Consider the following 46,208-nt stretch of genomic DNA (forward strand, 5'->3'; position numbering starts at 1 on the left):
CCGGCCAATGACAGCGGAACTTACGCAGCTCCCGGCTCACGGCTTTCCACACGGTCTGGCTAAGTTTTGCGACAGCGTCACTATCGCGGTCAAGCCGCGCGTGAGGCTGTCGCGAAAATGGTTCGCAAAAGGCACGCGATTTGGATCACTTTTGCGACACCTGGATAGCGCGATCGTCACCTAGGCGTTTCCGCGATAGACCCGTTAGTTCAATCAATGACGCGCCGCACCGTCAGTGAGAGTATACCCTGAATGGCACTTCGACTTTTGAATGTTCAATCAGGGTCCATTATTTAGTTGAACAAACGTCATTAGCATACCCGTTTACGACAGCTGGTCGATCGACAAAACGTCCGCCAGCCTCGTTTCCTAATTAGAAGTTTAGCCCTGCCCGAACGAACACTGACCGTCCGTTGAAGCCGAACGGAGAGATGGCGTTGTACGGCTGGGTACCGGCATTGTCGGAACCGTTTGTGCCGGCTGCGACGCTCGCAACGGTGGAAGCGACGTTCTCGTCCGGATAGACGTCGAACAGATTCTGCGCGCCGGCGCTCAATCGTAGCGCCCTGGTTGCCTGCCAGGACAATTCGACGTCCGTCAGCACCTTGCCGCCGAAGGTTTGGATGATGTCGCTATTGGCGCTGCCGGGGGACGACGCGATTGTCCGCGTGTCGAAGCCAGGAATCAGGGCCGCGACCTGTGCCGGCGTCCTGTTCTGTATCGCGACCGTCGAGACCTCGCCGTAACGGGTGTTCGTAACCGATAGGGTAAAGGGGCCCCGTGCGTAGTTGACGTCGAGCGTCACCTTATCGCGTGGCTGACTATCCGAAAAGCGCAGCTGCTGCGTCACGTCGAACAGCGGCGTTGTAATGCCCAACCCCGCGATGGGGCTCGGCGCAGTCGCGATCCGGTCGAACGTCGTCTTGTTGTAATTGCCAGCGAGCGTTCCCGTTACCCGGCTTTCATCACCGAACGTGTGACGGTAGTTCATGACCAGATCGACGCCGCGGGTTTTGGTGTCCACTGCATTGGTGAGGAAGGACAGCGCGGCGAAGCCGGATTGGCCATTGGCGGCAAGAAAGTTGGTCAGACGAGTGTCCTGGAAGGTAGACGAGATCGCAATCCGGTCTCGCACCTTGATCTGATAGGCATCAAGCGTGAACGTCAGTCCGCCGACTTCGAACACGGTGCCGGCTGACACGTTGTTCGACGTCTCCGGCTTCAGGTCACGGGCTCCGGCAAGACGTGCGGCGGGCGTGTCGACGGCCGCGACGCGGACAATAGCCTGTGTGCCGTTCAGGATCAGCGTGTTGGACGCATTGTAGCCGGATTGTGCGAGGGCAGGCGCACGGAAGCCAGTGTTGTACGATCCACGCAAGGCCCATGTGCCGATCAGGCCAAGGCGGCTGGCCACCTTAAAGTTGGTCGTGTCACCGAAATCGGAATAGTGCTCGTGTCGCACCGCGCCGGAAATCAGCATGCGGTCGAACAGATCCTTTTCGACCTCGCCGTAGAGCGCGTAGCTATGACGGCTCAGCGAAGCACGGTCGTCCGGACCATTGCTCGGCCCCGGCTGGGCACCGACGACCGCAGGTCTCCCGGCGTTCGGGCCATCGAGGATCGGTACGCCGCCATTGCGATACCCGTCCGGCGAGCCCGAAAAAAGCCGGTAGGTTTCCTCGCGATGTTCGAGTCCGAAGGCGAGCTTCAGCGGGCTGCTATCACCGACTGGAATCTCGCGGGTAAGGTCGAGGTTGCTGGTCCATTGGTAAAAGTCGCTGCCGTTACGGTAGAAACTGGTTGGCGATGCCGCACCCAGCGAGACGTTCACGCTGTTGACGTAGGTCAGATCCTGCGTGCTGACCCCGTACACACTCGATAGGTCCCAGCCAAAGCCGAGCAGGTCGCTCCCGCGCATACCGATCGCGGTGGAGAAATTCTCGATCCGTGTCTCAAGGCCGGGGCTGTAGCCGTCCGGGTATAGGGCGCGGACCGTCTCGTCCTGGCCGGCGCGGCGAAACAGATACTGAATATCGCCGTCAATCCGGTTATACCCGCCGAACCAGTAGAGCTCGACGTTGCCGGGTGCCTCCGCGACAAAGTTGTAGAAGATCTGCTTGTTCGTGTTTGGCTGGTCGCCTTGCTGGGAGCTGTTGCGGTTGAAGTCGGCCTCGCGCGGGTCGAGCGTCCCGGCTGGTGCCGTCAATCCCGTGCCCGAACCGAAGTTACCCGATGGCAACACCGGCCGCCCCGCTGCATTGGTACCGAAATACTGCTGGCGGGTGTCTGGGCGGGCGCGATTGGTGCCACCACGATCCTGATAGGCCGCGGTCAGGCGAAACACGCCTTTTGCGCCCACCGGCACGCCGACCGAAGCGCTGGCCTCGTAGGTGTCGCCATCGCCCTCCGTCGTGGTCAGATACGTCGTCTGCGCGCGTGTACCGACCGACCGATCCAGGAACATGTTGATGACGCCCGAGATCGCATCCGAACCATATTGCGCCGCAGCACCGTCGCGCAGCACTTCGATCCGCGACAACGCCAGCGAGGGTATGGCGTTAAAGTCGATCGACACATCGCCGCGGCCGATGCCGTTGCTGGAGTTGAGATCGGACGCTGTATGGCGACGTTTGCCGTTGATCAGGACCAGCAACTCGCCCGGCCCAAGGCCACGCAGCGATGGCGGCTGCAGGAAATCGCCTATGCCTGAGGCGAGCGGACGCGGAGAGCTGAAGCTTGGTACCTGTACCTTAAGCATCTGGATCAGATCGACGCGTCCGCTTTGCTGAAGCTCCTCTTGGGAGATCGCATCGACCGGTGTTGCGGACTCGAGACGGGTGCGCCCACCGAACCTGCTGCCCGTAATTACGATATCGCTGCCGTCGCTTGGTTCAATCGCTGCTTCGGACTCTGTCTCAGCCTTGGCAGTGGCTGGCCCAACCTGTTGCGCCAAGGCAGGAAATGGTAGGGCACAGGTAGCCAACAGCACGATCGCAAGCGATTTCATCATTACCCCTGAATTTACGTTATGATATTATGTCTCAGCCTCTAGGGAAGGCACTGGTAAGGATCAAGGAAACAGAACGTATGTATGATCGCCGGGTTTTCCTGCGTGGAGCAGCGGCTGCAGTGGCGGGCGTGGCGAGCGCTAGCGAAGGGCGGACCGAAGTCATGAGCTACGCAGGGCAGTATGATGTCGACCGCAGCATCTCGAATCTGGATGCTGCCTACTACGGCGCCATGACCCGGGCCACGTCCGCAGCTTATCGTGCTCACGGCGACTGGGTAAACCGTCACAATGCGCTCTTTCTGCGCAGTGCCTTACCGGGGCCAACTAGAGACGAACGCCTGCAGCCCGCGACCGATGCCGTTGCTTCCCTGATTGGGGCTCGGCCCGAGGAAGTTGCGCTGTGTGGGGGCGGAACGGAGGCGCTGTACGGTCTGATCGTTAATTACAGACGGCTGAAAACGGGCGATGCCGTCCTGATGGCCGACGTCGATTACGACGAGATGCAGCACGCGATGGCGTACCTGGAAACGTCGCGAGGAGTCCGCCCTGTTCGGATGAACGTGCCTGAGCCCGCTACGACAGCCAATATCCTCGCGGCCTACGAAGTTACCCTGAAACGCAATCCTGCAATCAAGCTCGTGTTGTTGACCCACGTCTCCAATCGCAATGGTCTCGTGCTGCCGGTGCGCGAGATCGCGGACATCGCGCGCCGCTATGGGGCGGACGTAATCCTCGACAGTGCGCAAGCCGTCGGCCTTCTTCCTGTCGACGTCGACGCGCTGGGTATCGATTTCATGGGCTTTAGCTTCCACAAGTGGGTGGCAGCCCCGCTCGGCACCGGCGGAATCTACATTCGCAAATCACGGCTTGCCGATATCGACCCTTGGCTTGGCAACCACATCCGGTCAGACGGCGATGTTCGCGCCCGAGCACCCACTGGCACAGTGGACTTTGCAGCGCGTCTTACTGTGCCACATGCGGTGAGGGAACATCACGAGCATGGACCAGGCCGCAAGCTTGCCCATCTGACCCGCATGCGTGCTCGCTGGGTCGAGGGCGTACGCGCCATCCCCGGCCTGACGATCACTCACCCTGAAGAGCCAGGGCGGGTTGCTGTCATCGGTGCCTTCCGCTTCTCTGGGCAGCGCAGCTGGGTTGATGCCCAGCAGGCTCAGAAGGTACTTCTCAGTAAGCATCAGGTGTTGGTTGTTGCAAAGCAGGGCCTGGCTTCCGGACCCGTGCTTCGGGTGACTCCTTCGCTTTTCAACACGGACGTCGAAATCGACCGGATGATTGATGCCGTCAAGGCAGAGCGGAACCTATTCACCTAGCTTCGCGATACCGATCGGACCTGCTCTCACTTGATTTCGCGCGTGATAGGATAGCGAAGAGGGTAGGGATGGCCGGGTCCGGCTTGCTCATAGAACCAGGCAAGCCGTGCATCCGGATCGGCAGCAAAGCTAGGGTCGGCTGCGAGCTTTGCCTCGAACGCGTCTTTGATCGCTGGATCAGTCGACAGCATGCGATCGCCCAATGCAGCGAGGACAAATGCGTCCGTATTTGGCGCCGGGGCCATCATTTCGGGGAAAAAACCCCACGCAAGGAAAGAATCCTGACTTTCCGGCTCCAGCAACGCTGCGGCCAAGAGACCTAGCGGTTGGTCGGCTGTCACGCGGACGTTGCCAACGGGCATTACCTGCTCGCGCTGTTGGTGCCAGAAGGTCGCGGTGATCGACACTCGCCCCTCGCTTGGCTGGGACAGTTTGGGGTTGATCAGCCGGACCTGATCAACAGTTAGTGTTCGCGGTTTAGCTATGGTCTCAAAAGTGATGCCGTGGAGGCGTAGCCTATCTATTACCTCGGTCTGCGCAGCCGGCACCCACCATGCCTGGGGCAGTCGCACCGTCTCGGTCGGCTCCTGGCCGATGATAGGCATGCGAAAAGTAATAGGCTTGCCGAGCCAGCGCTGTTCCATCCGTCCGGATGCCGGCGACAGGTAAGTGTCGAACGCCACGCCTTTGAAGTGTTCGATCCAGCCAATCGGCTGCTCCGCTGGCTTCCAGCGAGTGAGAAGCTCGGCAGGACGGCTGGCACGATCCTTTGCCTTGGCCGCGGTGATCTGGTTCGCATCCCTGGCAGCAATCTTCATCGCGGCTTCCAGCAGGACATAGGTGCCAAGGACACGCTGCCGGTAGGGCTTGAGCATATGGTTCTCGACCAGGACGGTCGGCACACCGATGAAGTCGCCATATCCCGTCGAGTAGCGTGGACCTTCCGGGCTGAAGCGAATGCCCTTGCTCGGCTCTTTCGTGTCGATCGGGCTAGGATAGATGCTGGGAATGTGGCCAGCCTTCGTCAACGCCGTGCTCACAGCGGGTCCGAAGCGCCCCTGCAGCCAGTCCGCCGTGGCGCGATGGCGCGCATATTTGCCCCATCCTGCATAGGTGTACGTCACGTCGTACTGCATGTCGAAGCCCTCACTGACGTGGCAATCGACGTAGAGGATAGGGTCGAGCTTGCGCAGCAGCGTGATCATCGCACGGGTCTCAGGCGCGTCCGCCTTGGCGTAGTCGCGATTGAGATCGATGTTGCGCGCGTTCGCATCGCGACCCTTTTGATCGGGGCCGCGGATATGGACAAAGTTGTAGGCGCTCATCTGCTCGTGACCGTCGATGTTGTAGATCGGGACGAAGACCAGATCGACATGATCGAGCAAATCATCCTTCCCGCGCAACGCGATGTCGCGCAGCAGCATGAGCCCTGCATCCTTGCCGTCGATCTCGCCGGAATGGATGCCTGCCTGTACAAGCACCACAGGCTTTTTGGCCCCGCCCTTGGTGGCGCGCACGAACAGCATGTCCCGGCCCTCGCCGGTGCGGCCAAAGCTTTGCAGAGTAATCAGCGGCGAGGCTGCATCCAGCCGCTCAAGCCACGCTCTCACGTCCGCGTAGCGCGGCGTCGTCTTGAAACCAGACGCTTCTGCAGGCGTAATCCACGGATCGGTAGCTTCCGCTATCAGTGCCTCGCTTTTGCCGGACCACGACAAGGCAGGGGGTAGGGGAGCGGGACCTTGGGCAGCGAGTGAACCGGGGGCCGTAAGTACGGAAAGGCTTATCATGGTAGCTACGCGAAAAGACAAAGATCAACTTTCTGAACCAAGGGGGTGGGCTGGCTTAGCGAGAACCGTTGCGGCCGATGCGGCGCATCTGGGCTGCGCCCGCACCGAGGATGATAGCTGTGACCGCCAATAGCACGAGCATTGGAACGGCCGGCCAGGATGCCGTTCCGCTGCGCGCGGCATAGCTGGGCAACCAATCGAAATCGGCAGGCGTGAATGGCCGATCGAAGAACAGATACGGGTAGAAGAAGCTCCGCAGCTCCTTGTGGAACGCGCCGATGCTGTCCTGATAATCAAGCTGCGCAATCAGGTCGGTGTCGGCGAGACGATGCAACATGCTTTGCGCAGCGACGTTGGGGAGCAACCAGCCAAGGCGTGTTGTCCAGCGCTCGCGGTCGCGTAGGCTTGCACGATAGGCAGCGACTTGCAGCGCTACAGCCTCGTCGCCCACCTGGTGCATGGCAAACAGCCATTTCCAGTGGAACCGACCCTCGAACTTCTCATGGCCGCGCCACTCGGGGTGAGTGGCGAGAAACCGGTCAAACGTGGCGGCCTTGGGGATGTCCCAGCCGTGATGGACGATCTCGCGCTGTGCCAAGGTCAAGTCGATGCCTTTACTGACAGGCACCGCCCGCGCGATCGCGGCATTTGCAAGTGTAGGGAGGAGCAGGGTCAATGCAATCCAGCACCCGAGCGAAGCGGCTGCAGCTGTGGCAGAAGCGCGTACCCGACCGGCAACAAGCAAGCTCAGGCCAAACCAGAAAGCAAGGTACACCGCGCTGACTGCGGCGATACCGAGTCCAAGGATCACGGGCGCGGTCGTGGCGACCAGTGCAATGCCTGCGGGCACGAGAAGGGCGAGCGTCACGAGCAGATAGCGCAGGCTGATCCGCCTGCGCCACAGGCCGGTGCCCGGCATCGAAAGCAACAGCCGCAGCCGCCCGCCTTCGCGTTCGCTGGTAACCAGATCGTGGGTCAGCGCGATCACGACCAGAGGCGCGAGGTAGATGGCGACGAACGCGAAGTCGAACACGCCCGGCAAGGCTTGTTCGGCGTTCAGGGTCTCGGACTCGTACAGCTGTTGCTGCAGGCTTAGCGCCCGCACCCGCAGGACGGCAGGCTGTACGTCGCGCTGGCCCAGCGCGAGAAAGGCGACAGGTGAGGGGCGGTCGTGCGTCAGGAGGAAGGAGTAATAGGCAGCATAGCCTGCCTCACCGTCCGGCTTGCCGTACTCCTTCGCCACCGCCGCTAGATCACGTGCCTGTTCGGCAGTTACACGGGCGATTGTCGCGTCTTGCCGGTCGACTGCCGACAAGCCGGACCAGATCGACAGGGCCGAAAGGACAAACAGCAGCGCAAGCGAAGCGGCAGCCAGCCGTGAGCGCAGGATCAGGCGCAGTTCTGCACGGAGCAAGCTCATCGCGCGGCCCTCCCTAAACGTCGTGCGATCGGCACTGACAATAGCATCAGGCCTGCCAACCAACCGCCGAGCACCAGCAAGTTTGGCCAGATCAACGCGGAAGGAGGGACAAAGGGGCGATAGCGAAAGCGAGGGATCGTCTTCCAATTGTCCGCGGACACGCGAGGATCCTCACCGCCGCCCACGCTTGGGATTTTCTCAGCCTGCATCCAGTTCAGCGCTTGTACGAACCGGTAGCGGAACGCTTCAGACTGGTTGAGGAAATCCTGGTGGGCGGCAAGGCCGGTGCCAGTCAGTGTCATCGATAACTGCCTGACGGCGATAAGCGGGCTGATTGTGCCAAAGGCGCGAACGAAGCCGTTCTGTTCGGCCTCACGTCCCTCCATTTCCCTTGCGGATTTGGCATAAAGGCCGGTCGTCAGCCGCTCGCCTTCCATACCGACAAGGCCGGCATATTGGACGGGCATGTCTTCGACACGGGATACGCCGTATTGTGCAAGCGCCCGCGCCTTGAAGTTGGCGAAGTAGGGATCGTCGGGGTTATGTGCGTCGCCGATCTGTTTGAGATCGCGGTGGAGAGCAATCTCGGTCTCGATTTTGCTCGGGAGCACAGCACGGTTCGCCGCTGCTTCGGGTAATCCTCTTGGCAGAAGGATGACACTGACCATCCAGATGCCGACCAGCGCCACCAGCGCATCACGCGACCGAGTGACCAGCGCGGAGATCAGCACCGACATCGTCGCCCAGAGCAACAACCAGGCGGCGTAGCCGAGGATGAGGAGTCCGACCGCGCCCCACGGCGCGACGGCACTTGCTGCCAGCCAGGCAAGCAGCAGGAAGGCCGGTGCGCCGATCGCGAGCGCGATGACGCCATGTCCCAGCAACTTACCTGCGAGCAGTTGCTGGCCGCTGACGCCCTGCGCCAGCAGCAGCCGCAACGTGCCTCGCTCGCGTTCTCGTGCGACGCTGGTGAAGGCAAGGAAGATGAGCAGCAGAGGCGCCAGTGCTTGTAGTACGAACGCCGGGGTCAATTGGCCAAAGCGGAGCAACAGCGACGATTGCCGTGCCTCGGAGAAATTGGCGCTGTTTTGCCGATGCCCTTCGAGGAAGATGGTGTTGCCGGTGAAGCTGTCGACACCAAAGTCGACGAATGCCAGCGGGCTGAGGGGGCGGAACACGAACTGCCCATAATGCACCATCCGGTGGGGATGGCGCGCGGGCTGATTGTCGAAGCCTTTGTCCACTGATGCCTGGTAGCGAGCGCGTTCGGCTTCGATCCCGGCGCGTCGCTCGAAGCTCACCACGGCAGACGCAATGATCAGCGCAAGGAGGAGCAGCGTGGCGATGAGGCCGGCGCGATTGCGAGCAAGGCTGCGCCATTCCTCGGCAGCAATCCGGATGATGGGCGAGCTCATGCTGCGACTTTCGCGCCGATGTAGCGGGCATGGAGGGTGTTGAGGTCGAACCGGGCAGCCCCCTCACTAGCGGCAAGCTCCTCTTCGATCTGGCCGTCGGCCAGGAAGCCGATGCGGTCCGCAACGTCGACGGCGCTCAGCAGATCGTGTGTTACCATCAGAATGGTGACCTGGCGGTCACGCGCTGTCTCAATCAGGCGATTGAACTCCATGGTCGCACGCGGATCAAGGCCAGAGGTCGGCTCGTCGAGCAGTAACACTGGAACATGACGCGCGAGCGCAAGCGCAATGGCGACCTTCTGACGCATACCCTTGGAGAAGCCGCTAACACGTTGGTTCCAGGCGTGATGCGGCAGGCCTACCGCGTCGAGCGCTGGTTTGATGACGTCGTCTGCGGACCGGGGAGCTCTGGCAAGCGCCAGGAAATAGTCGAGGTTCTCGCGCGCGGTCAGATGATCATACAGAGCAACGCTCTCGGGTACGTATGCAAGCTGCGCTCGCGCCCGTTCCGGGTCAGTAGCAGGATCAATACCAGCAACGCTTACGCTACCTGACGTTGGCGCGATGAAGCCGAGCAGCGCCGAGAGGGTGGTCGACTTTCCAGCCCCATTGCCGCCCAGCAGCGCGTAGATCTCTCCTGGGGCTATCGTCAGATTAAGCCCGCGCAACACCTCTCGGTCACCATAGCTATGGCGGAGCTGGCGCACCTCGATCGGCAGATGAGTGCCCGCATCATTCGTCATAATCGTGTCACCATATTTTCATCTTGCACCGCAACACGCTCCGTTTATGAGACGATGTATCGTTACGCAAGGCGTAGATGCTCGCCTTTTAAGCTGAGATTGGGATGATGATGGTTGGCGCGGTGTCGAACGAAGCGTGGAAATATCAGCAAAGGCGCGCGTCGTTTTGGGGCAGTGCCTCCCTCGTTGCGCTGTGCGCAATAGCGTTTCCAATCACGCCGGCTTCCGCCCAGGAGGTCACAGAAGAGAGTGCCTCGACTGCCGATGACATCGTCGTGCTTGGCACACGCAGCACGGTGGACCGCACCCTGTCATCCGATCGCGTGACGCGGCGTATGTCGCAGTCGAGCCGGTCGATCGAGCGGGACATTCTGGACGCGGCAGGGACGTACCGTCTCAGCGATGCGCTGGAGCTCGTCAGTGGCTTTAGCCAGCAGAATAATCGCGGTGGCGTGATCGACAATTTTGCAGTTCGCGGTTTCCTTGGCACGCCAGACGGGGGTGCCGAATATTATCTGAACGGCTTTTTGGCGAACCGGGGCATGGCGCCTCCACGCGATCCCGCCACTACCGAGCGGATCGAGGTCTTGAAGGGACCGGCGGGCGCATTGTTCGGCGACGTCGACCCTGGCGGACGGGTGAACATCGTAACCAAGGTCCCGCGCTTTACGCCGCACGCCAACGCCCTGATCAGCTACGGCTCCTTCGACACGCGTCGGGTAGAACTGGACGCCACGGGACCGCTATCGCGTACGCTGGCTGCGCGCATCGTGGTTGCAGGTGAGGACAGTGACGGTTGGCGCGATACTGTTTCGATCCGTCGGCGCGTCGTCTCTCCGTCGCTTACGTGGCAGCCGAGCAACGCGTTGCGGCTTACCTATACCGGGGAGTTCAGCCAGTTCGACACCCCTTTCGACCGCGGAATTCCAGCAATCGACGGCGACGCCAACGCGTTGCCGCGCTCCAATTACTACGGCGAACCGGCGAACGGCATCACCAAGTCCCGCAACAACCAGCACCAGCTCACGGGGCTTGCCGAGCTTGGTAATGGGTGGACGCTGAATGGCGGCCTGGTGTGGCGGAAGGGAACGCTGAAGGGACTGTCAGCAGACCAATCGCGGATAGTTGGTACGTCGCTGTGGCGTCAGCGCCGGTCGCGCGACTTCAGCGTGGATGACCTGGCAGCAAGGCTGGAGCTTGCCGGGCAGATCGGACGCCACCGGGTAAGCGTCGGGTTAAAGGGCTATCGCTTTCTCTACGGCGAGCGCTGGCTGCGGATCAATCCATCCGATGCCGTTCCCTACGCGATCGACCTGTTCAATCCCGTTTATGGATCGTCAGTGGCAGCGCCACTTCGCCCGTTCACCAACAATGATGAGACGCGGCTTGCTGGCACGTTCTACGTCCAGGACATGTGGGATCTGACGGACCGCCTGACGCTCGTCGGGGGCGCGCGCATCGACCCCTATCGGCAGAAGATCGTCAACAACAACACCGGCAGCACCGGTCGCAACATCGACGAACCGGTGAATTTCCGGGTAGGTGGCCGGTATCGCGTCAGCGACGTGATTGCGGTGCACGCGAACTGGGGCGAAAACTTCTCGCTCAATACCGGTACCGACCGCAATGGCATCGGCTTCGGGCCCGAAACGGGCAAGGGATACGAAGTGGGTGTTGCCGCCAGACTGCCCGGTATCGACGTGGCGGTAACGTGGTTCGACATCCGCAAACAGAACATCCTCACGACCGACCCGGTGGATGCCAACTACCTTGCGCCGGTCGGCAACCTGGTTAGCCGCGGGATCGAGATCGACGCTTCGGCCAAGCTCGGCGATCGCTGGCAGATCGTGGCGAACTATGCCTGGCTCGATGCCAAGGCAGACGACACTGCATTCCCGACACCAGACGTTCTCAACGTGCCGGAGCATTCGGGCACGCTGCTGGTCGTGCACCGCATTCCGACGACGCGCGGCGACTGGCAGTTGAGCGGCGGTGTCGCTTACGTTGGTGACCGCGCCGGATCGCTGACCGCGAAGCCCGTGGTCCTGCCGGAGTATGTCAAGGTCAAGGCGGCCATCGAAGCACCGCTTGCCGAAGGTTTGCGGTTCCGCCTTGAGGCCGACAATCTGCTCGATAAGCGCTATGCCGCGAGCTCTTACAGCGCCTTGTGGATCTATCCTGGCGCCCCCCGGACAGTGCGCGCTTCGCTCCGCTTCGAGCTTTGAGCGAGATCGCCTTCCACAGTTCACCCGTCCGGTTCCAAAGGTGAGATCCATGCCTGACAGCAACACGCTATTCCTCGACATGTTCTCCGATCGGGAGCGCATCGCGCACTATGCCGACGGCCCCCGGCGTTTCACACCCGGTCTCGACGCGGTGCATCGCATGACGGAGCTTCTGCTGGCCGAGCATGCACCACCTAATGCCCATGTGCTGGTGCTCGGTGCCGGTGGCGGGCTAGAGTTGAAGGCATTGGCCCAAGCGCACGCCGGCTGGCATTTCACGGGCGTCGATCCAGCCGGACCGATGCTCGACCTGGCCCGCGAGACCATGGGCGAGGATGCTGGCCGCGCCGACCTGATCGAAGGCTATATCGACGCCGCGCCAGACGGCCCATTCGACGCAGCGACTTGCCTCCTGACGCTTCATTTCCTCAATCGCGACGAACGGGTGCGGACATTAAGTGAGATGCACCGGCGCATGAAGCCGGGCGCGCCGCTGGTGGTGGTACATTCGAGCTTTCCGCAAGCCGAGCCGGCGCGCACGCGCTGGCTTGCCCGTTACGCCGCGTTTGCTGTCGCTTCCGGGGCGGACCCGGCGCAGACCGAATTGGCGCGAAGTGCCGTGGCCTCCAGCTTGGCGCTGCTGACACCCGAAGAAGACGAACTTTGCTTATACGATGCCGGCTTCAAGGACGTGGAACTGTTCTACGCTGCCTTCACGTGGCGAGGTTGGGTGTCTCGCGCATGACGCGCGTCCCTGAGGTTAGCCGATGGTCGCCTATCGAGGCTCAGTCGTGAAACTCGGGACCACCAACGGCGGACGAGGATCCCGCGCTTGGGCCGACCGCCTGCTGCAATGCGAGTTGCTCGTCACCGCCTGCCATGAAGGGGAGTGGATCGATCGCACGGTCGGCGACGCGCAATTCATAATGAAGATGGCTGCCTGTCGAGCGTCCCGTTGAGCCGACCAATGCAAGGACGTCGCCGCGGTGGACCATTTGACCGGATTTCACCAAGATCTGCGATAGGTGACCATATCGGGTCTGAACGCTGGCACCGTGATCGAGCTGCACGAGATTGCCATAGCCGGATGCAACTTCAGCGCGGCTGACGATCCCGTCGGCCGTGGCATGGACGGGAGTTCCCGTTGGTGCTGCCAGATCGATGCCTGCATGCATTGTAGCGGTCCTGCGAAAAGGATCGCTGCGGATGCCGAAAGACGAAGTGTACCGGAAGCTGTCGATGGGGCGCTGAGACGGCAATGACACATGCGGCGCTGTCGGCCGATCGAACGCTTTCCACTGATCCAGGAGCTTGCGAAAGCCGCTATCCTGCTTGTCCAAAGCCTTGACCGATACCGTAGAGACAGCGGCAACTGTACCTGTCGTAGCCGGCGCTGGCGCCGCCTGCACCGCACCGCCCAAGCACATAGACATCAAAGTTACCGGTGCCGCGCGTAGCCCGGCGCGACGCGCGATTCGACGAATATGCATGTGATCCCCTCCCGCCATCCACACCGTGGTTGACCGGGTAAAGGTATCATCCGGCAGACGAGAATGCACAACATGCGATGATATCGCATATCGACAGGCCGGTGTGGTGGCACGACGCGCTGCTGTAATTAGAAGTTTACTGCGATCTCAGCGTTTGACGAAGCCGCTTCCAACCGATCACGACACCGGTGATGCTGAACAAGAAACCGGCAATCAAGGGAATCAACATTAGTACGCGGCGCACTATCGGCCTCGCGGTCAAACCGGGCACGTTGAAGGTGTGCAGCGCGTAGTAAACCCATGCATACGCTGCCCGACTGGTATCCATCACCGTGAGGATCCCGCCATCGGCCGCATCGACATAGATGTCCGGCAACGACGACGAGACAAACGTGATCCGTCGCGCGGTGGATGGCCAGCCTTCCGCCATGGCATAGGTGGAGAGCGGGTCGACCGGCGCGATCCGACTGACGCGACCACCGGGCCACGCACGCTCTGCCGCGACCTTCAGCAGACGGTCGAGTTGGCGATCGTCGATCACCCTGCCACCAACATCGAAGCGCTTGGCGGCACGAGTGCCCTCGTAGGTAGTAAGCATGGCCGTGCCCACGATGACGGAAAACGCGACTTCCTTGGCAGGGGGCAAGCTGCGCAACGTCATAGGATCCAGAGGAGTGAATGCCTTCTCACGTGTCAGCCCGTGATAGCGCATCGCCTGCGGCAGCGTGGCCGTCCCCCGGGAGAAGATTCGCCCATGATCCATGGAGAGCCATCCGCTGACCATCCAGCCGAACACGAAGATGCCGACGAACAGTCCCAGAAGGTGATGCCAGCGGAGCCACCACATTCGGTAGAAGGTGAGCGAGGGCGTACGCATCCGTCGTGCGGCCGCCATTCGGATAAAGCCCAGAGCAATGCCTGCAACGACGACCAGCAGGCACACCAGTGACACCCACCAGACCCCGCGGTCCCATGCCGTAAAGCTGGCGCGGAGCGGAGTAACATAGGCCCAGTGCAGCACAGCGCCCGCCCAGTTCCATGCTCGGTTCGACCGGGTCGTTCGTTGCAGCAGCTCGCCTGTGCGTGCCGAAAGGTAGATCTGCGTACCCATCTCGTCGTGCGCATCGAGGCGAAAATAGGGGCGATATGGGTCAAAGCGATTGTGGACGATCCACTGGTCATAGTCGACCGGACCGACTGCGGTGCCGGCCGCCCCAAATAACCGCTTCGCTTCCTCCGAAGCAGAGGAAGGCGACAGGTTTGCCAGCAACGTGCCGGTCCGTGCGTCCACGGCCACGGCGCCGGCCGGAACCATGACCACATAACTGGAGCGTCCCGCGCGGTTTATCAGCCGAAAGCCGCTTGCCTGTCCGCCTACCGTGCGAATTGCCACGGCAGGCGGCACGGTGACCGACCGGGCATCGAGCGGAGCTTCCAACGTGAGTTGTGCTGTTCGACTGAGCGAAGGGAAGGGGACGAACAGCAGGACGGCACCGCTAGCGAACCAGGCCGCCACGATCACGCAGGTGGTTACCCCCAGCCAGCGATGAAACCACACCAGCATCGCCACGGCCTTTCGCCGCCATACTGTTGTTTTAGAAGCGGGCAAGAAGGCTGACCTCGGCCCTGCGGGGCTCGCCGAGCATGACCTGTGCCGGGTAGTAGATATCTGCCCACTGGACGAACGTCTTGTTCCAGATGTTGTTGACCCGGCCGGTTAGCGACAGCCTCGGGCTCACCGCGTACGTCGCATAGACGATACCGGTTGCGTAAGGCTTCAGCGTCAGATCATTCGCGGTGTTGCCATAGCGTTTACCGACATACTTGATCCCGCCACCTGCCTCCAGAGGCAGGCCTGCCACATGCTGGACACTCATCCAGACGTTCCCAACCCAGGCAGGCACGTTCGGGGGACGGTTCCCGGAAGCCACAATGCCGTAGTTGGGATCGACGAAGCGGCCGTATGTCGCATCGACATAGGTGCCGCTGCCGGTCACTGCCCAGTTGCGAGCGAGCTTCATCTCGCCCGAGATCTCTATGCCACGCGACTTTTGGCTGCCGACGTTGCTGACCGCGTCGATGCCCACCTGGGTCAGAATGTCTCGCCGTTCGATGTCATAGACCGCGATCGTCAGCGAGCCCCGCCCATCCAGCACATCCGCCTTCAGTCCGATTTCCCCCTGGCGCGAGCTGGACAGGCCGAAATTCTCGGCCGCATTGACCAGGAAGATGTTCGATCCGACCGGATCCTTGCCTGTGCTGTAAGAGGCATAAGCCGTGATGGCGGGCGCTACGTCGTAAACCAGGCCTGCGCGCCAGTTGAAGGGCTTGTAAGTCCGCCGAAAGCTGCTGCTTGCATTGAAGCTTGCGTCGACGTTGTAATTCTCTCTTGTGAGATAGAGCCGCTCTGTCCGCAGGCCTGTGACCAGTTTGAGCCGAGGCGTCAGTTTGAGTGTATCTTCGGCAAAAAGCGCCACCTGATCCCAACGAGTGGGGCTGCGCCGCTCTACCAGCGGACCAAAGTTGCCGCGGGTGGGCGCGAGAGGATCGACGCTGTCGCCATCAGGAAACCCGCGCGTGCGAATGAAGTCGAGATGACTGTAATCGACGCCGACTACCCAAGTGTTTTCCAGTCCGAACACTGTGTGGCGCAGCGTGGCGCTCGCCTGGTCTCCTACAAGATCCTGATTGTGGAAAACGAAGAAGCGATCGCGGTCGATGAGCTTTGTCGATGGGTTGAAGACGTAATTCTCGGCGTTGATCCACTGGCGCTCGGCGTGGAAGTAATAGGCCGTGTTGGACAGGGTCAGGGCGTCCGATGGCGACCAACTAACGACGAGGCGGGGCCAGAACTGCGAGCTATGGGCCCGATTATCCGCGACATTGTAGTTGGTAAAGCGGGTCCGCCGGTCGATCACGCTACCATTGCCGGCAGCAAGAATGCCGCGGATCGGTTCAGCCGCGAACGTCGCCGGAACAAGCGGCGTTCCGTAATAGGTCGAAAGGTTGTCGCGCAAATAGTCGACGCTCAATTCTACCGACAACGAGGATGCGGGCCGAAAGAGCAATGCGCCAGATGCATTGAACGAGTTCGACCCTGCATCGTCGACATAGCCAGCCGTACGATGATAGCTCACGTCGGCTCGGCCAGCGAGGGTCTCGCTGAGCACCAAATTTCCTCCTACACCCAGGCTGATCGTGTCGAAGCTTCCGTACGACGCGAGTGCCTGGCCGCTGCTTTGGCGAAGGTCAGCGCTCTTGTTGAGGATGTTGACCGCGCCGCCAACGGCACCTTGCCCATAGAGAACTGACGCTGGTCCCTTCAGCACCTCGATACTGGCGATGTTGAAGGTGTTGCCGGGCCGGTTGATCATGTTCGCAGGCCCTAGATATAATCCGTTGTGCAGGATGGTGATCTGCTCGCCAGTGAAGCCCCGCATTGAGAACAGGGAAGGGTCCCCCGGTGAACCACCCGAGATTACACCCGGCAAGCTACGGTTGCCTCCTCGACCGTGCGGAACCCGCGGGTCAGGATCTCGTCGGCGCCGATGCGGTCGAGCGTCGCTGGAACGTCTCGAACGGACAGGCCCAGCCGGCTACCAGTGATGGCGGGGGCGTCGAGCTGGCGAAGGCGCCAGCCGGTTACAGTGATGTCTTCGCTGTCCGAACTTATCGGCACGTGGGCCGTGTCCGTCAACATAGACCCATCGGACGACCCTGGGTTCGGAACAGCGTCGTGAGCGCAAACGGGGGTGCTGATGCTGATGGCAAGTGCCGCGATCGATATACGAAGCGCGCGCGTCGCCGGCTGGACCGACATATTGTTTCCCCCTTGTTGTTGTATCAGCGACGCGCACGCTGCCAGTGACAGCGATACGCCGTTCGCTCGTTCTACGTGGTCAGGTAGCCGGACCCCGACGCCATTTACCATTCACCGGCCAGCGAGCGGCGAGCAGCAGGAGAATGATGATCGCGGCTGCCCCGATGCCGATCGCAGAGAAGACGCTGTCAGGTAGACCAACATCCACGCCCGCCGTTTCGGCGAGAGCATAACCCGCCATCCCGTAGCTCAGTGAGACGACAAGCCAGCCGACGCCCCGACGATAGCGCCGTATTGTAGGGGCTGACCGGCCTGAGGAGCGCAGAAGGCGGCTGACGATTTGACTGTCGAGTGTGTCGGCCGCGAGCATCCCCAGGGCGAACGTGGCTGCTATGGTCAGAGCCGCGATTGTACCGCCCTTGGCCGTCGCTGCCGCACCCCAAGCCGCAGCTTGAGTAGCTGTATCGAACACCAATCCGAAGATGATGCCCGTCCCAACCACTGCGCCGGGATGAGTGCTGGTGCGCAGCCGCTTGGGAACGAGGCGGGCCCGCCACCCGATTGGGATATAGTCCCCCTGGCGCAGCAACGCTGACAGGTTCATCGTGCCGACGAGCAGCAGCAGTACGACAACCGCTGCGTCGACAAGCGATGTCGTCCACGCGGGAACGGCAAAGGCCCCGGCCGCAAACGATACGCCTACTGCAACTGTCGCCACCGAGAGGCTGTGACCCAAAGCGAAGAACGCACCCGTCCACGGTGCCAATCGTGGCCGCGCATCTACGGTACGAAACACGATGTTGTCGATCACCGCGACATGATCGGGATCGAGCCCGTGGCGCAAGCCAAGGACGAACATCAGCCACAGCGCAGATAGTTCGATCATGTCTGGTCCTCAGTTACACGCACGCCGCGGTCGGTGAGCTTGTTCAGTCGCATCGGGAGCGCCTTGTTGATGGCGATGAGGCGCGGACGAGGCGCTTTTTTCCACTCGCGGCATTCGCCCAGTGTCCGCCCGCAGGCGACGCACCAGCCAGTTCGACCGTCAAAACGACAGACACTCACGCACGGGCTCTTCAAGCCCGCGCTTCCATGTCGAGTATGCCGATCCGGCCGTCCTCGTCACCCCAACCGAGCCGGGTACCGGGATCGTTCCAGGCGAGCGCCGTGATAAAGGCGCCGCCCTCATCGATCAGCACGGTGTTCTCATCTGCGGGGCGGGCAAGGATCACCGTCCCGTCGCTGTACCCTATCGCGAGGATGTCGTCGCGTGGATGGAAAGCGACACGCGTGACGATCGTGCCCTCTCGTTTGGCGAGCAGCAATGGTGCCTTGCCAATAGGCCCGAGCTTGCCCTCGAAGGGCCAGAGGATCGCCTGCGCATCGCCCGCTGTTGCCAGCCACTTGGCCTTGCGATCCCAGGAGAAGCTGCGGGTCTTGGTGGCGTAGCCAGACATGCGCATGTCTCGCAACTCGGGGAGCTGCCAGCCATGAAGTCCCGTCTCCTGCAGGCCGGTGACCAGATAGCGGCCATCGGGGCTCATCGTACAGGCGATGTGCGAACCGACCCAATTGAGGGCAACGCGGCCGCTGTCCGGATTGGTGCCGTAAACCAGGGTTGCACCATTATAATGAGCAATCCCGAGCCGCTTGCCCTTGGCGTCGAGCGCCAGGCCACCGATCGTTGAACTAACGGCGTAGCGATGGGTAGACTCGGACGCACCCTTGCTCCACGCGACCGCCTCGCGACCGACCCCTGCGACGATGAGGCCGGACGCGGGGCTGGCGACAAGATGCTCGACCCATTTACGCTCGAAGCGGCCAATTTCAGTTATTTCGCCGTCGGAGGCGACCCGGCACACACGGCCATCATCGCCTCCAGTCAGCACGGACATGCCGTCGGGATGGCGGCAGGAGGTCAGGATCACTCCAGCGTGCACCGAGCGTGCCAGCGTTCCACCTTCGTCGTTTAGCCAGTGTACGCTACCATCGCCAAGCGCGACTGCGGCTAACGTTCCCAGCCATAGGATCGCAGTGGGTTCGGCGTCGAGCTGGACGTGCCGGCCGTGGCGATGAACCAGCGCCGCTCTTTCGAGAAGCTCAGTCATCAGGCAGCGCTAACCGCGCAGGCCTCGAAGCCTTGCCGTAAAGCAGCGGGATCGAGATTGCGGCCAATGAATACCATGCGGCTGGCACGGACCTCATCCGCCTTCCAGTCACGCTGATGATCGCCGTCCAGCAGCATGTGAACGCCCTGCACGACATAGCGCTGCTCCTCACCCGGGAACGCCAGCACGCCCTTGAGGCGCAGAATATCCTGTCCTTGCTCAGCCGTCAGGTTGCGAAGCCACGGCATGAACAGCTCTGGCCGGATCGGGCTTTCCGAGCTTAGCGATACCGATGTGATCGCATCATCATGCTCGTGATCGTCTTCGGACAGGAAATTGGGTTCAATTTCCAGGATGCGATCAAGATCAAAAGCGCCACGTTCCAGAACCTCCTCAAGAGGCACAACGCAGTTCTGCGTCTCATGCAGCCGTGCCGGGCCGTTGATGGCTCGAATGCGCTGTCGGACCCGCTCGAGCTCCTGTGCGTCCACGAGGTCAGTTTTGTTGAGCAGGATCACGTCGGCAAAGGCGATCTGCTCTTCTGCTTCGTGACTATCTTCAAGCCGGGCAAGGATGTGGCGCGCGTCGACGACGGTCACGATCGCATCGAGGCTGGCACGCGCACGCACGTCGTCATCGACAAAGAAAGTCTGGGCAACAGGTGCTGGATCGGCAAGCCCGGTCGCCTCGATGATAATGGCGTCGAAGGCACCTTTGCGCTTCATCAAACCTTCGATGATACGGATCAGGTCGCCGCGAACGGTGCAGCAGATGCACCCGTTGTTCATCTCGAATACTTCCTCATCGGCATCGACGATGAGCTCGTTGTCGATGCCGATCTCGCCAAATTCGTTGACGATCACCGCATATTTGCGGCCGTGATTTTCGCTGAGGATACGGTTGAGGAGGGTGGTCTTGCCAGCACCAAGGTAACCGGTGAGGACCGTGACGGGGATCAATGGGGTGGAGTTCATAAAGCCTCTGATATAATATATCACCTCTTTAGCTTTATGATTTGCTGCGCTCAATGGGCAAATGCGCGGCCAGGCAGCATTTTCTGCCACGCGTTGCCGAAGCTCGACCTACACCCTAGATTTACCCAATGGGTCATGCCGCACATTCTCACCAAGAGCCTCAGGGCGCAGCATTAATCGAAGCTGCGCGAGAGGTACTTATTGCCGCTGGAGAGCAATGGACGCCGATGCGTGCAGCGGTCTTCAAGACCATAGCGGATTTTGTTAAACCGGCTTCTGCTTATGATATAGCTGACGGCCTGTCGCGTTCGGAAAACCGCAGGATCGCGGCGAACAGCGTCTATAGAATATTAGATCTCTTCTTAGAGAGTAATATTGTACTACGAATAGAAAGTAAAAATGCCTACATTGTAAACGCTCATCCCGGTTGCCAGCATGACTGCATATTCCTTGTTTGTGACGTTTGCAGCGGCGTTGATCATATTGATAATGACACAATTGCGAATAATCTGCGAACAGCGGTAGGGATCGCAGGGTTTAATGCCAAGCGTCCTGTAATAGAGGTGTGCGGAATCTGCGCTACCTGCAATACCTGATTATCCTTCTTGCCGCCTGCTTTGGCTAAATACGCTAACGCATTGGCCGGCGACAATGGACAGAACTCTATATCTACAAATTCCGCGCCTGGGCACTGTTGCGGAGTACCGTAACGGGACGGGCCGATAGTCCGACCTGATCGCAGCGCTGCCTCATGAAAAATATGTCATTTTAAAACTCATCCCTTGTGACAATATAACGTTAAGGTATGGGCGTGTTGAAGTTCAGGGAAGACACGCAATGAACAAGTACCTTATCGGCGTAAGCCTCTTGTCGATTCTCGCCGGACCGGCATACGCTCAGTCCGCATCAGGCGGGACTGCTCTCACTAACGAGCAGGATAAGCCTGCCGGAGCAGCCGTTCCAAAATCTTCTCGCTCCACTGCCGTTGGCGCAGATATCATTGTCACGGCACCCCTCCAGCAAAGCGAACGCGATGTTTTGCAAGGGACATCGGTGCTGACCGGGCAAGCACTAACCCGTAACCTGCGTCCTACCCTCGGCGAAACCCTGGCGCGGCTGCCAGGCGTTTCTGCCACGTCGTTCGGACCTTCTGCATCTCGGCCCATTCTTCGAGGCTTTCAGGGAGAGCGCATCCGCGTACTGACTGACGGGATCGGCTCGATCGATGTGTCGAACACGAGCGTCGATCATGCCGTTATCATCGATCCGCTGCTCGCTGAGCGCATCGAAGTATTGCGCGGACCTTCTGCGTTGTTGTTCGGCTCGTCAGCCGTTGGCGGCGTCGTCAACGTCATTGATACGCGTATTCCGCGGACCGTGCCCGAGAACGGCTACCGCGTGAACGGCATCGCTAACTACGGCAGTGCCGCCAATGAGCGCTCCGTTGAAGCTGCAGGCGACGTGGCCGTCGGCAAGCACCTCGTGCTGCATGCTGATGGATCCTATCTGAAGTCTGACGACCTGGAAATCGGCGGTTACGCGCTGTCGCGTCAGGCCCGTGCAGCCGTGCTGAGCCAGGTGGGCCTCCCACAGGCGGTCGAGCCCGGTGAAGAGCCGATCGACTTTGCCGGCGCGGCGCAGATCAAGGGCCGTTTGCCCAACTCTTTTTCAAAGACGTGGACGGCAGGTGTCGGCGCTTCCATCATTACCGATACCGGTAGCCTGGGCGTTTCCTACAGTCATTATGACAGCTTCTACGGCGTGCCTATTCGGTACGCGACCGAAGTCGGGCAAGAGCAGGAAGCGCCGCGGCTCGACATCGTGCAGAACCGATACGATCTGCGCGGAGAGATCGAGACGGGCGGTGGCTTCGTTGAGCGAATTCGCGTTCGCCTTGGACATGCCGACTACCGTCACTTCGAGTTGGAGGAGGACGGCTCGGTAGGCACTGCCTTCTACAATAACGGCACCGAAGGCCGTCTCGAGCTCGTCCAGGCGAACCGCGGGGGCTGGAGTGGTGCATCAGGCGTCCAGTACTTCAACCGCCTGTTCAACGTCGTCGGCGAGGAGGCTTTCCTCCCGCGAAACGAGACCAACCAGACCGGTCTCTTCACTCTCCAGCAATTTAACTCTGGCGCGTTCCGTGCTGAGGGTGGCTTGCGGTATGAATGGAGCGACCTGAACGCCCGCAACGATGAAGAAAGCCGCTTCTTTACAGGGCAACGTAGCTTCAACGCCTTGTCCGGGTCGCTTGGCGCGTCGTACGCACTGAGTGACGCGGTCCGCGTCGGCATCAATGGTTCACGCACCGAGCGTGCACCTTCTGGTGAAGAGCTATTTGCAAATGGCGGACATGCCGGCACCCAAGCCTACGAACTGGGTGACCCGAACTTTCGTTTGGAAAAGTCCTGGGGTCTCGAGGCAACGCTGCACGCCCATACCGATCGCGTGAGCTTCGACGCTTCGGCCTATTACAACTGGTTCTCCAACTATATCTCGGAAAACCAGGTTGGACCGGAAGTTTGCCAGGCTGCGACAACGTTATACGGCCGCGATCCTGCCGATGCTGGCGAGGTGGATCTGCCGTGCTTCCAGTACCAGCAGGCGGACGCGCGCTACTACGGTTTCGAAGGAAATCTGTCGGCAACGCTCTTCCAGATCGGTGAGACGCGGATCAACGGTGACGTGCTCGGCGACTACGTACATGCCAACGTCGTCGATCAAGGGCCGATCCCGCGTATCCCGCCGGCGCGTGTCCTTGGCGGCATTGAGGCGCAGGGCGGTCAGTTCACGCTGCGCGGCGAGGTGGAACATCTGTTTGACCAGAAGCGCATTGCCGCGTTCGAAACGCCGACGAAGGATTATACCATCGTCAACGCAAGTGTCAGCCTTTCGCCGTTCGGTCGTGACAGCAAAACCACGCTGCTGCTGTCGGCAAACAACATGTTCGACGTGAACGTTCGGCGTCATGCAAGCTTTCTCAAGGACTTCGCTCCGCTTGCAGGGCGAGATCTCCGCGCTACGATCCGGTTCGGGCTCTGACCTAACGTGAGTTGCTGTGGCGGCGGAATTGGTTCCGCCGCCACAACTTCGTTGAATCTTGGAAACCGCTCAAATGAGTTGACGAGCTCCCTCCCCAGACGCTGTGCATCTTGTGCAGTATCCAACGACCTCGGTAACGTAGCGCCGCGGCTGGAATCCTCTCGCCGCTGCGACGTTATCGAGAACAGTCCTGATGGCGCCGGCGTCGGCTGCTGTTGTCACGTCACAGTGATGGCAGATCATCGTCAAGACTGGAAATGGCCGGTGCAGGACATAGCTGGCTAGCGCTTCAATCCTGTCGATGGCCTGGGTTTCGAGTAGTTGACCTACCGCCCGGAAGACCGAACTATGATGAATGCCAGGTTCGATTTCGGCGATACGCAGCGCAATGGCGTGAGCACTTAGTGGCTCTTTAAAAACGTTTAGCACGCGCACTACTTCGTTGTGAAGCCAGCCGTGAGGGCGCCGCTCACTAAACGTTTTTGCGCTGCCCCGATGCCTAGCATGCACGACGCGAACGCCAGTTCAGAATGTGCGCCGTGGCTAGGAATACGCTGCCAAAGACGGTTGCAATGGTCTCGACCTGGCCTTCGGGAAACACAAAGGCGCCAAGTACCAGCATAGTGAGTCCTACGCACCCGAAGGTGACCGGAAACACCGTGCGGTGCCGCGCTCGACCGCTTGAAAGGGCAATCACCGCCGCGGGCGCAGCGAAGGCAATGACCAATGATGGAAGCTCTCGGGTATGAAGAAAAAGACGGAGAGCGCGGGCGCAGCGGCAAAGATGAGCGGGAGCATAAGGCAATGCACCATGCAGGCTGCGGATCCCACCAGCGCTGCTTGGTCAAGCCAATCGATCGTTCTCGTTTGCAACGTCCGGCCTATTGCTACTAGTTCAGCAGGTTGCGATACATCATACCCTATCGTGTGCAAGCACGATCGTGAGTGGACCACTCTGCCACGTAGGATTTCAGTCTTTATGCGTCTCAGAGGTTTGTACGTCTCCCTTCACATCCGCACTCGCGCCCGCATGAGACCCGCCAGCGCCATGGAGGTACTGCCCGGCGATGACGCTCACGATACGGACTCGATATCTTGTATCATGAGGCCGAGTGCGTCAGGGCGTGCAAATGCTCCTAGCTACAAAACTTTGGCTCTTTCCCGGCGGTCAGCAGCTGGATCGGAGGCTTGACCCGTGAGCCTTATACCAATCGCTTTCGGCATAGCCGCCAGCCTAGCGACCCTGGCAGGGGGGCTGCTAGCGTTGCGTCTCCAACACAGGATCGTGTTTGTTCTGGGTATCACGGCAGGCGTGGTACTCGGCGTGGCGGTATTCGACCTTGTTCCTGAGGCACTCGAGCTTGCGCACGACTATTGGAGTCCCCGCGCATTGGTCGGATTCGTTGCTGTCGGACTTGGTTTTTACATGTTGCTCGATCGGGCACTGAGGCAGGCAACATGGCTGCCGACCGGTTGGAGAACGCATCTCGGCCCCGCCACCCTGACGATGCACAGCTTGATGGACGGCATGGGCATCGGCATTGCCTTCCAGATCAGTGCAGACGCCGGGTGGCTCATAGCGCTCGCAGTTCTGACGCACGATATCGCGGATGGTGTAAACACGGTGAGCCTCTGTCTTGCTGCAAGGTCCGAAAGCGCAGCGCGCCGCTGGCTCGTGCTGAACGGCTTGGCGCCTTTATTGGGTGTGGTGCTTGGCCTCGGCATAGCTGTGCCGCCAGCCATGCTGGCGCCGTTAATGGCCGGGTTTGCTGGCGTTTTCATCTATATTGGTGCGTGCGAACTGTTGCCGAGGAGCTATGCACTCGATCCCCGAATGCGAACGACCCTGGCCAGTATCGCCGGAATGATGATGATGTTCATTGTGACGAGCATCGCACACTAACGTAGCATCGAAATCGGGGGCATGATGCGGTGTCGTCAAACGGATTTAGTCATGACCAGTTTCGCTACAGATCACGATCACCCTGAGCATCCCCATGGTAACAAGGACGGTGCTCACGTCCACGCACACGGCGAACGCGCGACAACTTTAGTGCTCGCCCTGACAGTCGTAACGATGATCGCGGAAGTGGCAGCGGGGTGGTGGACCGGTTCAATGGCGCTGCTTGCAGACGGCTGGCACATGGGGATGCATGCCGCTGCCATGGGGGTGGCTGTGTTCGCTTACCGTTTCATGCGCCATCACGCGACGTCGGGACTCTACTCCGGTGCTCACCGCGCGGGTGACCTTGGCGGCTTTGCGAATGCCGTGATGCTCGCGGTAGTCGCCATATTGGTCGCAGGTGAGTCTGTTGCTCGTCTCGTATCGCCTGGATCGATCGACTTTTCAGCCGCGCTTGTAGTGGCATCGATCGGCCTCGGGGTGAATCTTCTGAGCGCGTGGCTGCTCCGCGAAGCGCCGCATGCGCATGGTTGTGGCCACGATCACAACCGCGAGGCTGCGTTCGTGCACGTGCTGTCCGACGCGCTCACCTCCGTGCTGGCGATCGCAGCGCTCTGGTGCGGGCGACGCTATGGCCTAGTCTGGCTCGACCCGTTGATGGGGATTGTAGGCGCAGCCGTAATCCTCCGCTGGTCCGCAAGCCTGCTGCGTCGGACCGGCGGAGCATTGCTAGACGTGACCACTTCGCAGGACACCTGCAACCATACACACCACTGATTGCCGACCAGAGACGGAAACCATTTGACGAGGGTGCGCACGTGTATATATTAGCACCTGTTCATATGTTTATGTTTGCATGACACACGATGAGGGAGCGCAGCTTGCCGAGCTGTTTCACCTTCTTGGCGAGCCGAACCGGCTAAGGCTGGTAGCGGCGTGCCTGGAGGGGCCACGATCGGTGGGGGACCTTACGGAAGAGGTTGGTGTCAGCCAGAGCCTCGTTTCGCAGCACCTACGTTTGTTGAGGGCAGGGCGACTGTTGAAGCAGACACGTAGCGGACGAAACGTTTTCTATGAGCTGCCCGACTGTCACGTTCGCACCATGCTGACCAACATGATGGACCACGTGCTCGAACCCGAAGACCACATACACGAGGAATAGATTATGAGCGTCAATGTCGAAATGGTGAAGTGCGCCTGCAACGATTGCGTCTGCGTTGTCAGCACCAGCAATGCGGTGGAAGCAGAAGGTCGCATCTTCTGCGGCGACAACTGCGCCACTCACCACCAGGAGTCCGCTGGCTGCAACCATGCCGGTTGCCCATGCAACGGCTAAGGTCGGGTAGCTTTGTAATGTTGAAGGGGTCGGCTTGCCGGCCCCTTTTGCTTTGGAGAACGCGCTTCGTAGCGAACGTACTATTCTGGGTGCCGCGCGGCTGGTCCGAGTGCTTCGATCCCTGCTAACGGTTCTCCGGAAGCGGTACAGCCCGGCGCCGTATATTACGGGTGGGATCGCTGCTCCTGGGGCCTCAGTTCGCAGCGCGCGCGACGTTGTTGGTACGATCACGATCCGGCAGCCTGTGATCAGGATCGAGTTCCGCCCGCGTCACCCGGCCACGCGCTACGGGAATGACCGTAGCCGACTGACGGATCCAGGTTTCGGCAGGCAGGCGCAGATCGGTCTTCCGACCATCTGCATAGGTCACGCGCAACGTCACAGGCATCACCAGCCTATCGCGCGATTCCACGGTGACCAGCGGCGTGCCATCCTTCGAAGCAGCTATCCCCGCCACCGCTAGGTCCATCTGCCAGTTGTACGCGTACCAGCCACGCCACCACCACGACAGGTCCTCTCCCGCATCGCTCTCCATCGCGCGGAAAAAACTCAGCAGGCTTCGGGTGCTTGAACGCCCAAGCCGCGACGAACTTGCGGAAGGCGGGATCGAAGCGGTCTGGCCCCAGGATCTGCTCGCGCAATAGGACGAGGCCCAGCGCAGATTTGAAATACGTCACCGGATGGCGCCACTTCTCGATCACCGTATCCGAGCGCGACAGGATCGCCGGGGCGTCGGGATCTGCCAGCACCGGCAGGATCTCGTCGACCGGATTTCCACCGCCCGGCGCATATTCGCTGTCCCGCTTGGGAGCATATTCACCGCGGTTGAACGCGTCCGACTGATAGGTGTCGATGAAGGTGTTGAAGCCCTCGTCCATCCACGCATGGCGGCGCTCGTCGAAGCCGACGATCATCGGGAACCAGCTATGCCCGATCTCGTGCGCGGTGATCCAGAACAGCTCCTTGCCCTTGTCATCGATGCCGTCGAACACGATCCCCGGATATTCCATCCCCGACGCTGGCCCCGCGACGTTGACCGCGGCCGGCCAGGGATACGCGAACCACTTCGCCGAGAACCGCTCGACCGAATCCTTTAGATATTCGGTCGAGCGGCCCCAGCGATCCTTTCCTTGCGATTCCGCTGGGTAGAAGGACATCGCTAGCGACGACTTGCCGCCTGGCAGGTTAATCCGCGCCGCATCCCAGGCGAACGCTCGCGAGGCGCTGAACGCGACGTCGCGGGTATTCTCCATCCGGTAGTGCCAGGTCAGCGTGCCGCCTTGCTTCGGGCGCGTCGCCGGGTTGGCAATCTCGCGGGGCGCGCGGATGATGACCGTCGCGTCGCTCGTCCGCGCCATGGCCAGCCGCGCGATCTGCGTCGGCGTCAGCACCTCGGCGGGGTTCTGCAATTCGCCCGATCCCGCCACCAGCATGTCCGACGGCAGCGTCAGCCAGTAATCGAAGTCGCCGTATTCCAGGTAGAATTCCTGCGCGAGATACGGCGCCGTGTCCCATCCGCGCAGGTCGTCATATACCGCCATCCGCGGATACCATTGTGCGATCGAGAAGATGTCGCCGCCATTCTTCGACGTCAGCCAGCCGGTACGCCCGCCGAACGACTCTGACGGCACGGTGTAATGATACTGGATGCGGATTACCGCCTTCGCGCCCGCCGCGAGCGGTGCCGCCAGCCGCAGTTGCGCGCGCGTATCGGAAATCAGCGGAGTCACGGTCGAAAAGCGCCCGCCACTCTCGACCGAAACTGTATCCAGCGTCATGCCACCGGTATTCCCGGCCATTGCACCGCCCCGCGAGTTCGCACCTCGCGACCCTGTACGGTACAGGTTCTGGTCGAGTTGCAGCCATAGCACGTCCAGCACGTCCGGACTGCCGTTGGCGTAGTGGATATCGACGTTACCCGTTATCGTCTTTGCGGTTGGATCAAGCGTCGCGCGGATCTGATAATCGGCGCGATTCTGCCAGTAATCCGGGCCAGGCAGGCCGGTGGCTGAGCGGACCCGACCGGTTGGCTGACCCATGTCGAAAGGCGCGAAGGTCTCGCGGGGATGATAGGCTGATGCGCTGGCAGCGGTGGAGAGCACGAGGACCGTTGCCAGTGCCGATGTCCTAAGAGTGATGATGTTACCCCGTCTGCCCAATGCACGATCTGGAGACATTGTATCTCCGCGAGGACCAATGCAAGAACGGCGTCATCGCTCCTGCCGTGGAGTTGTAGTAAATCGAGCACAGGAACAGGCAGCTACACGTCAAGCAGCGAGGCGGGATTGAACGTCGGCCTGACACGCGATGAGGTCACGGAGATCCTCATGCAGATGGCAGTCTATGCCGGTTTTCCTGCTGCACTCGACGGATTGTTTGTCGCCAAGGAAGTGTTTGCGGTTCGAGCCGACTAGGGGGGACCATGACGGAGCTATTGAACGAGCGCCTGTGCGCCGAGGTGCCCGGCAAAGTGGTGGTGTTCGCGATCGGGATGCGGATCAACCGCTGGTGGAAGCCGTGGCGTTGGATGCCGGTCGCGGCCGAGATGCCGCCCATGCTTCAGGAGCAGGGGGCAGACCCGTCAATTGGTCTTCTTTCCGTCCGGCCGATCGTCGGCCTCCGCAACATCGGCGTGCTGCAACACTGGCAAAGTGCAGAGCATCTACACGCCTACGCCCGCGCCGGCACGCACATGGCCGCTTGGCGGCGGTTTAACGAGAGGATCGGCACCAGCGGCGACGTGGGCATCTGGCACGAAACCTATGTCGTGCCCGCCGGCCACTCGGAGTCGGTCTATGTCAACATGCCGCGCTACGGGCTCGGTGTCGCCGGCGCGCTGTTCCCTGCTAAGGGGAACCGGGCAAGCGCCCGCAAAAGGCTGGCCGGAGCCGGCCGATCATCTACGCCTCCTGGAGACGGAGTCGAATAGTACTCGTACATCGCTTAATATATCACCGGCGCTGGGAGAGCTGTTTCCTTCCCAAATAGCGGCAACCGGGATACTCTCGAGAACAGCGCTCGGTTCTCAATCAACTATCTCTTTTGAGAAAGGCCCCAGCATCAAGCGACCTCCGCTAACGCCATGTCCCTTCTCAATAAGCAGACGGGCAGCCTTCCTATCCATTGTCAGCATTCAGCGACGCGATGTGCGGAAAACCCAGTCGTAATTACCATTGTGCGACAAACAGGGGTTTTGCGACGCCTGAGTAAATCTGCTGGCGTTTAGCGTATCTGAGTCCGTTCTATGTACCACCTTCCGAATGCAGCTTCGGCGGTGCTGTTTGAATGGGTGCCGTATGGTCCTCTTTGGTTAGGGCTTCAGCCGGACTAGGCGAGCAAATTGACTAAGACTCGATACACCGTTTCTAACGTAAAACAGACCACCCTTAAGCGGTGCGCTAGGGGCATACCCTAAAAGAACCCACTTCGCGACAGGTTTGAGTGCGTGATCATCGAAACCTGGTGAGCCATAGACTATCCCGCCATTGGCTGTGGGGCCGCCTGAACGTGCTCCGGTGCCGGTCCGGTCGGAGCCACGGCAGGCGCCTGTGCGGGTTCGCCTTCGTTGACGTCGTCCTCACTGATGCGCATCATCATACGGTAGTGCGCACCCTGGCCAGTTTTCTCGAAAACCTGCTCGAAAACTCGTAGATAACCCTCCACCGCGTTCTCGTCGATGGCGACGTAGAGGTCATCGTGAGCACTGTGCGAACCATCGTTGATCCACGAAAACAGCGACGCACAGATCTGTGAGTCGCGGCCGTCGAACGCCGCGACGATCTCGTCCTGTTTCAGACCGCCGAGGTGAATTAAATAGTTCTCCACGATCCTGCGCATCGTGTTTTGGATCGTTAGGTTTGGACGGCGGGGGCTGCGAACTTCCTCCCAAAGCAATTCATAGGATGTTTTCACCGGGTTGTGGTTGTATCGATGAAGTGAAGAGACGTTGTCGCGCTTGCGCACGATCCAAAAGGTCTCGGATCGTAAGCATCCATCCAATGGCCGGCTTCGATTGTAGCTAACTTCCTTATGAAAGTAGATATTGTGCGTGAGCACGAAAGCCTGCTTGATGTTGCCATATTCTTCGCAAACGTCGACAATTACCTTCCTGATGAGAGCGCTAACTATGAACAGGACGTCCGCATCGAGGCTCGACACGGGATCATCGAACACTACGATCCGCGCGGCCGACGTGCCGGTGCCAGAGGTGCTGCCGGTCAGACACTGATAGAAGTAAAGGAAGGTGATGAAGGACCGTTCGCCTTCGCTGAGCGTACGAGCCGCATCGCTGCCATCGAGCCGGACGATCCGGTACATATCGTTGTGATCGCCAGCGACCTCGAGCTTAAAGTTCGAAAAGCCGAACGAGCTCAGGATGCGATTGATGATATTTACCGTCGGGCGGACGCTGGTGATCGATTCTTCGAGCTCCTTGCGCTTCTGCTCCTTTTCCATCCGGCGCGCTAGCTTGTCCGTGATGCTCGCCTGCATGCCGGTAATCGCGCGCTGTATAGTACTGGTGGTTTCGACGAAGGTGTCCAGGTCGGTCCGGCGCTCTTCGACCACGAACCGCCAAACCTGCGCGGTGAGGCGGCGTTTGGCAGAGCCAAGATCACGGATAATCTCGTTGTATCCGTCGGTCGAGGCATTCGCGGCGACGATCATGGCGGTGACTGCCTCGGTCATGACGGTTGTGGGCTCGAGCACAAATAGGCTGCTCGGCTCGCGCCGCTTTAATTCAATGCGGCTTTGATTAAGGTCGAAGATCGCCTTGAGCGCAACATAGTGCTCTTCAAGGGCTGCACGATCAATGAACCGGCCGGGGGCCGCGAGTACGGCGTCAATCTGAATGCAGACAGAGTCGACTGCGGCCGCATAATTGCGCCTTAGGTCGGCGATCGTCGCCAACTCCTTCAAGTACTGCTCGTCAAAAAAACTCGTTCAGGTCCTGCGCCAAGTCCGGTGGAGCGGTCTGCTGGCAGAAGGGACACCTTCCAGCTGCAGCGTCCAAATAGCCCACGCCCTGCTTTACCCAGTCGCTGTTCCCAAGGCGCTGGATCAACTCAGCTACGACTACATCGTCGCGGCCGACCACTCGCCGAGCCAGTATCGGTGCTTCCCCGAGCTCAGCCAGCCGGTCGAAGCAGATCGCGCGTATCTGCGCTTCCGCAGGTGCTGCCGACTGGAAGACTGTCGCTGCCTGCCCAAACAGATCCTCCAGAGTCTTCAGCTCGACGCCTTGGACGCGCATCTCTTGCAGCAGCTTGTCGCAAAAGGCGGCCTTACTGCCACGGTGACCGATGAAAGCGGTCTCGAACTTGTCCTTATGGTTTTGCTGGGACGTCCAGCAGGCCTTCTCGAGAGCCGTCCTGGCTGCAGTGAGGTCTCCCTGGCGTCCTCCGGTGCCGTTTTCGCCCTGCAACTGCAGACGAAGGTTGGCGACCTGGCGATCAATCGTTTCGATAGCCTCCGACAGGCGTGCGATATCCGCAGCCGCCTGCGTCGACTCTTCGCCCAACGTGAAGATGCCTGGCAGTTGCTCGCCAAAGTTGGTTTCGGCAAAATCGCGGTTGTAGACGAGCGCATCCAGCGCGCGACCATTCCGCCAAGTCACGGCGTAGCCGGGTCGGCTATCAGGGTCGTGGACGGCTCGTGAGATCGTCGTCTTGCCGCAGCCGTTATGGCCAAACAGGAAGTTCACCTTCCTAAGGTCAGTCAGCTGATCGCCGGCAGCCGGATAAGTCGCCTCGCCCGCGATTTGAATTTCGGTAATCAAGCTATTCCCCCAAACCGCCTTTGCTGCTCGCACCGGAATTGCAGCTGATTATTCAGTTGTCGTGAACGCGGGCTTATCTTCGCGTCAAATACTCTTGGAAGCGATGTGCCATCGTTTTCACCGACATGGTAATCTCGAACGGATCGTAGAGCGAGATCGGGAAGGTATTCGCAGTCCTTAATTCCATAGCGGGATAGCTTCCCAGCCGTGCGGGAACCCCGAATTGCCGACTGTGACACCTGGAATTTTTGGGAAGGTCGCAAAATGTGCCTTGAGGCACTCAGACCAGTCGTTGGCGGCGGCCGGATCAATTACCCGCAGTAGATACTGCATGATCGCCGCTACGGCGTAGACCCGGCTATGCGCAAAGGTGTCCCTAGCCAGCGGATCGAGCAGGGCAAACTCCCCCGGTTTGGGAGGAATCGGTTGATCGGCTGGCGAGCGGTTCCACAGTCGGGAATGATGAGCGGCGACATTGCGGATATGGTTGATCGCGCGCAGCCAGCTGGGCAGCAGCGGGCGCCGTGCGATGCCGAACGCGCCTGCCAAGTGCTGCTGGTCGACAACGAGCATACCGCCGATCAGCTTGGACAACATTCCGAAGTCCCATACTTCAATGCTGATCCACAAGGGCAGGGGCCCGTCATATTTTTCGCGAAAATGTATCGTGAACTGCTCTTTGGACCGACGTTCATGCTCGTCGAGACGTTTAAGCCATGCATTATACGGAACCACACCCGTCGTTCGGTCGGCCTGACTTGCAAATTTAGGATAGAAGTGTCTTGGGTCGCGATGTGCCCAAGCACCGTGCGGTCCGAGTAGCAGGGCGACCGAGACCCGCATCGCGATCTCGATCCGTTCTATCGCCTCAAGGAACAACGCGCGCAGCCTGCGGTCGAACTCAGCAAGCCCGATCGCCTGGGCGAGCGTTGCCCGGGCGACGAAATCATCATCATAGGCAACCGTTGGCTTACCTTCGTCACCGAGGTCGAGACGGGATTGGCGTAAGGGGTGCCAATAGCCGCTGAGGCGATAATAGCCGTATTGACCAAGCAGCCGCGCGGCCTCGGCGGGGTCACCCAGATCAAGCCCGCGACTCTGCAGCACGGCAGCTTGGCCAGGTATATCGAGGAAGGTTTTAGAGTAGGGCGTAGTCATAGACACGGCCGTAAACGAAAACCAGCCCGCGCACACCAAGGGTGTGGGGGCTGGCCGTGTTACTCGCCATATAGGGGCGAAGCCTTACCGATTCAACAAAAAGTTGAGGCTCGCGTAAGCGCAGGCCGTTGCCTAGGAGGGGGCGCTTCTCCTCTGATAACGTTTGAGCCGCTGATCGACTTCGCCGCGCGGCAACCGGCAGCGCGGATGCGTCGCGGTCTTGGTCAGGCCGTGATGGAGGGTGGCCGTATCGCAGGTGCCCGCGGCTTCGAGCCGGTCGAGGATCCACAAGGTGCCATGGACCTCGATGCCCTGCGCCTCTGCGACCGCCCGCAAGCCGCGATCCCCGGTGAGCAGGGTCCAGGTGCGGCCCTGCGCCAGCGCGAAGGCGAAGGTGTCGGGCAGCGACAGCCGCTGGTCCGCGCGGCGCAGGATCGTCGCCTGCGTGACTTCGAGCGGAGTCAGTTGTTCGACGATCAGGCCCAGCCCCTGTAGCCGGGCGCCGAGATCGCCTTCGAGTTCGCGCGCGAACAGCAGGTCGGGAACCGCGAAGTCCTCGTCGAGCGCAAATGCCGCCTCGAGCAGCTCGCCGCGATCCAGGTCGATGATAATCGACGTGTCGGAGACGAGCACGGCCACCGCTCAGACCTCCTCTTCCAGGCGACGGTCGAGCTCCCGAAGCGAAATGTTGAGCATCTCGGCGGCCCGGCTCTCGCCGATCACGCCTTCGGCCAGCGCTCGGTAGCACAGCCGCTCAAATCGCTTGGGCTCCTCATAATCGGGCGCGATGCAGGCCGGCTCGGCGAAGGGATGCTTGCGCCAGCCGCGCTGCGCGAACACCTTGAACAGCGCCGAGAACGCCTTCTTGTCGATGATGCCGAGATCGCGGCAGCGAAAGGCGATCGCCTGGACGCTGACCCCGAACCGCCGCTTCAGTGCGACCAACTCTCCGACGCTGATCGACGAGCGCTGCGCCCCGACCTCGGCGCGCACGACATCGGCCGGCATCAGGAACGCGCCGGCGAAGCGGTGCGCCGCCAGTTCCTCATCGACGCCGCTGACCGGGCCCATCACCATATGGCCCAGCTCATGGGCGAGGGTGAAGCGCTTGCGCTCGGACCAGGCGCCGCTGCACACCACAACGACCCGCGCCGCGTCCCGGCCTTTACGCTTCACCTTGGCGGCGAGCCCGTCAATATCCTCTAGGTCCATCGACAAGACCTTGATGCCGCGCTCCTCGAGAAGCTCGGCGAGCTTGGGCACCGGATCGTGCCCCAGGCCCCAGTCCTCGCGCACCGAGCGCGCCGCATCCTCGGCGTCGCGCAGGTCCTGGACCGGATAAGGCGCGCTGCGCGGCTGCTCCCAGTCGGCGCTTCTGAGGTTGAGCAGATCCTCCAGCGCCAGATAGCGCTCGAGCAATTGCAGCGTGCGCGCCTCGATCGTCGCTTCCTCGCGCGCGCTCGTCTTCTTGCGGAAATCGACGCCCTCGAGCTCGAGTTCCTCATCGCTCAGCAGATGCGCCTCGCTGACTTGGAGGGCCGTCGCCAGCGCCATTAGGATTCGCGACCCGGGCATGTCCTCGTTGCGCTCATATTTGCCGATCGCCTGCGCGGAGACGGCATTCCCCGTCTTGTCGGCCAAGTCACGCAGCGAGAAGCCCGCCGACGCGCGGGCCAGTTTCAATCGCTTGCCGATCATGATCTGCCCTTTCCATCTCTCGGTTTACAGAAAACGCATATAATGGCGTCTTTGTAAACCAGCACCCCTTTAAATCGAGTAAAGGCACCCAATGTTTCTACGTGTGCTGGCAGGGTGGGGCCATCTTGTAAACCGGAGTTTGTGATGCCTTCAGCGATTTACCGGGACGATCAGCGGCCAAACGATCCCTTTGCCGACCCCCTCGATGCGATCCTCGCCGAGATCGCGCTCAACATCCAGTTGCCGCCCGGCCTCCATGAAAAAGCGGTCGAGCGTTACAAGGCGGTGTGCCGCTATATCAACCGGCCGGGCAGCCCGCTCGAAGGCCGGGCCTCTTGCCTCTACCCGCAAGGCTCGATGGCGATCGACGCGACGACCTCGACGCGCGGCACCGACGACGAATATGACATCGACGCCGTCGCCGAGATCATCGGCGGTGACGAGACGCCCAAGGGTCTGCTCGATCTGCTCCAGCGCGCCCTCGCCGGCTATCCCGTGTCGCGAATCGAGCGCAAGACGCGCTGCATCACGCTTTATTATTCCGATGGCATGCATCTCGACGTGACTCCGGCGCGTCGCGTCTCGGCCAAGGAGAAGCAGAGCGCGATTCCCCACGCCAAGCAAGGCGAAGATGCCAGCCAGCACCGCTACGTCCCGATGAACGCCTATGGCGTTTGCGCCTGGTACAATGACCGCACTCCGACCGAGCGCCGCTTCGCACTCGCGCTCAACAAGCGCCTTTACGAGGATGCCGGGGTGGCGTTCGCCGCCGCGGAGGTCGAGGATGTCCCCGAACAAACGCCGCTGCTGATCAAGAGCGTGACCACCGTCGCTCTCCAGCTTCTCAAGCGTCACCGCAACATCGCTTATGCCGACGCCAAGGGCCGGATCCCGCCTTCGATCCTCTTGTCCTGCCATGCCGGGCACGCCGCCTTGCCCGGCATGGGGCTCGCCGACATGGTCATGCGCCAGGCGCGCTGGACGGCACGCGCCATCGACCAGGCCGCGCGCGCTGGCCGCCTGCTCGATGTCTCTAATCCCGAATTCCTCGCCGAGCGCTTCACGGACCGCTGGCCGGAGAATCAGCGCCAGCAGAGCGACTATGCGGCGCTGCTGCATGCGCTGGCCGACGGGCTGGAGGCGGCCCGCACGCGCGGCGCGCAGCTCGAAGAGCTGCAAGCCTGGCTGCGCGAGCGATTCGGTGCTGGCGCCGTGACGAAGTCGATTGCCGCCTTCAACGCTCGCCTCGGCCGCCAGGTCCAGGCGCGCGAGCATGGCTATACTCGCTCGGGCGGACTGTTCACCCCGGCGGCTCCGGCCCTCGTCGGGCTCGGCGCGCTTGCGCCGGTGACGGCACGCGCCCACACCAATATGGGGGAGCGCCGCTAGCGATGAGCCTGTCGATCGACTCCCAGATCGAACGGATGCGCTCGGTATGGCCCGAGTTCGCGCTGACCGGGCACGACGGCTCCGTCGCGCGCTGGCGCGGGCCGCTACGCCCGCTGCTCCAGACCTATGTGATCGACATCCTCTACCGCGCCCCGGCATTGATCGAGCGGTTTGACGCCGCGTTCCACCAGCCGCGCGTGTCGGTGGTTAGCCCGGCGCTGCGCCGCCGCCGGGGCGATCGCGAGGGCGCCTTGCCGCATGTCTATTATGGCAAGGATGACGCGGTCAGCCTGTGCTTGCTCGACCCCCAGGCCGGGGACTGGGCGCCTTGCGACCATCTTGCCGAGACCACCGTGCCTTGGACGATAGAGTGGCTCGCCGCTTACGAAGGCTGGCGCGCGACCGGGACCTGGACGGCCAGCGGCCGCCATGTCGAGCCGGCAAGCGCCCATGTCTAAGACCAGCATCCCGCAAAAAGTGCAGTCGGCTTTGTGGGCGCGCACCGGCGGGCGCTGCCAGTATCGCGGCTGTAACCAGGACTTGATCGGCGACCTCATTGCTGGGCGGCAGGACGGCGTATTCGGGTTCCTCGCCCATGTCGTCGCCGACAGCGCCGATGGCCCGCGCGGCGACACGGTCCGCTCGGCTTTGCTCGCCCGCAGCCTCGAAAATCTGATGCTCATGTGCGCTCGTCACCACAAGATAATCGACGTCGACGCCGTCGCCGATCACCCCGAGCATCTGCTGCTAGCGATGAAAGTCGAGCACGAGGCGCGGATCGCGACTGTCACCGCCATTGACGAGGAGCGCGGCTCGCACGTCGTTCGTTTCGCCGCCAGCATCGGTCAGAACGAGGCCCTAGTCTCGACTCAGGCGATCTTCGCGGCGATGCCGCCCGATCATCACCCCGCGACCGGCCAGACCATCGACCTGGAACTGCTCGGCCTGTCCTATCAGGACCACGAAGCCGAATATTGGATGGTGCAGCGTGACAATCTGCGGCGCCAGTTCTCGGCTAGAGTCGGGGGACGTATCGAGCGCCAGGAAATCCGTCATCTCAGCGTCTTCGCGCTCGCGCCCCAGCCTCTGCTCATTGAGCTCGGCCGGCTGCTGGGCGACATCGTCCCGGCAACCATCCATCAGCGCCACCGCGAACCGGCAAGCTGGCGCTGGCAACGTGATACCGCGCCCGTTGACTATCAGGTCTCAGAGCCGGATGCTTCGCGTACCGGCGCGATCGCCCTCAAGCTCGCGGTGAGTGCGACCGTCACCGACGATCGCATCGCCGCCGTGCTTGGTGAGGACGCGGCGATATGGTCGCTGACCGCCAACGTCCCGCACAACGACATCGTCCGTGCGCCTGAGGATCAGGCGGCGTTCCGCACCGCACTGCGCGGCCTGTTCGATCGGATTAAGGCGCGGCATGGTGCGGGTCGGTGCCTGCATCTGTTCCCGGTTTTGCCGGCGTCGCTGGCAGTGGAGGCCGGTCGGGTGTGGATGCCGAAGGCAGATCTCGAAATGCGGATTTACGACCAGGCGCGCGGCCATGGGTTCGTGCCCGCGTTGTCGATCGGCGAGACCTAAGCGACTGGGCGCGGATTGCATCGCTGCCAAGCCGCCGGTGGTCGTGCAACTTAGCGTGCGGCGACCGCTTTGCCGTCCGCCAGGGCGAAAGCGGCCAGTCTGCTGTCGGCTCAAGTCCAGGCGTAAACCGGCATCTCAACGGACGATAGGCTTTGGACGGCGCTCAGCCCGCCGTGAATGACGTCTTGTGCGTCGATATTGCGATTCTTGGCGGTGAAATGCAGCGCGGTCTCCTACGTCGCTGCTCGCTCGGCAGACTCCAACATCTGAGCATCTGAACTTGTGGCTACGCCGTGGCGCGGCGCGCTTTTGACCCTTGAAGGCTTTGCGGTCTGGCTCTTGATGTACCATCGGTATGCGCCCAGAAAGGTGGACTCTAGGCAACAATGCCGGATAGTCCCTTTCAAGAGGCGATGTTCCATAAAAACGCTTTCTTTCGGCAGGAATGAGTTTGACGCTATACATTTTCGGTGACGCTGACCGGGTTAGGCAGCGCGTGGAGCGAGCACTCTTCTCTGGTGACCTGGTCGACCTCGGCAAGTTCTCCGCCGCCCTCACCGCGGCGATCGCGCTCATCGCACAGCAGTTGGTCGAGCGCCTTTCGGCACTGGTGGTCATGGCGGGGGGCGACGACCTTCTACTGACAGTTGCCGCCGAAAGTTTCGATATTGCCATTCTGGAACAGCTCGCGCACGATTTCGTCAATGAGACTGGCTGCACGATATCGTTTGGCGTGGGCACGACGGTTGAGGAGGCGTACCTTCACCTCCGCAGGGCCAAGGCTTGTGGCGGCGGGGTCATAAGCGTGGTGCCACTTTCGTGAACCAGATGCTGGTTTTTGTCGACTCGGAGCGGCCGGACACCTACCTGAACAGCGTTGTACACAATCTCCGATCGGCATCGGTTACCACCGTCAGGTTCGTACACGTCTATGGATTTCCTGGCGACGCCTCCCTTCCAACGCCCTCTGGCTTGGCGAGACGAACGCTAACCTCAACCCTGCAAAGCATCGAGTCACTGGCTCGGCGTGCAGAGTACACGCAGGCGGACGGAATGGTCGTGCCTCTCGGCAGCCACAACGGCTCGCTGAGTAATGACGAGGTGAAGGCATTCTATCAACCCGTCGACGGAAGGCCGGTTAACTACCGGAGTGAGGAGGTTCACTACGGTGAACTACGGCAGTTCCTAAGGGGCGTGAGGCGGGAGGGTGGACAACACGTCATTGATGTAACCGGGTGCAGGAAGAGGTTCTTCGGCGATCTTATAGCCCTTGGGGTCGTTGATGGTCTTGAGAACATTCGGACCTTTGATCTCCTAGCGCCTATGAACTTCAGCGAGCCTTGGAAGATGCTGCTACATGAACTCTCCGCAGCGCCTTCCAAGTCCTTCGAGTACGTGGACATTCTGGAAACCCGCATCATGATTGACTGCTCCCGGGCGGTTGTAATCCGAGCTCCCCGTTTGCGGTACGCTTCAATGATTGCGCTTGCGCTTGCCATCATCGGTGTTGCGCTTAACGCGTATTTCGGCTTGGATAGTCTTCAAGCGAAGTGGGTGAACGTACTTGCTCAGTTCTCTACGTTTGCGGGGCTTTGCTTCGTCTTCTTCCCTCCGCGAAACGTATAGCATCCAGACGGAGTTTGCTTGTGTCGGACCGCAATCGGTCCAGTTCCCACCTCCGGATAGCACCTGAACAAACGTCCGCGTTCCGGAGCGGCCAAGCCACGCTCAAGATCGGGTTTTTGGTCTTGCGGATTGCGATCCATCGTTTGATAACCGCAGCGTACGACCTGAGCCAACGGCTATTTGCGGTTCAAAGCTCGCTTGGCCTCGAACACGGCATCCGCGGCCTGGCCACCAACCCGGTCCACATCCTGGTTAAACTGATCGACGACGCGCGGAGCCGTCAGACCGTCGAGTCCCTTGCGCAGTAGACGCTGATACTCCTGCCGAGAGTTGGCCTTGGCAAATGTCCGAGCCTTGAATTCTGAGAGTGCGGCTTCGAATTTGAGACGATCTTTCGGACCAAGGTCAGCCTTTGCCGCACGTAGCGTCTGATCAAAGGTTGTGGCGCTGCTCCCGTCGATAACGGTCGGAGCGCTCGCGCCGACGCCGCAGGCAGAGCCGAGGAAGCACGCGGATAGCAGGATCAGGGGTCGCATTTGATCACTCCTTAAATGAGATTAAAGTCGCGCGGAGTTTCGTAGCGGGGCGGCCCAGTCGTCAGGCTTAGCGGTCGCACGGTAAAGAACGCTCAGGCGAATGATGTAGTTATCGGATGACCACGACCTTGGCGTCGGCATCGCCAGCAATATCCTTCCAGGCCTTGTCCGCGGTATAGGCCGGCGCCCCTACGCGTTTGGCAAGCGCCAGGCAAAAGCGATCGCCCAGTGACAGCCCGGCGGATGCCGTCACCGATCGCAGGCCACCAGCCTCCCAGGCTAGCGCATCGTCGGCTGGCACCACTATATAGGGGAGGGTACCGAGCATGGCGCGGACATCCTCGAGCGGTGCGCCGAGATGGACGAAGTGACTGACCACCTCGGCCTGATTGACCGCGCAGACCGAAGCGTCGCCGATGACGCCAGCAACCTTGCTGGCGCCGCGCTCACCTTTAAGGAGCGCGAGGATCGCCGAAGCATCGAGCACGACGTGGGTCATTCGCCGGTCTCCGCGCGGCGCGTCGCCAGAAAGGCATCGACCGAAGCGTCGGGATGCTGAGCATAACGTTTGGCGATCGCCTGCGCCTTGGCCACAGCCTGATCGACGGTACGCAGGATGACACCCTCTGGCGTATCTTCAACGAGCACTGCGCCACCGCCTTCAAGTCCCAGCCGCTTACGGATACCCACGGGAAGACTCATGCGACCGTTCGGCGTGATGTTAACCTGGAGTATCACGTGTCATTCTCCGCTTTCAATGGCGTTATGGCAGTAGCGTACCACAAGTGCGACCAGAGGGGGATGAGATTTATCCGCGTCCAATCAATCTTGAATGCCACAATAGGTACTAGCGATAAATTGTATTCCTGCTACTACGAACTATGCCCGAAATTGCAGTCGTAACGGAGGCGGAACGGTGATTGTCGATATGCCGACGCCGGGTGAATTTCACACCGCCGGGGTCAACCAACTCTACCTCGCGTGGAAGATCACCATTGGTGCGCAGCAAGCGCTGACGCGAATGGGCGCTGCGGCCGATGACCAAGAGGCGGCCAGCGATTATTGGCAAAGCGTCCAACCTGAACTGGCCAACGCCTACAGCCTGATCCAGCAGGCGATGGAATTGGCGCTGAAGGGGCGGATCGCCGCGGTGTCGCCCTTTCTGCTCTTGGGCAATCCCGCGGACTGGCCGGGGAGGGGGGCAACCGAGCCACTGTCCTTCGGTGAGTTGCCGACGCTCGATGCCTCCAAGCTCGTGAAGGTCCACAACCTTCTGATCGACCCGCCGCTGGATGCGGCCTTCGCGACCCTCTGGGAGACGGTCCGGCGCGATCGCAACCGGATCATGCATTCGACGTCGCGCACGACCTTCACCGCGGCCGCGGTGGTGCTGGCCATCCTGCGCGCCGCCAAGACCCTGTTCGCAGACATGCCGTGGGGCGATCGCCTGCTCGCTCAAGAGGCAGGGCAGAAATACGCGATCTTCGGCATGGACGATCATGTCTATAGCGAAGTTGTCGGCGAGATTGGATGTGCCATCGCGCTGCTGACACCGGCCGACGCACTGGAGCTGCTCGGCTTTGACCGGCGACGACATGCGTATGTATGTCCGCAGTGCTTTGCCAATGCCGAGCATGATTTCGCGCCAAGCCTTCCCAAGCTTGCCCAGTTTCCCACCAAGGATGCAAGCGAGACGGCATTGCGCTGCATCTTTTGCGAGGCGGTCAGCACGGTCGATCGTCACGATTGCGAGTACCCGGACTGCCCAGGCAACGTCATCAGTCAGAACCTGTGCCTGACCTGCCTCCGGGAGCAGGACGAGCAGTTCTCCCTCACCCCCGCGTTCCTGATCCGAGCACCGGACGACTTACATGATTATGAGTTCGTCGTCGGGCGGGAAAGCGGAGGGCGGCGGGATGAGTATCGCAGCCATCGCGAGCGCGCCGCGGACGATGAAGATGCGATCGCCTACGGGCGGCGTATGCTGGACGCCGCCCACTTACGGGTCTGGCAAACGGTTTCGATCTTCCAGCGCGAGAGATGCTCTGTTCCACTGGAGCCGCAGACCTGCCGCCCGATCGGACATTGGGCGCGGGAAGACCGCGGATTGCTTTGGCATCCCGGCGTCCTCGCCTACAACTATGCCGCCCATGGACCGGTATGATGACGAACGCTGGTCCCGCGACGGATAAGCCCCCCAGCGAAGAGGGTGGAGTGTCGCCAGCATCCTCGGCCGTCACCCTGCCTGCGCTGACACCCGTCACCCCCGCGCCGCTGATTGAGCGCATCACGTCTGACGATGAGGCGCGGGTGGCAGCGTATGTGGCACGCGCGTCGGCTGCCTCGACTGTTCGCGCCTATCGCTCTGACTGGCGGCTCTTCACGGACTGGTGCGCCACCCGCGGCTATCAACCGCTGCCCGCCACACCCGAAGTGGCGGCCGCCTATCTTGCCGAGATCGCCGACGTCGGCACGACGTTCTCCGCAGGGCGTCCGCTCTCCAAGGCGTCGATCGAGCGCCGGCTCGCCGCGATCGTGTTCGCCCATCGCGCGGCCGGGCTCGAACCGCCGACGACGCAAACCGGTGCCGCCACGCTGAGCGCCATGATGCGTGGTATTCGCAATGCCAAGCGCTCGGTTCGGCGCGCCACCAAGCGACCCGCCGACGCCGACGTCCTGCGTGACATCGTGCGCGGGATCACCGGCGGTACGATGCTTGACCTACGCGATCGCGCTCTGCTCACGATGGGCATGATGGGCGCGTTCCGCCGCTCCGAGCTGGTGCGGATCCGGGTCGAGGACATAGCTCCGCATCCGCGCGGGCTGTCGATCACCATCCCGTTCTCCAAGGGCGACCAGGCGGGCGTTGGCCAATCCGTCGCCATCCTGGAGGGGCGTCGCATTGAACCGGTGCGTCACCTGCGGGCATGGATCGAGGCCGCCGAGATCACCGCAGGAGCGGTGTTCCGTCGGCTGACCCCGCACGGACGGGTCACCGATGCGGCGCTGAGCGAGCAATCGGTGGCATTGGTGGTCAAGAAGCGCGCCGCAGCGGTGGGCTACGACCCGGCGCTGTTTGCGGGTCACAGCTTGCGCGCCGGCTTTCTGACCGAGGCCGGGCGCACGGGAGCGACGCTGTTCAAGATGCAGGAACACAGCCGGCACAAGTCGATCGAGATGCTCAGCACCTATGTCCGGGACGAGGAAGCTTTCCGCAACCATGCTGCGGAAGGGTTTGCATGATGGCGTGTGGGAGCACGATGCGGACAAGCATCAGGGCTTGCAAATGACGGTCACATCACCGGAAATAGGAAGATGACGAACGAGACGTATGACGAGCCGGTGATGTTGGATCATCGTGAATGGTCGCGTGACGGCACGCATGTTTTGACCCTGTTCCATCGACCGGGCTGGTCCAACAACGCGTGGCAGATCCGCCACCACCACGCCTATGAAGGCGGGGGTGGCTTCGGATATAATTCCAGCTTCAACGAAGAAAGTGAAGCGCGGGCCTACTTCGCCAAGACGGCGGAGGAGGAAGACGCCAAGCACGCCGAGTGGCTGGCCGATAAGGCAGTAAAAGGCGCATGAGCAGCCTGCGATCGATCGACCTCAGTCTCATCGATGAGGTGTTTCGCGGCGACAGCGGTAAGGGATGGGTACTCGACTTCTCCAATCGTACTTTCGCCGATTTTTTCGCGCGCGAACTCGAGGTCGATATCGACGCTCTGCAATATGCGAAAGATGGCGATTCCAAAGGGAAGCGCTTCCGATGTTTCCTGGGGCAGGTTGATGACAGGACCGCCGCCAGGACGCTGCGTGTCTTCTGGGAACAGCGCGAGTCCTTGCGGGGCGGGGGCACTCCTGACCCGATGCCGCGTGCGAGCGGTCAGATCGCCGCGTTGATCGGGCGCTTGGAGGGCACGATCTCTACCAGTCCGGTCAACGTCGTGCCGGCGCAGCTCCTTGATACGATCGACTTCCTCCGGCTGCGCGACGAGCTCCTCGCGGTTCGCGATCTTGACCCGCATCAGCGCGGCTATGCCTTCGAGCGCTTCCTGACGACCGCCTTCGAGGCGTTCCGGCTGCGACCGCGTGAGCCGTTTCGGCTGATTGGCGAACAGATCGACGGCAGTTTCGAACTCGCGAACGAAATCTATCTGGTCGAGGCCAAGTGGCTGAATAGAAAAATCGGTGCGGCCGAGCTGCACACGTTCCACGGGAAGGTCGATCAGAAAGCGGCATGGGCTCGCGGGGTGTTCATCAGCTTCGGCAGCTTCACCGACGAGGGCCTTCACGCCTTCGGTCGGGCTCGGCGCGTGATCGGTGTCGACGGCAAGGATCTGTACGACGCGCTTGATCGGGGCATCGGGGTCGATCAGGTGATCGCACGAAAGGTTCGACACGCTGCCGAAACGGGTGAGGTGTTCGCTCCCGTAAGCCAGCTTTTTGCGTGATGCTGCCGTTCCCAAGGTGACATGAGTAATGCCTGCAGACAGAGAATCCTGGTTGCGGTGCTTATAGGGTAGGTGCTCGATGGTCCTCGATGCCTCTAGACCTCAAACAGACTTTCCCTGAAAACGAGTGCCGGTTTTTTAAACCTATCTTCCACGGAAAGAAGACCTGCACTTTCCGATGCCCTAAGGGTATACGCTAAAGGTACCGGGTTTTTGCTAGGTTGTGCTGCGTGATGTTGGCAGGCCACGATCCAAGCTATGTGGCACAGACGTATATTTTTGACACGTCTTAGGAGAGGTTGCTGGATAGGCGGTAAAAGGCCAACTGATGATGGCGATGCTGGTAGAGGATTGCGAGGTCGTCATGACGCTACAAATCAACATAACGCCAAACGGACGCATGAGCTTGCCAGCTGACGTTCGTAAGCGGTTGGGTCTGACCGGTGGCGCGCGGTATATCTCGACGAAACTGAAGATGGCCTCGTTCTGCGAACCGCCAATCAGACGGTGGCAAGGGCACAAGCGCTCGCCAAGCAATATACCGGCGAAAATCCCGACGCCTCGGTTGACGCATTCCTCAATCGGCGTCGTGAGGACAGCGGCGAATGAACGTGGTTCTCGACGCTTCGGCGCTCATCGCCATGATCAAGGGTGAAAAAGGATCTGCCAAGGTTGCAGCCGGTATCGCCGGTGCGCGAATGAGCAGCGTGAATTACGCCGAGGTGGTGACCCACTTCATCCATGCCGGAATGCCCGAGCGAGAAGTCGATGCCATGCTCGATCCGCTGCCACTGACGGTGGTGCCGGCCGACAAGGCCCTGGCACAATTCGCCAGGCGACTGCGCGCCGTGACGGCGGAGGCGGGCCTTAGCCTTGGAGATCGTTTCTGTCTTGCTCTAGCCCGACGGGACGGGCTGCCTGCTTGGACCAGCGACCAGAACTGGAAGAAGATCGCGGATGCGGTCGAGGTCAAGGTCGTGACGATCCGCTAGCATTTGGCGGGAAGGGCAGGGGGCAGCCATTTGCCGATCCTCCACCAACCCGCCAGTTTCACGCGACCGCTAAATCCGTCGCCAATGTCGCATTGTGGTGGAAAGCGGACCTTCGATGCCGGTCTTACCGAGGTCTCAGGTGTCGCGGTCGCCCAGCTTCGACTTTGCTACACTGGCCCCAGAGCCGAGTATCAGGCCGAAAATCATGCCAAGCGCGATGTTGTCGAAGATGACACCGGCAATAATGCCAAGGGCAAACCCACCGCCTGCGAACTTCTTATCCATAAGCCCCCTCCGTTGAGCAACAACGTTATCAGCCGCGAACTGACGTGCCAATGTCCGTTATTGGGCGATTGTGTTGAAAAAGTCGGGCTTGCAGTAGTGTCGG

General features: G+C 61.0%; 45 protein-coding genes and 2 pseudogenes. 22 read left to right on the forward strand and 25 right to left on the reverse strand.

Annotation, left to right across the window (positions count from 1 at the left end; genetic code table 11):
- Window positions 1–373 precede the first annotated feature (373 nt).
- A complete protein-coding gene (locus IFS44_RS19730; protein WP_244650462.1) occupies window positions 374–3,007 on the reverse strand; it encodes a TonB-dependent receptor plug domain-containing protein in 2,634 nt (877 codons plus the stop codon).
- A gap of 80 nt (window positions 3,008–3,087) precedes the next feature.
- Between IFS44_RS19730 and IFS44_RS19735 the strand changes: the two genes are divergently transcribed.
- Complete coding sequence (locus IFS44_RS19735; RefSeq protein WP_192099757.1) at window positions 3,088–4,341, forward strand: aminotransferase class V-fold PLP-dependent enzyme; 1,254 nt, start codon at window positions 3,088–3,090, stop codon at window positions 4,339–4,341.
- A 26-nt stretch (window positions 4,342–4,367) separates the two neighbouring features.
- Here the strand turns inward: IFS44_RS19735 and IFS44_RS19740 are convergent, their stop codons facing one another.
- From IFS44_RS19740 to IFS44_RS19755, 4 genes are read right to left on the reverse strand one after another with little or no spacing between them, the layout of a single operon-like run.
- Window positions 4,368–6,128, reverse strand: coding sequence for a M14 family metallopeptidase (locus tag IFS44_RS19740; RefSeq protein ID WP_192099758.1), 1,761 nt, complete (start codon window positions 6,126–6,128; stop codon window positions 4,368–4,370).
- 55 nt (window positions 6,129–6,183) lie between these two features.
- Window positions 6,184–7,548, reverse strand: a complete 1,365-nt coding sequence (locus IFS44_RS19745) for a DUF3526 domain-containing protein (RefSeq protein ID WP_192099759.1) — start codon at window positions 7,546–7,548, stop codon at window positions 6,184–6,186.
- Entirely contained in the window at window positions 7,545–8,963 is a 1,419-nt protein-coding gene (locus IFS44_RS19750) for an ABC transporter permease (RefSeq protein ID WP_192099760.1), read from the reverse strand. The genes IFS44_RS19745 and IFS44_RS19750 overlap by 4 nt, the downstream gene beginning before the upstream one ends.
- Window positions 8,960–9,706, reverse strand: a complete 747-nt coding sequence (locus IFS44_RS19755; RefSeq protein WP_192099761.1) for an ABC transporter ATP-binding protein — start codon at window positions 9,704–9,706, stop codon at window positions 8,960–8,962. The genes IFS44_RS19750 and IFS44_RS19755 overlap by 4 nt, the downstream gene beginning before the upstream one ends.
- Window positions 9,707–9,810: 104 nt before the next feature.
- On the opposite strand from IFS44_RS19755, the gene IFS44_RS19760 reads away from it, so the two are divergent.
- Window positions 9,811–11,931 (forward strand): TonB-dependent siderophore receptor, encoded by a 2,121-nt coding sequence (locus IFS44_RS19760; RefSeq protein WP_244650463.1) that lies wholly within the window; start codon window positions 9,811–9,813, stop codon window positions 11,929–11,931.
- 49 nt (window positions 11,932–11,980) lie between these two features.
- Window positions 11,981–12,676: a class I SAM-dependent methyltransferase gene (locus IFS44_RS19765; RefSeq protein ID WP_192099762.1), complete on the forward strand. Its 696-nt coding sequence runs from the start codon at window positions 11,981–11,983 to the stop codon at window positions 12,674–12,676.
- Between the two features lie 40 nt (window positions 12,677–12,716).
- Here IFS44_RS19765 and IFS44_RS19770 read toward each other — a convergent pair whose 3' ends face one another.
- The 8 genes from IFS44_RS19770 to IFS44_RS19800 form a co-directional block, all read right to left on the reverse strand.
- Window positions 12,717–13,421, reverse strand: a complete 705-nt coding sequence (locus IFS44_RS19770) for a M23 family metallopeptidase (RefSeq protein WP_192099763.1) — start codon at window positions 13,419–13,421, stop codon at window positions 12,717–12,719.
- Window positions 13,422–13,557: 136 nt separating this feature from the next.
- Window positions 13,558–14,985 (reverse strand): PepSY domain-containing protein, encoded by a 1,428-nt coding sequence (locus IFS44_RS19775; RefSeq protein WP_192099764.1) that lies wholly within the window; start codon window positions 14,983–14,985, stop codon window positions 13,558–13,560.
- Window positions 14,986–15,016: 31 nt separating this feature from the next.
- A complete protein-coding gene (locus IFS44_RS19780; protein ID WP_244650464.1) occupies window positions 15,017–16,861 on the reverse strand; it encodes a TonB-dependent receptor in 1,845 nt (614 codons plus the stop codon).
- Window positions 16,862–16,899: 38 nt separating this feature from the next.
- On the reverse strand, window positions 16,900–17,118 hold the full coding sequence (locus IFS44_RS22445) for a hypothetical protein (protein ID WP_244650465.1): 219 nt from the start codon (window positions 17,116–17,118) through the stop codon (window positions 16,900–16,902).
- A gap of 202 nt (window positions 17,119–17,320) precedes the next feature.
- Window positions 17,321–18,127 (reverse strand): HoxN/HupN/NixA family nickel/cobalt transporter, encoded by an 807-nt coding sequence (locus IFS44_RS19785; RefSeq protein ID WP_192099765.1) that lies wholly within the window; start codon window positions 18,125–18,127, stop codon window positions 17,321–17,323.
- Complete coding sequence (locus IFS44_RS19790; RefSeq protein ID WP_342366505.1) at window positions 18,124–18,306, reverse strand: DUF1289 domain-containing protein; 183 nt, start codon at window positions 18,304–18,306, stop codon at window positions 18,124–18,126. Before IFS44_RS19790 ends, IFS44_RS19785 begins: the two co-directional genes overlap by 4 nt.
- A gap of 11 nt (window positions 18,307–18,317) precedes the next feature.
- A complete protein-coding gene (locus IFS44_RS19795; RefSeq protein ID WP_342366506.1) occupies window positions 18,318–19,169 on the reverse strand; it encodes a WD40 repeat domain-containing protein in 852 nt (283 codons plus the stop codon).
- Window positions 19,170–19,348: 179 nt separating this feature from the next.
- Complete coding sequence (locus tag IFS44_RS19800) at window positions 19,349–20,323, reverse strand: CobW family GTP-binding protein (protein WP_192099768.1); 975 nt, start codon at window positions 20,321–20,323, stop codon at window positions 19,349–19,351.
- A 128-nt stretch (window positions 20,324–20,451) separates the two neighbouring features.
- Here IFS44_RS19800 and IFS44_RS19805 point away from each other — a divergent pair, with 128 nt between their 5' ends.
- Both IFS44_RS19805 and IFS44_RS19810 read left to right on the forward strand, forming a co-directional pair.
- The gene (locus tag IFS44_RS19805; protein WP_192099769.1) at window positions 20,452–20,919 is read left to right on the forward strand and encodes a Fur family transcriptional regulator; all 468 of its coding nucleotides are present in this window, start codon (window positions 20,452–20,454) and stop codon (window positions 20,917–20,919) included.
- Window positions 20,920–21,160: 241 nt separating this feature from the next.
- The gene (locus IFS44_RS19810; protein ID WP_192099770.1) at window positions 21,161–23,365 is read left to right on the forward strand and encodes a TonB-dependent receptor; all 2,205 of its coding nucleotides are present in this window, start codon (window positions 21,161–21,163) and stop codon (window positions 23,363–23,365) included.
- Window positions 23,366–23,864: 499 nt separating this feature from the next.
- On the opposite strand, the pseudogene IFS44_RS23010 reads toward IFS44_RS19810, so the two are convergent.
- Window positions 23,865–24,319: pseudogene (locus tag IFS44_RS23010) on the reverse strand (MerC domain-containing protein).
- 331 nt (window positions 24,320–24,650) lie between these two features.
- On the opposite strand from IFS44_RS23010, the gene IFS44_RS19820 reads away from it, so the two are divergent.
- The 4 genes from IFS44_RS19820 to IFS44_RS19835 all read left to right on the forward strand — a co-directional run bounded on the left by IFS44_RS19820 (window position 24,651) and on the right by IFS44_RS19835 (window position 26,604).
- Window positions 24,651–25,268, forward strand: coding sequence for a ZIP family metal transporter (locus IFS44_RS19820; protein ID WP_192099772.1), 618 nt, complete (start codon window positions 24,651–24,653; stop codon window positions 25,266–25,268).
- A 51-nt stretch (window positions 25,269–25,319) separates the two neighbouring features.
- Window positions 25,320–26,045: a cation diffusion facilitator family transporter gene (locus IFS44_RS19825; RefSeq protein WP_192099773.1), complete on the forward strand. Its 726-nt coding sequence runs from the start codon at window positions 25,320–25,322 to the stop codon at window positions 26,043–26,045.
- A gap of 79 nt (window positions 26,046–26,124) precedes the next feature.
- Window positions 26,125–26,430 carry an ArsR/SmtB family transcription factor gene (locus IFS44_RS19830; RefSeq protein ID WP_192099774.1) on the forward strand — a complete coding sequence of 102 codons (306 nt, stop codon included), beginning with the start codon at window positions 26,125–26,127 and terminating at the stop codon, window positions 26,428–26,430.
- A 3-nt stretch (window positions 26,431–26,433) separates the two neighbouring features.
- On the forward strand, window positions 26,434–26,604 hold the full coding sequence (locus IFS44_RS19835; RefSeq protein ID WP_192099775.1) for a metallothionein: 171 nt from the start codon (window positions 26,434–26,436) through the stop codon (window positions 26,602–26,604).
- A 193-nt stretch (window positions 26,605–26,797) separates the two neighbouring features.
- Here the strand turns inward: IFS44_RS19835 and IFS44_RS22450 are convergent, their stop codons facing one another.
- Window positions 26,798–26,992 (reverse strand): hypothetical protein, encoded by a 195-nt coding sequence (locus IFS44_RS22450; protein ID WP_244650466.1) that lies wholly within the window; start codon window positions 26,990–26,992, stop codon window positions 26,798–26,800.
- Between the two features lie 7 nt (window positions 26,993–26,999).
- Complete coding sequence (locus tag IFS44_RS19840; protein WP_244650467.1) at window positions 27,000–28,643, reverse strand: M1 family metallopeptidase; 1,644 nt, start codon at window positions 28,641–28,643, stop codon at window positions 27,000–27,002.
- Between the two features lie 246 nt (window positions 28,644–28,889).
- On the opposite strand from IFS44_RS19840, the gene IFS44_RS21855 reads away from it, so the two are divergent.
- Entirely contained in the window at window positions 28,890–29,018 is a 129-nt protein-coding gene (locus IFS44_RS21855) for a carboxymuconolactone decarboxylase family protein (protein WP_197977977.1), read from the forward strand.
- 8 nt (window positions 29,019–29,026) lie between these two features.
- Window positions 29,027–29,533, forward strand: a complete 507-nt coding sequence (locus tag IFS44_RS19850) for a DUF4188 domain-containing protein (protein WP_192099776.1) — start codon at window positions 29,027–29,029, stop codon at window positions 29,531–29,533.
- A 545-nt stretch (window positions 29,534–30,078) separates the two neighbouring features.
- Here IFS44_RS19850 and IFS44_RS19855 read toward each other — a convergent pair.
- The 5 genes from IFS44_RS19855 to IFS44_RS19875 all read right to left on the reverse strand — a co-directional run bounded on the left by IFS44_RS19855 (window position 30,079) and on the right by IFS44_RS19875 (window position 35,236).
- Window positions 30,079–31,521, reverse strand: a complete 1,443-nt coding sequence (locus IFS44_RS19855; protein ID WP_192099777.1) for an AAA family ATPase — start codon at window positions 31,519–31,521, stop codon at window positions 30,079–30,081.
- A 10-nt stretch (window positions 31,522–31,531) separates the two neighbouring features.
- Complete coding sequence (locus IFS44_RS19860; protein ID WP_192099778.1) at window positions 31,532–32,380, reverse strand: AAA family ATPase; 849 nt, start codon at window positions 32,378–32,380, stop codon at window positions 31,532–31,534.
- A 177-nt stretch (window positions 32,381–32,557) separates the two neighbouring features.
- Window positions 32,558–33,538, reverse strand: a complete 981-nt coding sequence (locus IFS44_RS19865) for an Abi family protein (protein ID WP_192099779.1) — start codon at window positions 33,536–33,538, stop codon at window positions 32,558–32,560.
- A gap of 132 nt (window positions 33,539–33,670) precedes the next feature.
- The gene (locus IFS44_RS19870; protein ID WP_192099780.1) at window positions 33,671–34,177 is read right to left on the reverse strand and encodes a hypothetical protein; all 507 of its coding nucleotides are present in this window, start codon (window positions 34,175–34,177) and stop codon (window positions 33,671–33,673) included.
- 3 nt (window positions 34,178–34,180) lie between these two features.
- Entirely contained in the window at window positions 34,181–35,236 is a 1,056-nt protein-coding gene (locus IFS44_RS19875) for an XRE family transcriptional regulator (protein WP_192099781.1), read from the reverse strand.
- A 144-nt stretch (window positions 35,237–35,380) separates the two neighbouring features.
- Between IFS44_RS19875 and IFS44_RS19880 the strand changes: the two genes are divergently transcribed.
- The 5 genes from IFS44_RS19880 to IFS44_RS19900 all read left to right on the forward strand — a co-directional run bounded on the left by IFS44_RS19880 (window position 35,381) and on the right by IFS44_RS19900 (window position 39,835).
- A complete protein-coding gene (locus tag IFS44_RS19880) occupies window positions 35,381–36,625 on the forward strand; it encodes a nucleotidyltransferase domain-containing protein (protein WP_192099782.1) in 1,245 nt (414 codons plus the stop codon).
- 2 nt (window positions 36,626–36,627) lie between these two features.
- On the forward strand, window positions 36,628–37,083 hold the full coding sequence (locus IFS44_RS19885; RefSeq protein ID WP_192099783.1) for a hypothetical protein: 456 nt from the start codon (window positions 36,628–36,630) through the stop codon (window positions 37,081–37,083).
- Entirely contained in the window at window positions 37,076–38,209 is a 1,134-nt protein-coding gene (locus IFS44_RS19890) for an SAVED domain-containing protein (RefSeq protein ID WP_192099784.1), read from the forward strand. The genes IFS44_RS19885 and IFS44_RS19890 overlap by 8 nt, the downstream gene beginning before the upstream one ends.
- 451 nt (window positions 38,210–38,660) lie before the next feature.
- A complete protein-coding gene (locus IFS44_RS19895; RefSeq protein WP_192099785.1) occupies window positions 38,661–39,032 on the forward strand; it encodes a mCpol domain-containing protein in 372 nt (123 codons plus the stop codon).
- Complete coding sequence (locus IFS44_RS19900; protein WP_192099786.1) at window positions 39,029–39,835, forward strand: hypothetical protein; 807 nt, start codon at window positions 39,029–39,031, stop codon at window positions 39,833–39,835. The genes IFS44_RS19895 and IFS44_RS19900 overlap by 4 nt, the downstream gene beginning before the upstream one ends.
- Window positions 39,836–40,011: 176 nt before the next feature.
- Here IFS44_RS19900 and IFS44_RS19905 read toward each other — a convergent pair whose 3' ends face one another.
- The 3 genes from IFS44_RS19905 to IFS44_RS19915 all read right to left on the reverse strand — a co-directional run bounded on the left by IFS44_RS19905 (window position 40,012) and on the right by IFS44_RS19915 (window position 41,109).
- Window positions 40,012–40,371 carry a hypothetical protein gene (locus tag IFS44_RS19905; RefSeq protein ID WP_192099787.1) on the reverse strand — a complete coding sequence of 120 codons (360 nt, stop codon included), beginning with the start codon at window positions 40,369–40,371 and terminating at the stop codon, window positions 40,012–40,014.
- 109 nt (window positions 40,372–40,480) lie between these two features.
- Window positions 40,481–40,870, reverse strand: a complete 390-nt coding sequence (locus tag IFS44_RS19910) for a type II toxin-antitoxin system VapC family toxin (protein WP_192099788.1) — start codon at window positions 40,868–40,870, stop codon at window positions 40,481–40,483.
- The gene (locus IFS44_RS19915; protein WP_192099789.1) at window positions 40,867–41,109 is read right to left on the reverse strand and encodes an AbrB/MazE/SpoVT family DNA-binding domain-containing protein; all 243 of its coding nucleotides are present in this window, start codon (window positions 41,107–41,109) and stop codon (window positions 40,867–40,869) included. The genes IFS44_RS19910 and IFS44_RS19915 overlap by 4 nt, the downstream gene beginning before the upstream one ends.
- A 178-nt stretch (window positions 41,110–41,287) precedes the next feature.
- Between IFS44_RS19915 and IFS44_RS19920 the strand changes: the two genes are divergently transcribed.
- From IFS44_RS19920 to IFS44_RS19940, 6 genes and pseudogenes are all read left to right on the forward strand, one after another.
- The gene (locus tag IFS44_RS19920) at window positions 41,288–42,535 is read left to right on the forward strand and encodes a hypothetical protein (protein WP_192099790.1); all 1,248 of its coding nucleotides are present in this window, start codon (window positions 41,288–41,290) and stop codon (window positions 42,533–42,535) included.
- Between the two features lie 50 nt (window positions 42,536–42,585).
- Window positions 42,586–43,614, forward strand: coding sequence for a site-specific integrase (locus IFS44_RS19925; protein WP_342366508.1), 1,029 nt, complete (start codon window positions 42,586–42,588; stop codon window positions 43,612–43,614).
- A gap of 72 nt (window positions 43,615–43,686) precedes the next feature.
- Window positions 43,687–43,962 carry a hypothetical protein gene (locus IFS44_RS19930; protein WP_192099792.1) on the forward strand — a complete coding sequence of 92 codons (276 nt, stop codon included), beginning with the start codon at window positions 43,687–43,689 and terminating at the stop codon, window positions 43,960–43,962.
- A gap of 38 nt (window positions 43,963–44,000) precedes the next feature.
- Window positions 44,001–44,828 (forward strand): restriction endonuclease, encoded by an 828-nt coding sequence (locus IFS44_RS19935; RefSeq protein ID WP_342366509.1) that lies wholly within the window; start codon window positions 44,001–44,003, stop codon window positions 44,826–44,828.
- 364 nt (window positions 44,829–45,192) lie between these two features.
- Window positions 45,193–45,437, forward strand: a pseudogene (locus IFS44_RS22455) (AbrB/MazE/SpoVT family DNA-binding domain-containing protein).
- Window positions 45,434–45,820, forward strand: a complete 387-nt coding sequence (locus tag IFS44_RS19940; RefSeq protein WP_192099794.1) for a type II toxin-antitoxin system VapC family toxin — start codon at window positions 45,434–45,436, stop codon at window positions 45,818–45,820. The pseudogene IFS44_RS22455 and the gene IFS44_RS19940 overlap by 4 nt, the downstream one beginning before the upstream one ends.
- Window positions 45,821–45,955: 135 nt before the next feature.
- On the opposite strand, the gene IFS44_RS19945 is transcribed toward IFS44_RS19940, so the two are convergent.
- On the reverse strand, window positions 45,956–46,105 hold the full coding sequence (locus tag IFS44_RS19945) for a hypothetical protein (RefSeq protein ID WP_192099795.1): 150 nt from the start codon (window positions 46,103–46,105) through the stop codon (window positions 45,956–45,958).
- Window positions 46,106–46,208 lie beyond the last annotated feature (103 nt).

It is taken from the genome of Sphingomonas sp. CFBP 13706, from assembly GCF_014842355.1.
Classification (GTDB): domain Bacteria; phylum Pseudomonadota; class Alphaproteobacteria; order Sphingomonadales; family Sphingomonadaceae; genus Sphingomonas; species Sphingomonas aerolata.

Coding starts and splice junctions, on each gene's coding strand:
- IFS44_RS19730 (WP_244650462.1), bottom strand. CDS start 3,007: ATGAAATCGCTTGCGATCGTGCTGTTGGCTACCTGTGCCCTACCATTT.
- IFS44_RS19735 (WP_192099757.1), top strand. CDS start 3,088: ATGTATGATCGCCGGGTTTTCCTGCGTGGAGCAGCGGCTGCAGTGGCG.
- IFS44_RS19740 (WP_192099758.1), bottom strand. CDS start 6,128: ATGATAAGCCTTTCCGTACTTACGGCCCCCGGTTCACTCGCTGCCCAA.
- IFS44_RS19745 (WP_192099759.1), bottom strand. CDS start 7,548: ATGAGCTTGCTCCGTGCAGAACTGCGCCTGATCCTGCGCTCACGGCTG.
- IFS44_RS19750 (WP_192099760.1), bottom strand. CDS start 8,963: ATGAGCTCGCCCATCATCCGGATTGCTGCCGAGGAATGGCGCAGCCTT.
- IFS44_RS19755 (WP_192099761.1), bottom strand. CDS start 9,706: ATGACGAATGATGCGGGCACTCATCTGCCGATCGAGGTGCGCCAGCTC.
- IFS44_RS19760 (WP_244650463.1), top strand. CDS start 9,811: ATGATGATGGTTGGCGCGGTGTCGAACGAAGCGTGGAAATATCAGCAA.
- IFS44_RS19765 (WP_192099762.1), top strand. CDS start 11,981: ATGCCTGACAGCAACACGCTATTCCTCGACATGTTCTCCGATCGGGAG.
- IFS44_RS19770 (WP_192099763.1), bottom strand. CDS start 13,421: ATGCATATTCGTCGAATCGCGCGTCGCGCCGGGCTACGCGCGGCACCG.
- IFS44_RS19775 (WP_192099764.1), bottom strand. CDS start 14,985: ATGCTGGTGTGGTTTCATCGCTGGCTGGGGGTAACCACCTGCGTGATC.
- IFS44_RS19780 (WP_244650464.1), bottom strand. CDS start 16,861: ATGCGGGGCTTCACTGGCGAGCAGATCACCATCCTGCACAACGGATTA.
- IFS44_RS19785 (WP_192099765.1), bottom strand. CDS start 18,127: ATGATCGAACTATCTGCGCTGTGGCTGATGTTCGTCCTTGGCTTGCGC.
- IFS44_RS19800 (WP_192099768.1), bottom strand. CDS start 20,323: ATGAACTCCACCCCATTGATCCCCGTCACGGTCCTCACCGGTTACCTT.
- IFS44_RS19805 (WP_192099769.1), top strand. CDS start 20,452: ATGGGTCATGCCGCACATTCTCACCAAGAGCCTCAGGGCGCAGCATTA.
- IFS44_RS19810 (WP_192099770.1), top strand. CDS start 21,161: ATGAACAAGTACCTTATCGGCGTAAGCCTCTTGTCGATTCTCGCCGGA.
- IFS44_RS19825 (WP_192099773.1), top strand. CDS start 25,320: ATGACCAGTTTCGCTACAGATCACGATCACCCTGAGCATCCCCATGGT.
- IFS44_RS19830 (WP_192099774.1), top strand. CDS start 26,125: ATGACACACGATGAGGGAGCGCAGCTTGCCGAGCTGTTTCACCTTCTT.
- IFS44_RS19835 (WP_192099775.1), top strand. CDS start 26,434: ATGAGCGTCAATGTCGAAATGGTGAAGTGCGCCTGCAACGATTGCGTC.
- IFS44_RS22450 (WP_244650466.1), bottom strand. CDS start 26,992: ATGCCTGTGACGTTGCGCGTGACCTATGCAGATGGTCGGAAGACCGAT.
- IFS44_RS19840 (WP_244650467.1), bottom strand. CDS start 28,643: ATGGGTCAGCCAACCGGTCGGGTCCGCTCAGCCACCGGCCTGCCTGGC.
- IFS44_RS19850 (WP_192099776.1), top strand. CDS start 29,027: ATGACGGAGCTATTGAACGAGCGCCTGTGCGCCGAGGTGCCCGGCAAA.
- IFS44_RS19865 (WP_192099779.1), bottom strand. CDS start 33,538: ATGACTACGCCCTACTCTAAAACCTTCCTCGATATACCTGGCCAAGCT.
- IFS44_RS19875 (WP_192099781.1), bottom strand. CDS start 35,236: ATGATCGGCAAGCGATTGAAACTGGCCCGCGCGTCGGCGGGCTTCTCG.
- IFS44_RS19880 (WP_192099782.1), top strand. CDS start 35,381: ATGCCTTCAGCGATTTACCGGGACGATCAGCGGCCAAACGATCCCTTT.
- IFS44_RS19885 (WP_192099783.1), top strand. CDS start 36,628: ATGAGCCTGTCGATCGACTCCCAGATCGAACGGATGCGCTCGGTATGG.
- IFS44_RS19890 (WP_192099784.1), top strand. CDS start 37,076: ATGTCTAAGACCAGCATCCCGCAAAAAGTGCAGTCGGCTTTGTGGGCG.
- IFS44_RS19905 (WP_192099787.1), bottom strand. CDS start 40,371: ATGCGACCCCTGATCCTGCTATCCGCGTGCTTCCTCGGCTCTGCCTGC.
- IFS44_RS19910 (WP_192099788.1), bottom strand. CDS start 40,870: ATGACCCACGTCGTGCTCGATGCTTCGGCGATCCTCGCGCTCCTTAAA.
- IFS44_RS19930 (WP_192099792.1), top strand. CDS start 43,687: ATGACGAACGAGACGTATGACGAGCCGGTGATGTTGGATCATCGTGAA.
- IFS44_RS19940 (WP_192099794.1), top strand. CDS start 45,434: ATGAACGTGGTTCTCGACGCTTCGGCGCTCATCGCCATGATCAAGGGT.
- IFS44_RS19945 (WP_192099795.1), bottom strand. CDS start 46,105: ATGGATAAGAAGTTCGCAGGCGGTGGGTTTGCCCTTGGCATTATTGCC.